Raw genomic sequence first — 57,671 nt, forward strand, 5'->3', positions numbered from 1 at the left:
TTGAATTGATTACTCTGCCAAAACCATTTCCTTGTTATTTCTACTCCATTCGCTCCACGATCCTACGTAAAGTTTAGGAATTGGTAATCCCGAGTAATCCATCGCCAAAAGTGTATGACAAGCTGTAATCCCAGATCCGCAATGCACAATAATATTTCCTGAATTCACATCCGCTAAAGCTTTCAAATATTTTTCCTTTAAAACATTTGGAGCCAGAAAAGAACCCTCATTGTCTAAATTTTCAGTGAAAGGAATGTTTATTGCGCCAGGGATGTGCCCTGCAATAAGATCAATGGGCTCAGTTAAACCCGCAAACCGGTTTGCATCTCGTACATCAATCACAATATAATCTCCCGTTTTGGCAACTTTTTCTACTTCATCAATATTGGAAACAGGTAAATTCCAAGCTGTTATTTTGTATGGCTCAACAGTTTTTGAAACTTCAATTTTATCGCTTAGTGGGAAACCCGCTTTAACTGCAGCATCGAAACCTCCATCTATTACCTGAACTTTTTTATGAGCGATGGCTCTCAACATCCACCATAATCTAGCGGCTGCGTTTCCACCGTTTTTATCATCGTAAACAATAACATGGCTATTTTCTGAAATTCCAAACTTCTGTAAAACCTTTGCGAACTGATCAAAAGTTGGTAAAGGATGCCTGCCTCCATTGGCGAAATCTTCAATATTTGCTAAATCACTATTTACATCTGCAAAAAGTGCACCTTCTAAATGTTTTTCATCATATCTCGCTTTTGATCCTGCACTAGCATCAATAATAACGATTTCTTCAGAAAGGTTTAATTCGATTAAATCTTTGGGCTTTATAATTGGGGAAATTGAATTCATTTTATGAGTTTTTTTTATTTAGATTTTTTAATCAATGCCAAAAGTCCCAGCAATGGGCCAATCGCCAATACCACATAAAGATATCTACTATTAATTTGTTTTGATAAAACATTAAGGAGTTGAATGCTAATAATAGTAATCGCAAAGCCGATACAATTTACGATTGTTAAGGAGGTTCCTCTAGTTTCTGCAGATGAATATTTTGCTATAAGCGAGGAAAATAATGGGGAATCGGCTGTTGCTGTTAGTCCCCAAATAAAGAAAAAAATTAATAGCAAGGGCATGGAACTTGTTAACAAAATAGGGGAAAGCAAACAACATAAGCCAGAAATGGAAAGGGCAATTGTAGCAGTTCTTTTAGCACCAAAATGCTGAGATAATAGGCCACCAAAAGCACAGCCTAAACTACCTACTCCAATAACTAAAAAACTGAGCAGTGATATGTTGAAGTTTAGATGGTTGTTTGACTTGTAAAAATTTAGTACTAGTGGAAGAAAAGCCCAAAAGGCATATAATTCCCACATATGGCCAAAATAACCAAATGCAATAGCTCGAAATTGTTGGTTTTTGAAGCCTAAAATAAAGTCGGCAAAATTTACTTTTTGACCTGCTTTGCGAAAAGGCCCATCTGGTATAAAAACAAAAAGTATTAAGCCGCCAATTGCTGTAAGAAACGATGTTGCATAAATTACATATTGCCACGGAAAACTTAAACTAAAGCTTTTAATTAGGTGGGGAAAGGCTGTTCCTAAAACTAATGCGCCAACTAAAAAGCCTAGCGATTTCCCTAGCCCTTCTTTATAATAATCTGAAGCGATTTTCATACCTACGGGATAAATTCCGGCTAGCATAAACCCTGTTAAAAAACGAAAACTCATTAAAAATTCAATTGGAATGTTTCTTAAACAAATTCCCAGATTAAATACTGAGGCAATGAGCGCACAAATAACAAATACTTTTGATGGTGAGAAATAATCTGATATTGCAAAAACGGCAAAAATCAGCGTTCCGGCAATAAAGCCAAATTGAACCATGCTGGTTAAATTGGCTAAGAGATTGGTTTCGTGATGGTAATTTTTAGCAATGTCGCCCAAAACTGCATTTCCGGCAAACCATAAAGAAGTGCAGAGAAACTGCGAAACCACAATAATTGGTAGGATAAATTTTAATGTGGAATGAGTTTTCATTTCTATTGACCTAATTGGGATGCCAATATACTAGATTTTCAAAAATTAAGATCCTGAATTTTAAATGCAAAAAACACCTTTGATACTTTATTCTCCTTTGATAAAATCGTGCAGAAATTTTTTAGTATCCAAATTGGTTGGTGATTCTCCTTTGTAAATTACATTATCAATTTTCCAAGTTTTTTCCTTCACGAGACGGATTTCATCTTGCCATGAAGTTTTATAAGTAGCGTTTTTAAAATTTGCTGTAGCAACTGCGGTGTCGCCATCTGTTTTTATTTTTCCTACCGAAACTGACGTCGGACCTTCATAAAGGCTCGAGAAAATATCGCCCTCAATTAAATCTGGCTTATCGGTTGGGTGTGCGCTTTTTATGACCAACTCCTCGCTGATTTTTTCTTTAGCAATTGCTTGATTCATCAAGCTTGATAAATCTGAGCTTAAAAAAGATTTTTTAGCTTGATGATGGTCTGATGTATAGTTTTTATAAAAACTTTCTACAACTGTCTTAATCTCTTGATCTGAATTATTGCAACCAATAAGGCTTAAAATTAAGAGCAACGATGTTATTAAAGATGTTTTTTTCATTCTATTCCGGATTGAACTTCAATACATGAAGTAATTTCAAGGTAAAGCAAGCTCCTTTAAAGTTATCTTTTGTCTATCAACGATAGCTAAAAGCAATGTAAGTTAAGTTTTAGGATGTTTCCGCGAAGCGGAATAGGGAATGAACAACGAAGATAATAATCTTACTCCAATTTGTTGAAATATATTTTACACTTCGCTATACCAAGGTTTATTGCACTGTTTTAGCTAAATTAAACCTGATTGGACGAAAAGCCCCAATTTTTTATTGGGCTTGTAGGGAAAGCAGGGCTTCGGTAACCGATGGAATACCAAGCCTTGCTTTACAAAAAATAAAATGGGTAAGCTATAACTAAGATTTAGCTTTGGTTTTTACGAAGCATCATCTTTAATATCGAACTGGGTTTCTACAACTTTTCCGCCACCGCGTAATTGGTTGCTTAACAGTTCTTCTTGCTCTCTACGGTTTTTTACAATGTGGATGGCCGAAAATAAGGCTTCGGTGAACGAAGTAGAATCGGCCAAATCTTTACCTGCAATATCGTAACCAGTTCCATGATCTGGAGAAGTGCGTACGAAGTTTAAACCAGCGGTATAGTTAACGCCATTATGGAAGGCCAATGTTTTGAAAGGGATTAAACCCTGATCGTGATACATGGCTAAAACTGCATCGAACTGCTTGTAACTGCCATTGCCAAAAAAACCATCGGCAGGATATGGACCAAAACAAACTATACCTTTATCGTAAGCTTCTTGAATGGCTGGAGTGATGATTTCTGCTTCTTCTGCGCCTAATAATCCGTTATCACTTGCGTGAGGATTTAAGCCCAAAACAGCGATTTTTGGTTTCTCGATCCAAAAATCTTTTTTCAAGCTTTCGTTAATCAGTTTTAACTTGCTTAATATTTTCTCTTTCGTGATAGAAGTTGGAACGTCTTTAACAGGAATATGTCCGGTAACAACACCAACGCGTAAATTTTCGCTGATTAAAAACATCAGCACATCTTTACTTCCACTTTTTTCTTGTAAATATTCGGTATGACCAGGGAATTTAAAAGTTTCTGATTGAATGTTGTGTTTGTTGATCGGCGCTGTAACTAAGGCATCAATATCGCCATTAACCAGATCTGCTGTTGCTCTTTCTAACGATAAAAGTGCATATTTTCCGCCAGTTTCAGTTACCTGACCAAGTTCTATTTTTACATCTTCTTCCCAGCAATTAATCATGTTTGCTTTTTTAACCTGAGCTTGGTTGGCATGATTGATTACGTGGAAGCTAAAATCGCCAAGGTTATTTGCTTTTCTATGAAAGGATGAAACCTTAGTATGACCGTAAACAATTGGTGTACAATAATTTAAAATAGCAGGATTGGATAACGTTTTGATAATTACCTCTAAACCTATGCCGTTTACGTCGCCTATGCTAATGCCAATTTTAAGTTTATCGCTCATAATTACTGGAAAATTTTAGCGCAAATTACTGATTTTCGTTTAAAGACTTTAAAAAAAATGAAACCGCAAAGAACACGAAGTTATTCGCAAAGGAATATTAAGCCTATCTTTGAGGTAATTATTTTAAATTTTAAAGCCCCTTTAGGGGTTGGGGTATGAGTTTAGTAAAAGCGAAAAAACATTTAGGTCAGCATTTTTTAACCGATAAGGGCATTGCCAACCGCATTGTAGAAAGTTTGGTAAGTACCGATAAGTACAATCAGGTTTTAGAGGTTGGGCCCGGAATGGGAATTCTGTCTGATTTTTTGTTGCAACGCGAAGATCTAGAAACTTATTTAATAGATATTGATACTGAATCTTTTCATTTTCTAAAGGAGAAATATCCTCAGCTCGGCGATCGCTTAATTAATGGCGACTTTTTAAAATTAGATTTCGACGCCATTTTCCCAGGCAAGTTTGCCATTATTGGGAATTTTCCCTACAACATTTCTTCTCAGATTTTATTTAAGATTTTAGATAATCGCAATAATGTGGTAGAAATGGTGGGTATGTTTCAAAAGGAGGTTGCCCAACGTTGTGCATCGCCATCAGGAACCAAGGAATATGGTATTTTAAGTGTTTTTCTTCAGGCTTATTATAAAATTGAATATCTATTTACCGTTAAGCCTGGAACTTTTAATCCACCACCAAAAGTAAATTCTGCTGTAATTCGCTTAACTAGAAATGAGGTTGAGCAACTGGATTGTGACGAGAAATTATTTTGGCGAGTTGTTAAAGCAGGTTTTAATCAAAGAAGAAAAACCTTACGTAATGCTTTATCTGCGGTTATGCCTCGCGATAAAATGGATGATCATATTTATTTTGAAAAAAGAGCTGAGCAGTTAACCGTTGCAGATTTTGTGGCGCTAACGAAGCATGTAGGTGCTTTGATGTAGATACTTTCTTTAACAGCTATTGCTTTACTTGGATTTCGGTCGGTGGAGACACCAACCGATAGATGAATCGTAAAAACTAGTTGGTTAAAAATTCTGCCTATTCATTGCCGTCGTGCTTCAGCCGACGGATATTTATTTGTGAGAAGCGGTAAAAGGCCTCAGGTTTCGGTCGGTGGAGACACCAACCGATAGATGAATCGTAAAAACTAGTTGGTTAAACATTCTGTATATTCATTGCCGTCGTGCTTCAGCCGATAGATATTTATTTGTGAGAAGCGATAAAAGGCCTAAGGTTTCGGTCGGTGGATACACCAACCGATAGATTGAAATAAAAATATCCTTATCCCACTTCGCCTTCAAATACCAATTTCGCCGGACCGCATAAAAACACATTGGTAAATTTCTCGCCGTCGTAATCAAATTCGATTTTAATATCGCCACCTAAAACTTTAATATCGGTTTTAACATGGCCTGTTTGATTTTTATGTTTTGCCACAGCCATCGCTACCGCGGTAACTCCGGTTCCGCAGGCGTAGGTTTCATCTTCAACGCCACGTTCGTAGGTGCGCACAAACAAATGATCGCCCTTATCTTCAACAAAATTTACATTGATGCCTTTTGCATTGTAAGTTTGGTTATAACGGATGCTTTTTCCTGCGTGGTAAACATCGAAATCTTTTAAATCTTTCTGTAAAGTTACATAATGAGGAGAGCCTGTGTTCAGCACAAAGGCATTGCCATCGTTGGTTATGGTGTCTACGTCAATCATCTGTAAGTCAATCCATTCGCCATTTTCTGAAATTCTGGCATAATGTGGGCCATCAACTGCCAAAAAGTTAGTTTCTTTATCTATGATTCCCAGCTGTTTAGCAAAGGCAACAATACAGCGACCGCCGTTACCGCACATACTGCCCAGCTTGCCATCGGCATTAAAATAATGCATCTCAAAATCATACTTATCATGCTTGGTAACGAACATTAATCCATCTGCCCCAACACCAAATCTTCTGTGGCAAAGTTGCTCAATTAGTTCATTATCAACTTCTTTTAACGGACTCATAGTATGGTCTACCAAAATAAAATCGTTTCCTGCGCCTTGATATTTAAAGAAATTAATTTTCATGAAAGCTTCATTTTTAAATGCAATATTTGAATTGTAGAAAGCAACCAAAGTTAACAGTTTTTTGATTTAACATTTTTTAACACAAAACCAAGTGCTTTAGTTATACAAATATCGTTTATATGGTATTAAATTTGAATAAACTAACGAAAGAAATTTAAGCAGATAAAAACTGCTGGGGCATTCTGCTTAAATCAAAGACGAACGCAATGCTCTCGCGACCTTTATTAAAAAACAAATAATTAACAAATGAAAAAAATATTAGGAATCACAGTTTTGGCTGCATTTATAGGTGGTGCAGCAGCCATTGGGGGTTACAAACTTATTGAGCGTAACCAATTAGGAGGTACAATTTCTGAAAAACAACAATTGTATTTCGCTAACAATCCATTAAAAGTTTCATCAGCAGGTGAAGCAGATTTTACTCAGGCTGCAGCAGCGGTTGCACCAGGAGTAGTACACATTAAAACAACTTATGCAGCATCAGGCAAAGGGCAAGGCGGCTCATCTCCGTTTGATATGTTCGACGATTTTTTCGGTGGTGGCGGTCGTCAGGCACAACGCCAGCCTAGAGCCGCATCTGGTTCTGGTGTAATTATCAGTCAGGATGGTTACATCGTTACTAACAATCACGTGGTTGAAAATGCCGAGAAAGTTGAGGTAATTTTAACAGATAGACGTAAAGTTGAAGCGAAAGTTATCGGTCGCGATCCAAATACGGATTTAGCTTTGATTAAGGTTAATGCGACAGGTTTACCGGTAGTTAAAATGGGCAACTCAGATAACGTACAGGTAGGTGAATGGGTTTTGGCAGTTGGTTATCCATTGGATTTAAATACTACAGTTACTGCGGGGATTGTGAGTGCAAAATCTCGTAGCATTGGTATTATTGGTCGCGAGCAACAACAAGGCAATCAGTTAACAGAAGAGGAATACGAAGAATATCGCCGTACCGGCAAAAGGCCTCAACAACCTGTAAATTCTAGTATAGAAGCTTTTATTCAAACCGATGCAGCGATTAACCCAGGAAATAGTGGTGGTGCATTGGTTAATGCAAATGGCGAATTAGTGGGTATTAATTCTGCAATCGCATCACAAAGTGGCTACAATCAAGGTTATGGTTTTGCAATTCCAGTTAACTTGGCAAGAAAAATTGTTGATGATTTCATGAAATATGGATCGGTTAAAAGAGGTTACATAGGTGTAAACTTTGTGCCTTTGAGTGCTGATAATCCAGAAGAAATTAAAACAAGCGAAATTAATGGATTATATGTAAATGATGTTGTTGCAGGTGGTGGCGCTGAAGCTGCTGGATTAAAATCTGGTGATATTATCAAAAAAGTTGATGGTGCTATTATTTACGATTCTCCAGATTTGCAAGAGAAAGTTGGCCGGTTAAATCCTGGCGATAAAGTTAGATTAACCGTTCTAAGAGATGGTGCTTTAAAAGATTACACTGTAACCTTAAAAGGTGAAGCCAGTGTAGGTGTAGTTGCTAAAAATAATACAGCTAAAGGCGCTGAGATTTCTAAACTGGGTGCAACGTTTGCTCCAGTTTCTGCAGCTCAAAAATCTAAATTTGGCATTGCAAACGGTGTTGTGGTTACAGGCGTAGCCGAAGGTAAAGCATTTGATAGTTATGGAATTCCGAAAGGACTAATCATTACAAAGGTAAATGGCCTAAGTGTAAACAGCGTAGCTGATGTACAAAAAGCATTGCCTCAAACCAAAAATAACATCATCAGAATTGCTGGTGTAGATGAACAAGGAACTTATAATTTCAACTTCCCAGTTCAGTAGTTAAAATAGTAAAAGTTTTAAAAATGCTCTCGAATTTTCGGGGGCATTTTTTTTTGACAATTAATTTCAATGAATGGCTTAACCGTTGGCTGAGAATTAGGGCCAATCCAATAAAGTTCTATTCAAAGCGTTTTTACATTGGCTTTCCATACATAAAATTTTGCTAAACATTATTTTATTAATTATTACCATGCACATTTTAAACTGTTTTAATAAAAGCCACTCTATCCTGTTTTACAAGTTCATCTATTTTTCATAATCAAGCTTTAGTTTCGCTATTTACCGATTGATAATCAGTGTTTACCGATACTCTATAATTTAATATTTAATAAGTGTTCATATTTGAATAAGCAACTAACACCAACATTATGGCATTAGCGTACATTAACCTTAGCTCAAAACAGTATTTCAATTTTATGTGTAAAAACGATTTTGAAAGAAGAATCTATCACGATACATATAAGGAATTTCAAAAGAAATCTAAAATTTATAGTTTAAACCACAGTTTAAATACTTTTGCAGAGATGGTTCAGGCAAATGAAAGAGCGAATGCTCTGCATCAGAAATTGAATTATATAGTAATGAATACCATCGAAGGCTTAGAAAACCAAATGCCAATTCTTAATGATGAGGAAGGAAATTCTATCTTGTTTGATTTTGCTGAATTAAATATATACGCTTCAGATTTATTAAACAAAGCTGGTCACGTAGTTTCGATTACATATACAAGTCCGAAGTTGGTTTTACATGAAATTGTAGGCGATTTGCTGATTTTAAGTTACGATGCAAGAAACAACAATAATGAAACTTTCATCGTAAAAATGAATAATGATATTGTTGTAAACTATGAGAAAAAAAGAGAACTGGTTTACAGCTAGTTCAAATTCCAAAAAACATCTTACCAAATAGCCGGAAAAAATATCATTAATTTGTAGCATGCAACGCTTTAAAACCCCAACTTTCATTATTCATGCAGCAGGTTGGCTTTTATTTCTAACTTTTCCACTTCTGTTTATTAATAACGAGCAATCTGGTCAGAGTAGTTTTTTGTTGCTAGCATCACCATATTACTGGCTTTTTTGCCTTACTTACATGGTGATGTTCTACTTTAATGCTTTGGTTTTAGTGCCGAAGCTGATGTTTAAAAAGCGTTATTTCATATACACAGCGGTTGTTTTGGGACTCTTCAGCTTTGTTTATTATTCCCAGCCTTATGATAATTTACTTGGGCATAATAAAAGTGTAATGGCAGCAATGAAAGGCTTTCAAGATGGTCAGCCAAAAGGGCTAAATCAATCATTACAGCCAGGGAAAGACACTACAGTTGGCCCAAATATTACAATGCCATTTGGACCCTTGCCCAATCAGGATCTTCGGATGCAAGACCCAAACCTTAAAAAACAAAAAGGAATTTTGGATCTTCACCAATCTGAAAATATCGATGTCATCAGTCTTTTTATTTTTATGATGATTATGGGGCTGAGCATTGCTACGAGTACCGTTCAGCGTTGGCAAAATGCAGAATCTAAAGTCGTTAAAGCAGAAGCGGAGAAAGCCACGGCAGAACTTTCTTTTTTGAAGGCGCAAATTAATCCTCATTTTCTTTTCAATACACTTAATAATATCTATACCCAATCTGTAATCAATAGCGAACATACATCCGAAAGTATAATGAAGCTCTCGAACATTATGCGATATGTTACGGATGATGTTACCCAAGATTTTGTAATGTTGAAGGATGAAATTGATTGTGTGAGAGATTATATCGAATTGCAAAGATTGAGATTGGGTGCCGATGCAGAGCTAAATTTTAATGTTCAGGGGAAACCCGATGGAAAAAAAATTGCACCATTAATTTTCATGACTTTTATTGAAAACGCCTTCAAATATGGGGTTACCAAAAAAGAAAAAACGGTTATAAATATTAATCTAAGTATTGAAAACAATAAAGTTGATTTCTCTTGCCAGAACAAAATATATCCATACAAATCTAACTTAGAGCGCAGTGGAATAGGTATTGCCAATACGAGGCAACGTTTAGAACATTTATATCCTAAGCGCCATCAGCTCAGTATCAATAACGCCGATGAAATGTTTTCGGTTAATTTGTGTGTAAATTGCTAACGCTTTTAAATTAAATTATGGCTTTAAAATGTGTAGCTATTGATGATGAGCCTTTGGCGCTCGAACTTATAAAAACCTATGTAGCTAGGTTTCCAGGACTGCAGCTGGTACAGGTTTTTGAGGATGCACTTTCTGGTGCCGAATATTTAAAACAGAATGCTGTTGATTTACTTTTTGTAGATGTTAATATGCCAGATATTACTGGTGTTGAGCTGGTTCGCAGTTTGGTAAATAGCCCGATGATTATTTTTACAACAGCTTACCGGAATTATGCCTTCGAAAGTTACGAACTACAGGCCATCGATTATCTATTAAAACCGATTGATTTTACGCGTTTTACCGCAGCGGTAGAAAAAGCCATAGACTTTCATAAATACAAAAACTCAACTCAGGAAAGCACAAACGATGAAAGTATTTATGTGTATTCTGAGTATAAAATGATTAAAATTTTGCTTCGCGATATTGAATATATTGAAAGCATGGGCGATTACCTTAAAATTTATTTAAGCACAAGTGACAGACCAACGCTAACCTTAATGACAATGAAAAAGGTGCTAGAAAAACTTCCTGCAGATCAGTTTACAAGAATTCATAGAAGTTATATTGTGGCATTGAATAAAATAAAATCTATCCATAACAGGAAAGTTAAATTGGCTAATTCTGAGTTGCCAGTTGGCGATGCTTATGCCGATTTTATTAATCAACAAAAAGGAAATATTTAATAGGTTATGAAACTAAAATCGAATATAGCGACAAGCGAAAATGGATTTATTTTCAATCCAGCAACCGGCGATTCTTTTACTAGTAATGGCATTGCAGCCGAGATTTTGGCTTATATGAAACTGGCTGAATCTGAACAAGAAATTAAAAAACGCATTATAGATAAATACGAAGTAGAGCCTAGTCAGTTGGAACGAGATTGGGACGATTATATGTTGCAATTAAAAGAAGCAAATCTCTTAGACTTGTAAGGCAAAAATTAAAACTAATCATGTACGTTTCCCAAAATAAAAAAGACTCTAAAGCATTAACCATAGCTGTTACAGGCTTAAATGCGAACGATAATCCAGGCCCTGGATTGGCGGTAATTAGAGCTTTGCGTGATGGTTTTGGGAGTGATTTGAAAATTATCGGCTTAGCTTACGAAACATTGGAGCCCGCAATTTATTTAAAAGATCACATAGATAAAACGTACCAAATTCCATATCCTTCGGCTGGGGTTAAAGCTTTGTTAGAAAGGTTAAGCTACATTCAGGAAAAGGAGAATATTGACGTATTGATTCCGAATTTTGATGCGGAACTTCACAATTTTATTAAGATAGAAAAAGAATTATTATCCATTGGAATTAAAACATTTTTACCTTCTCACAAACAGTTAGAAGAAAGAGACAAAGTAAATTTAAAAGCCTTTGGCGATAAGAATAATTTTAAGGTGCCTGCTGATGAAGTGATTTTCAAATCATCAGAAATTGATGTTCCGGCAGAGAAGTTTGGTTATCCTTTATTGGTAAAGGGAAAATTTTATGATGCATATGTAGTTCAAAATGCTTCGGATGCGCACAAGGCTTTTCACAAGTTGCATGCGAAATGGGGCTTGCCAATCATCATCCAAAAATTTATAAAGGGAACCGAAATTAATATTGCAGGTTTGGGAGATGGAATGGGCGATGCAATTAGCGTAATCCCAATGCGGAAAATGTACATCACAGAAAAAGGTAAAGCTTGGGCAGGAATTACTATTGAAGATGAAAAACTGATTGCACTTGCTAAAGATTTCGCTAAAGCAACAAACTGGAAAGGTGGCTTTGAGTTGGAAATTATGAAAGAAGATAATGGCGATTTATACATTATGGAAGTAAATCCGCGTTTTCCGGCATGGATTTATTTAACAGTTGCTTCTGGTCAAAATCAGCCAAAGGCGCTCGTAGATTTAGCCTTAGGAAACCCAATTGATAGTTTTTCCACTTACAAAACAGGCAAAATGTTTGTTCGCTATGCTTGGGATAATGTGGTAGATGTAGAAGAATTTCAGAAGTTTTCTGCTTTTGGGGAACTTTAAATTAATTAACCACAGATAAAAAGGATGAACACAGATAAGATTTAGTTTAACCATGGAAGGCATTTAAGAAAATATAAGAATGGTTATCTCTTTATAGACGATAGGTCAGGTCTTTAAAATCTGTGGTTAAACGACAGTTGTCTTGATACAAAAAAAATAAATTAGAAATCCAAAAGCCCTCTCCTTTGGGGAGGGTTGGGAGGTGCTTATGAAACAAAAATACGAACGGCCAACAATCAAAAAAATGAATACCGGACTGATGAACAAGTTTGGTACGCGTACGGATTTTGATCCTGTTAAAGAGATTGAAGGTGTTACGGTTAAGAGTTTGGTTGAACAATACGGTTCGCCCGTTTTTGTATTGTCTGAAAAGCAGATTAGGAGAAATTATCAATCCGCTGTTCGTTCGTTTAAAACAAGATATCCAAAAGTTCAGTTTGCTTGGAGTTATAAAACCAATTATCTAAATGCCGTTTGCAAAATCTTTCATCAAGAAGGAAGTTGGGCAGAGGTGGTTTCTGGTTTTGAATATCATAAGGCACTTGGAAATGGCGTTTCTGGAAATCAAATTATCTTCAACGGACCAGATAAAAAAGAAGCAGACTTAATCTTAGCAATCGAAAATCATTCACTCATCCATATTGATCATTTTGATGAGCTTTATCTTTTAATATGCATTTGTGATAATTTAAACAAAAAAGCTAAAGTAGCCATCAGAGTAAATTTTGATACAGGTGTCTATCCGATTTGGGATAGATTTGGTTTTAATTACGAAAACGGTCAGGCTTGGACCGCCATAAATAAAATTACCTCAACAATAAACCTCGAATTAGTTGGTCTACATTGTCATATAGGTACATTTATGCTTTCTACGTCAGCCTATTCTATAGCTTCTACAAAACTTTGTACTTTGGCTAAACGTTGCAAAGTTGAACTTCAAAATCCAATTCAATACCTAGATTTGGGTGGTGGTTTCCCATCAACTAATACTTTAAAAGGAGCCTATCTCCCTGGTGTAGATACCGTTCCATCTGTAGAAGATTTTGCAGAAGCGATTACGAACACTATCCTTAATTTCGGTTTTACGCCAGATGAATTGCCTCTTTTAATTTTAGAAAGCGGTCGTGTTTTAATAGATGATGCAGGCTATTTATTCGGTAGCGTAATTGCCAACAAAAGATTAAGTGACGGAAGACGAGCAACAATAATGGACTTTGGAATCAACATTTTGTTCACTTCAAATTGGTATGATCATAAAATAAGTCCGGCACAAGAAAGCTCGCAATACACCGAGGAAACCGTTTTATTTGGCCCACTATGTATGAATATTGATGTGGTTAGAGAAAGCATAAATCTCCCACTTTTAGAAACCGGCGACCAAGTGGTGGTACATAAAGTTGGGGCTTATAACATGACCCAATGGATGCAATTTATTAACATGAGGCCAGCAGTTGTTTTAATAGATCAGAATGGTCAAAGTCATCAAATTAGAAAACCAGAAACACTAGAATATTTAGAGATGATGGAAGAAATACCCAAACATTTGAAATCATAATTACTTGAAAAAACACATTCAATATTACCTACATGCGGGCTTAAATAGCTACGCAATTTTGTTTTTTTCTCAAAACAAAATCTTGGGTGCGCTATTGTTTGTAGTTTCTATGTTTAGTTTAACCGCTGGAATTAGTGGATTAATCTGCGTTATATTTTCAATTGCGTTGGTTACCATTTTGGGGTTTGATAGAGAAGAGATCAAATTAGGATTGTACAGTTTTAATTCATTGCTTTTGGGCATCGGTTTTGGAACATTCTATAACTTCAATTATGCATTTTGGTTTTGGCTTTTTGCCTCAACGCTTCTGTGTATTATGCTCAGCGTAAACATTAAAGCACTTTTAGGAAAATATGCCTTGCCAACTTTATCGGTTCCATTTATCATTACTTTTTGGCTTGTTCTAGTTGCCGTAAATGGTTACGCCGGTATGGGTTTAATGCAGAAAAGTAGTTATGTTATTTTCGAATTAAACACCAATGGCTCATCTCATTTTAGTCAGCTCTGCAAGTTTTTCGATGATTTAAATATGTCGCCTTACGTGGCTTTGTTTTTTAGATCGGTAAGTGCAGTGTTGTTTCAAAATAGCATTCTTGCGGGCATATTAATCAGTATAGGTTTTTTCATCCATTCCCGCATCGGGTTCAGTTTGTTAGTTATTGGCTTCATAGTAGCCTGTATTATAAACCACCTCACCGGAACTTATCCCGAAGGCATAAGTAACTACCATTTAGGTGCAAATTTTATGATGGTGAGTTGTGCCATTGGCGGATTTTTTCTCATCCCATCTTGGCGCTCATATTTATGGGCTATAGTGGCTATTCCGTTTACATTCTTATTGGTTAACGGCTTTTCTAAGCTTCTCGGTTTATACAATTTGCCAGTTTTTTCGATACCATTTTGTTTTGTAACCATCGGGCTTTTGTATTTCTTTATGCTCAGAAAAAAGCCCGGAAAACTGCAACTTACAGCGCTTCAGAATTATTCGCCAGAAACCAATTTATATCAGTTTTTAAATGGACAGGAAAGGTTAAAAGATTTTAGGTACTTAAGGTTAGGATTGCCTTTTATGGGCGCATGGACAGTTTCTCAAGGGTATGAAGGTGCAATTACCCACCAAGGAGAATGGAGCGAGGCATTGGATTTTGTATTGAAGGATTTGGACAATAAAACCTATCAATTGCCCGGAATTAAACCAGAAGATTATTATTGTTTTAACAAACCCATTTTAGCCGTTGCTGATGGTGTTGTAGAGGAAGTAATTAATCATATTGATGATAATGTGATTGGCCAAGTTAATCTTCAGCAAAATTGGGGAAATACGGTCGTAATTAAACACGCGGAAGATTTGTATTCAAAAGTTTCGCATCTAAAAAAGAATTCTGTTAAAGTTAAAGTAGGGGATTTTGTACGGCAAGGGGAAATTATTGGGCAATGTGGAAATTCGGGTCGTTCGCCAGAACCACATCTTCATTTTCAGATGCAAACAACGCCTTATATCGGCTCTAAAACTTTCGCTTATCCATTCGCATATTTTGTGAATGAGCAAAATAATCAACTTCAAAATTTCGAGGTTCCCAAAGAAGGTGAAACCATTCAATCGCCAGAAATTAATGCTTATTTAAAACATGCTTTTAACTTTCAACCAGGCTATATTGCTAAAATTAAAAGTGATAATGGCAAGCACGAAACTTGGGAGGTTTTTACAGATAGCCTGAACTATAATTATTTTTATTGTCATGAAAATCAATCAATTGCTTACTTCATAAATAATCTCAATTCATTTTATTTTACGCGTTTTTATGGAAGTAAACAATCGCTTTTGTATCTTTTTTATCAAAGTGCATATAAAATCAATTTCTCAACACACGCTGTAAATGATGTTTATGCAACAGATTCTGAAAGCTTTAAGCCTAATTTATGGCTGCAAGATTTAATCTCACCATTTTTTACTTACATCAAAAGGGTTTATTCGAATGTATCAGTTTTACAAAGCGATGGATTAGAAATTAACGTTAAAGCAATCGATGAAATATTAGGAAGAAGCAAAAAGTTATTTGATGCAGAAATTAAAATCAGCAATAAAGGAATTACGGATTTAGAACTGCTGTGCAAAAACAAAAAAGTTAAAATTAAATGGGAAACAGACTTAAGTTAACTGCCCTACTTTTAATTGTTTTTGTAACAATTGGCAAGGCTCAAACAGAATTTCAAAAAACAGATAGCATTTCGCTATCGCTCTATAATTCAGCCGAATGGCAAAAATTAATCAATTTTGGTAAAGATGCAATTGCCAAAGGCGATGATTTTCCTTTGCTGAGATTACGGGTTGGTTATGCATCATTTGTAAGAGAAAATTTTACAGACGCATTAACGCAATACAACAAAATTTTAGAAACAGATCGGTTTAATCAAATTGCACTGTATTACGCCTATTTATGTAATGTGTACTTAAACCGGCCAGAAGATGCAGGCTTTTTAGCCCGGCGTTTGGAAGACAAAACCGTAGAAGGAAAAAAAGTAAATCGATTCAGTTTATTATCAGCAGGTGCAGAAACAGGAATAAAATTTACCAATATTTACGAACGCGGAAACTCTACTTATTCTAGGGCATTTGTTGATGTGCGGTTAGGTTACCGATTAACGTTATCGCAATCTTTTACTTATTTTAATCAACCCATTCGTGATGATGATATCGAACAGCCTGGCTATTATGTAAAGCTGAATTACACTCCATTTCAAAAAATAAACATCATTGGCGCTTATCATTATATGCGTTCCAATCTTCACCAGTTGGTTTATCAAAACAACGTTGGTTTGCTTGGATTAAGATATTCGGATGCTGGAGATGATTTGCAGGGTGATTTTATTTTATCTCAAATTGGAGATGAAAAAACTAGACAGTATAATTTAAAGTTTACGAAATATATCACCGGGAATTTAAATTTATATACCATTTCGAGGTTAACGATGATGGATGTAAGCGGTGAGCAGAATTTGGTTTTTCACCAGTTGGTTGGCTTTAAGCCGATTAGGAATCTTTGGTTTGAAGAAGGCGTTACTTTTGGAAATCAATATAATTACGCAGAGGCTGATGGTAGGTATATTTACAACGGTTTCGACAAAACGAAGTTTAAGGTGGTGTCTAATTGTTATTTTTTGTTAAAACAGCATATACTGTTAGGTTTGAATTATACATTTGAGCGTAAATCAGATAATATTTTTAAATTTAATTATTTACAACACTCAATTAACGGAGGCATTACATGGAATTTTTAAAACGTATTTTATTATTTTCTGCTATTGGCTTTTCTGTGTTTGAGGCAAATGCACAGGCAAATTCTGCCTTACAAAAAGCATTTCAAAATAGTTATAACGATGAAGGGAAGAAAAATTACAGTCAGGCAATAAGTGATGTAATGCCTTTTTACGCTGAAAATAATTACGAATTGAATCTTCGGATTGGCTGGCTGTATTATTTGGCAAAGAACTACACCTCATCACAAACCTATTATTTACGGGCGGTAAATATTCGCCCTAATGCTGTTGAGGCAAAATTCGGGTTGGTAAAACCACTGTCTTTAATGAGCAGTTGGGATAAAGTATTAGATCAGTACAATGATATTTTAAGGCTCGACCCGCAGAATACACAGGCTAATTATTGGGCTGGCGTAATTATTTACAATAGAAAACAATATGCTTCTGCATCCAAGTACTTCGCAAAAGTAGTAAGCTTATATCCATTTGATTACGATGGCAACCACATGTTGGGTTGGTCTATGCTATTTTCGGGCAGAAAAGCAGAGGCAAAGGCAAGTTTTGAGCGTGCTTTATTGATAAAACCAGGAGATACCTCGAGCATTGATGGAATAAATCGTGCGATTAAATAGGGCTTAAAACGCAATCAATCAACATATTTAACAATAATTGAAGCAAAAAAAATAAAAAATTGATTTATAGCGATTTAACCGTACCTTTGGGGAAATTAAATACAATATAATGCAACAAGGAACAGTAAAATTTTTTAATGAAACTAAAGGTTTCGGATTTATCACTCCATCAAACGGCGATAGCGAAATCTTTGTTCATGCTTCAGGCTTAATCGACAACATTCGTGAGAATGATTCTGTAACCTACGACGTAGAAGAAGGAAGAAAAGGCCTAAACGCGGTAAATGTTAAAGTAGCTTAAGAAAACTCGAACACATAAATCGTAAAAAGTCCCGATGCAAATCGGGACTTTTTTTGTGGGATGAATTTTAAGAATTTTTGAATCAGGGATGGATTTTTTTAATCGAATTACTTTCTTGAACAGGTAATTGTGCTTCCAGTATTTTGGGTGCGGAAATTAGCTTCTGCCGAATTTACTTCTGCTGTACTACCGCAATCTTCCATATTACTGGTAACTACATTACCTGCATTACCAGAGCTTTGAGAAACACTTGCACTACATTGAATGCAAACATTTTCATCATCTTTTTTGCCACAAGAAGTAACAAACACAACGGCCAAAAGCACAGCTGATAGGCCCATTGCAAGCTTTCGAAATTTTACTTTTTTTAAATCCATGATTCTTTTTAGGTTTTTGTTAATGATTTATAAATTCTTATTGTAAGGGTAAAATAATTTATTTAAGGCGTTATAGATTCTTGTTGATCTCGGCCTCAAGAAAATCTAAGGTCAGATCATTCATAAGTACCTTCCCAGTTTTATCCGTTAGAAATAAATAAGGAATACTATAATTACTTAAATTTTTGGCATTTGGCGATTTCGCTCCTTTCAAGTCTGAATATTGTGGCCAAGTTAGCTTGTCATCCTGAATCACATTTTGCCACCAATCCTTTTTCTTGTCGTACGATACCCCAATAAACTCTACATCTTTATTTTTATAATCTTCGTAAAGTCTTACTAGTTCTGGATTATCTCTTCTTGTTTTGGTATTGTAGGAAGTCCAGCAGATAAACAAATTAACCTTTTTTAAAATTTTCTTTGCGTCGAATTTCTCGCCTCTCAAATTTTCTCCTTCAATAGCTGGCATTTTACTGCCAACCATCATCTGAGTAGATTGATCAATTTCTTGTTTAAGACTTTTTCCCTGTTTGCTTTCTTTAACCCGCTCGCTCAAGCCATCGTAAACCAATTTATAATCTAACGGATTAATATCTACTCTTCCCAATTTATCGAGCAATAATATTGGCAATTCAGAATCAGGGTATTTTTTAGCAAAGTTTTTAATAATTTCAATGTTTAATAAAATCTTTTTTTCTGTCCATCGATCCAAGTTTCGAGCCTTTTGCTCCGCATTATCCGGATTAATAAATTCCATTTCCTTTTGCGCAACTTCCAAACTATCTACTAAATCTTTACTTACATGATCCGATATCTTATAAAATTCAATAAGTTCTTTACCTTCAGTAGATGTAGAATTTTTTATAGGATAAACGCCTCCATTTTGAGCATCAAGAGTTAACTCATAGTTATCTTTGTCCAAGTAAATCCAATAAGACTTTTCATTTCCGCCATCTTTAGTTTTTAGAGAAGCGTAACCGACAACGGGATAGTTGACCTTAAAAGACTGATTGGAATTCGTAATGTTTTCTAACCTAAGAACCTGTCCGCTATTTCCGTTCGATATTTCTATGACGGCATTTTGCCCAAAATTTTTCGTTTTTGCTGAAAAGTTTGCAACATCAGGCTTGCAGGAGGATACAATACAAACAACAAATAAAGCTAAGTAAGGATGTTTTTTCATTTTCGAAGTTTTGAAACGAATATAACGAAAAACTTAGTTGTATAAATGTTTTGAATTTACTTTTCAATCGGACATCCCCAGCCATCATAATAGCTATTAAAATTCCGAGCTTCTTCGGCAAGTTTTATGGTTGTTTCATTTATGGTATCGTACTCAACCTTTTCTGTTTTGGTTAAATGAAGGGAAAACGAATGATCAAATTCCGAGCCTTCGCTTTGGTTTTCTATACTGAAGCCTAAACCATCTATCTGATTGATAAAACTAGATCGATCTGATGAAGCCTTAAAGAATAAATAATGATCAACCTTTCTAGGTAAATCATGATTATCTCCTGCTTTTCTTAAATTTTCTAAAACCCGTCTATTTAACATGGTTTGATACTGACTTGGTAAAGGATATAAAAAATTTAAATAGGCAGTCCAATTGGTGTCTTCCTTTACCCCAAAATCATATTCGTAAGTAGGATAAGCAACCATCACTTCAGAAATGGTTTTATCAAACAATAAGCTATCGCTGAAATAGAAATATAAATCTCGATGGCCATTGGAAGTTAACCGACCTGGATAAACGCAATCGAATTTTTGAGTTAGCGCATTAACCAAACGGTCTTCAATTTCATAAAGTTTATCACTTTCTTCCGTTGAGGATAAACCATCTTCTCTTGGATTGTTCATTTGAATTGAAATCCATACTAAGCTTGCCTTATCTTTTATGGGTGCAATGGATTTAAAACCAAGATCGAGTAGAATAGAGCCCAATTTATGGTCTACATTAGTAAGGTAAGTATCCCATTCTTCTTTATGAGTAGGGAGCTTTGAAGTTGCATCCTGTTGCTTATTGCCGAATAAATTTTTAAATAATCCCATAATTAAAAAGGTCTTGATTGTTGATTTGCTTTTGCTTGTTTCTGTTGATCATTTTTTTTCATCGCGTAGCCAACTAATCCCAAAAAAGTAAGCACTAATGGAACAAGCCAACGGGTAAAACCAGTATTAACCTGTGCTGGGGCGAAATGCAAAATATCGTTGGCAACAAGAACGGCTGCTAGAATTAAAAATAGAAATGGATAACGCGTAAATAATCTTCTCATTTTTTTATTTTGGAATCAAAAAATCTAAGTCATGGTTTTTCCATGATTAGCTTTGGGATAAAAAATGAATAGGGATTTGCGAATTTGTGATTTGCATGAGCTAAAATAAAAAATTTAAGCTCAGAAACGAAATTAACGACTTGGTAAATATTTAAATTACTTGCATTTTTTGTATAGCGCTTCCTCATAACCTGGCGTAATTTGTTTGCCACCAAGTTTTTTACATTCTAAGAAATATCGTTTTGCATTCACGCAGTCGTCCGTAATATAATATAAAACAGACATTTTAAAAAGTGTATTTTGGTTCGTAGGATCAAATTTATAGGATTGTTTAAATAAAGATGTAGCCATTTTTAAATCTGCAGCGCTTTCACTTTTATCATATTTGGAAACGTAAATTGTTGCCTTGTCAGTTAATATATCAGAACTTTTAGGGTTAATCTTTAATCCTTCATCATACTGCTCAATTGCAGATTCAAAATCACCGAGCCTAAAGTAAACGCCTCCAAATCCCCATTGTACATTTTCGTTTTTTGGATCTAATAACCAAGCTTGATTGAAACGATACATAGCGGTTTTTAAATCACCCTTATTTAAATAACTAAAGCCTAGCTGCACCAACAGTTCTGAAGCTTTTTTGGGGGTTCCCTCACGTTCTGTGTAAGATTTAATTAATTCGGCGTCAGCAACTTTTTCGGCTTCAGATTTAATTGCATTTCCATATTTGGGAGCTAATCTGATATTGGTTTGTGCTTCTTTTTTCCAACTCTCGGCATCGATTTCCTGAGCCATGGTTGTGTATGAAAGTAAACTCAGCAAAGCAATAATTAAATTTTTCATTGAGATCGTTTTATACTGCCAAGATAACAGTAATTTATATTACTCGTAAGTTTTGCGTTATAATTTGGGCGCCTTCTAAAGTGCCGTAATATTAAACTTGCTAAGTGAAAGATGGCTTGTGCAATCGCTTTCCCCCCTAAATGAAAGCATAAATAATCAAAATTCTTTCGGTTTCTAGCAATATGGCTTTAGAATGTTTCTAAATAAATACTTTATCGCTGTTTTGTCATAATGCTTTATAAATTAAGGCTATAATTAAATACTTTTGCAAGAAATTTAGATATAAATCCTAATCAAATGAGTGGTTTCGGAAATGCTTTTTCCTCTTCTATCGGAAAAAAATTTATTATGGGTGCTACAGGTATATTCCTAGTACTCTTTTTAATTGTGCACTGTGGTATTAATGCTTTGATATTTTTAGATGATCAAGGTTTAACGTTTAACATCGGCGCACACTTTATGGCTACCAACTGGATTATCAGGGCTGGTGAAGTTATTTTAATGCTTGGATTGCTTGTGCACATTTTTCAGGCTTTACGATTAACATTACAGAACAATAAAGCTAGGCCTGTTAAATATGCGGTAAATGATGGTAAGGCAAACAGTAAATGGTATAGCCGTTCAATGGGCTTACTTGGTACATTGTTGCTTATTTTTCTTGTTGTTCACTTAAAAGATTTTTGGGTAGTTTCTCGTTTTACAGGAATTCCTTCTGTAGATGCAAACGGCCACGAAGATTTATATGCGGTAATGAGAGATAAGTTTCAAGATCCTGTTAGAGTTGCGGTTTATCTTTTAGCGATGGTTTCTTTGTGTTATCATTTGCTACATGGTTTTGCATCAGCATTCCAAACCATGGGCTGGAACCATTCAAAGTATAACGGTATAATCAAAAGTGTGGGTGTTTGGTATTCAATTATCATTTCGATTGTTTTTGCAGCAATGCCCCTTGCTTTTCACTTTGGTTTAATTAAATAATTTTAAGCACGAAAGATATGTCAGATCTTAATTCAAATATACCGGAAGGCGAATTAACCAATAAATGGACAAAATTTAAGTCATCAGTGGCTTTGGTTAATCCATCGAATAAAAGAAGTATTGAAGTAATTATTGTAGGTTCTGGTTTAGCAGGTGCTTCGGCAGCAGCTACTTTAGCCGAGATGGGTTATAAAGTAAAATGTTTTTGTTTTCAGGATTCTCCACGTAGAGCGCACTCCATCGCTGCTCAGGGAGGTATTAATGCAGCAAAAAATTATCAAAACGATGGCGATAGTACTTATCGCTTATTCTACGATACCATTAAAGGAGGCGATTACCGTGCTCGCGAAGCAAATGTGCATCGTTTAGCAGAAGTAAGCGCAAACATTATAGATCAATGTGTGGCTCAAGGTGTTCCTTTGGCTCGCGAATATGGTGGCTTGTTGGATAACCGTTCATTTGGAGGCACGCAAGTTCAACGTACGTTTTATGCTGCGGGTCAAACTGGTCAGCAATTATTATTAGGTGCATATTCTGCTTTAGAACGCCAAATTGGTATGGGTAAAGTAGAGATGTACACTCGCCACGAAATGCTGGAGGTTGTTAAAATCGATGGTAAAGCTCGTGGAATTATTGCACGTAACTTAATTACAGGAGAATTGGAACGTCACTTCGGTCATGCCGTGGTTTTAGGAACAGGTGGTTACGGAAACGTATTCTATCTTTCTACCAATGCAATGGGAAGTAATGTTACTGCAGCGTGGAAGGCACACAAGCAAGGTGCTTATTTTGCAAATCCTTGCTACACTCAAATTCACCCAACCTGTATCCCAGTTTCGGGTGATCATCAATCAAAATTAACGCTAATGTCTGAATCATTACGTAACGACGGTCGGATTTGGGTGCCTAAAAAGAAAGATGATAACCGTAAAGCTTCAGAAATTCCTGAGGATGAAAGAGATTATTATTTAGAGCGTCGCTATCCTGCTTTTGGTAACTTGGTTCCTCGTGATGTGGCTTCGAGAGCGGCTAAAGAACGTTGCGATGCCGGTTATGGGGTTGGTGCTTCTAAACTTGCTGTTTATTTAGATTTTAAAGCAAATACAGAACGTTACGGTAAAATTGAAGCTTCGAAAGCTGGTATTCACAATCCAGATAAAGAAACGTGTATGCGTTTGGGGACTGCCGTGATCAAAGAGAAATACGGTAACCTGTTCGATATGTATGCACAGATTACTGGTGAAAATCCTTACGAAACACCAATGCGTATTTATCCAGCGGTACACTATACAATGGGTGGCCTTTGGGTTGATTATAACTTAATGACTTCAGTACCTGGATTATATTGCACAGGCGAGGCAAACTTCTCAGATCATGGAGCAAACCGCTTAGGTGCATCTGCTTTAATGCAAGGTTTGGCCGATGGATATTTCGTTCTGCCTTACACCATTGGAGCTTACCTTTCAAAAGAAATTTCGGTAAAGGCAATTCCTACAGATCACCCTGCATTTGTGGAAGCTGAAGCTAAAGCAAAAGGTATTTTAGATACATTAATCAATATTAAAGGAACCAAATCTGTAGATCATTTCCATAAGCGTTTGGGCCACATTATGTGGGAAAAATGTGGAATGGCTCGTAATGCAGAAGGTTTAAACGAAGCAATTACAGAAATTAGAGCTTTGCGTGCTGAATTCTGGAAAGATGTTCGGGTTCCTGGAACTAGCGATGAGTTAAACACCGAATTGGAAAAAGCTGGTCGCGTGGCCGATTTTATAGAATTAGGTGAGTTAATGTGTATTGATGCTTTAAATCGTAATGAAAGTTGTGGCGGTCACTTCCGTGAAGAGTATCAAACGGAAGAAGGTGAAGCTTTACGTGATGATGTGGATTACGCATACGTAGCCGCTTGGGAATTTAAAGAAGGTGTAAACTTTGAGCTTCATAAAGAAGAGTTGAAGTTTGAAAATATTAAAGTAGCACAAAGAAGTTATAAATAGATGTGAGAGGGTAGATATGAGAAAATGGATTTGAGATATGAGATAAGGCGATTGCCAAATGCTCAAGTCTCACATCTCAAGTCTCACATCTCAAATCTAATGTCCAAAATCTCAATATCATGAGTACAGGAAATATGAACTTAACGCTAAAAGTTTGGCGTCAAAAAAACAATAAAACTACAGGTGCTTTGGTTGATTATAAATTGGCCGATATTTCACCGGATATGTCTTTTTTGGAGATGTTCGATGTTTTAAATGAGCAATTGATTAACAAAGGTGAAGAACCCGTAGTATTCGATCACGATTGTCGTGAAGGAATTTGCGGAATGTGTTCAATGTTTATCAATGGCCGCCCGCACGGACCTAAAGATTTGGTTACTACTTGCCAATTGCACATGCGTTCTTTTAAAGATGGTGATACCATTGTGGTAGAACCTTGGAGAGCGGCTGCATTTCCGGTAGTTAAAGATTTAACGGTAGATCGTTCTGCATTTGATAGAGTTATTGCTGCAGGTGGTTTTATTTCTGTTAATACAGGGAATGCTCAAGACGCAAACAATTTGCCTATTCCAAAAATGCAGGCTGATGCTGCTTTCGAGGCTGCTGCTTGTATTGGTTGTGGTGCTTGTGTAGCTACCTGTAAAAACGCATCAGCAATGTTGTTCGTTTCTGCAAAGATCTCTCAGTTGGCACTATTACCTCAAGGACAGCCAGAGCGTTATCGTCGTGTACAAAGCATGGTCGCACAAATGGATGCTGAAGGTTTTGGTAACTGTACCAATACTGGTGCTTGCGAAGCAGAATGCCCTAAAGGAATTTCTTTGGAGAACATAGCCCGTATGAACCGCGATTTCGCATCAGCAAAATTCGTTTCAGAAGAAACGGTTTAAAAAATATACTGTGCATCCAGTTTAATCGCTGGATTCTTGAGCCTTCACCTAGTGAGGGCTTTTTTGTTTTAGCCCACTGAATTTAATATTTTTTAATTAAAATTTCAGTCCAATTTAATGGGATATTAACGAGAAATTAACCTTTTGAAAACATACGAAAGCACTTTATTTTCAATCGAAAGATTGAATAACAAATCTGATACAAAATAAAAGTTTGCGAAACTGATAATATTCCTATGTTGGCATATTAAAATTTTATCTATTTAGAAATTTTATTCTGTAAAATTTGTATATACCTTAAAGATTTTATAAATTTAAACTTCCGAGACAGGAGAGAAACCATGAAACCCCGACTATTTTAGCTGGGGTTTTGTGGTTTTTACGAACCTGATTATGGCGACGGCTCAAGTCTAACAAATGTACTGTACTTAACGCTCACCGCTATTCCATTATTTAAACCGGGCTTCCATTTCGGAGATTTTTTTAAGGCTTTTAAGATCGCAGCCTCAATTTTGGGATGGGTACTTTTTTTAATTTTGGCGTTGATTAATTTGCCATTCTTATCTATAATAAAAGATAAATAGATTATGCTCCCCATGTAGCTATCCTCATCTTTTGGAGATACAAAATTGTTGAAAAGAAAAGCGTAAAATTTAGTTTTACCACCAATAAACTCAGGAGGATGATCAACTTCCGTCATGTCATATACCTGATCATCTTGGATAGTTTTACTTTGATATCCTGACAATAAAAACAGAGCTATAACTACAGGTTTGATCATTGGAATTATAGTTTTAGTTCAGATTAAAATTAACGTTTATGTTGTATCTTACTCTTACTGGCACACCAAATTGAATCCCCGGACTCCAGTTCGGAGATTCGGAAATAACTCTCACCGCCTCCGCATCTATATCTCTGCTTACACCTCTAGTTACTTTAATATCAGTTAATTCTCCATTTTTTTCAACAGTGAAAGAAAGAAATACCCTGCCATATATTTTATTTTTCGCCGCTTCTTTTGGGTATTTAATATTTTGACCCAAATATTGATAAAATGCCTTCAAGCCACCTGGAAATTCTGGTTGTTTCTCAACACTAACAAAATCAAATGTTCCATTTGGAATGGAGTCTTTGGATGGTTTTTTAAAATTCGGATCTACTGCAAACCTTGGAGTAGCAAAATTTATCTTCGAAAGTTTCTCCCTTAGTGCAAGATTTTCGGGTTTGTTTTTGTTCTCCTTTGTAATTACTATTAGAAGCATTTGCTCATCATTCACACCAAAAATTGCTTTATGTTCAGTATCTTTTATAACGGTTGCAAAATCTATCTCCGATTCCTTAATCTATTTTAATGTATCTGTTTCAATTGGCAAAAGCTTTCCATCCAAAATGATATGCGCATGTATTTTGCCAATAGTTTTAGCCTCCTGCGCATGTATAGCGAAGTTGAATAATATAAAGGAAGCGAGGGTTAAAAGTAGACTTTTCATTTTAATGATTCTAAGTTTCAAATATAAATACAAACCTTCAATTCTTAGTGGCTATACAATTGTTTCCAAAAGAAAGCCCCAGTAATTTTACTGAGGCTTCGAGAACCAATTTTAAATCATTCAGCTTTTATCCTAGACTAAAATTAACAGCAAGATTGTATTTAACCCTGACTATTTGTTTATTAAGCTTCGCAGGATTCCACTTTGGAGAAGCTTTTAGTACTCTTATCGCTTCTTGATTTAAAGATTCGCTTAATCCTCTAATAATTTGTAAATCTGTTAAAGAACCATCTTTGTTCACAATGAAAGACAAAAATACTTTTCCCTGCTCCTTATTTTTCTTCGCACTTTCTGGATACGTAATATTTTTGCTTAAATAGCTATAGAAAGCTTTCATCCCACCTGGATATTCGGGTTGTTGTTGTACAGAAACAAAATCATAAACTTTATCTTTATTTTGCGCACTGGCAGAATTAAAGATCATGGCAATGCCCAGCAGGGCTAAAATCATTAGCTTTCTCATTGGTTTTTATTAAAAGTTTAACTTAATTAATTCTTTTTTGGAGCGACTTTCGCTTTTTTGGTTCTGATAATTATGACACCACCACTTGCCTTTTTACCGTATAAAGATTTTGAAGATGCGTCTTTCAATACTTCAATAGATTCTATATCGTCTTGCTTAAGCGTTTTAAAATCAGAATTAGTGACCTCTTTTCCATCAATTATATAGAGCGGTTCAAGTTTAGTTTTTGACAATGAATCACCAAAAATCATTAAGTGGCTAGCGTCTTTTCTGATCAAAACTGTAGGATTCTGTTTTTTTAAACCAATACCAATTTCCTTACCCTCAATTTTCGAACTTGGAATATTTTTAGGGATAGTTGATTCGGCCGTTTCTTTAGTTTTTATAATAACTACGCCCGCCAAACCATCTGCACCATATAATGCAACGGCAGAACTGTCTTTTAAAATAGTTACGGATTCTATGGAGTTAGGGTCCAAGCCATTTACGGCAGACAAACCCCTGATAAATTGTTTATTACCATCTATTACAATGAGCGGATCTTTGACCGAGAGGGGATTTGAATCTCGAAGTGAAATTCTAACCGTTTTAATGCTATCTATTTTTTGGGCAAAACTACTCAGCGCATAGCCTAAAAATATTGCAAATAATAGAATTAATTTTCTCATAGGATAATTTAATTGGTTAGAATTTTTGTCTAATACCTTGATCGTAAGCCTTATCTATGGTTAGTTCTTTACCTTCTAACTTTTTGAATATACTACTTTTGATTTGTTTGGTTGTTACTAGAATCACTCCATTTTTAGCTTTTAAACCAAATAGCGCAGTGGCGCTCTCATTTTTTAAAACAGCGATGGACTCAATAGAATTTGGATCGATAAATTTTAGCGCATCCTTACTTTCTTGATTAATGCCATCGACCACTATTAGAGGAGGGGTTGCATTATTAAAAGCCGTTGCGCCAAATTTTAATACTGCTTTTTTATCAGGAATTGCTTCTGTGGGTATTTTTACTCCAGCAACTTTATCTAAATGCTGAACCTTATCATTTGATAAAGTAAAGTTTACATTGATGTTGTATTTTACCCGAACGGCTTGTCCATTTTGAATTCCAGGATACCATTTCGGACTTTCAGCTAGCACTCTAATCGCTTCTTCATCTGTTCCACTTCCCAAACCACGAGTTATTTTGATATCAGTAAGGGAGCCATCTTTTTCTACGTTAAAGCTTAAAAATACTTTTCCTTGAACATTATTTTCGACCGCAGTTTCTGGATATATTATTGACTTACCCAAGTATTCGTAAAACTTTTTAATTCCACCAGGAAATTCGGGTTGCTTCTCTATAGAAACAAAATCGTAAACTTTATCATCTTCCTTTTCAATTTTATATGCAGGTTCGTTATAGCTGGTAACCACAACATTGCTTAAATCTTTATAACCAGAAATTGATCCGATTTGACTGTTTTTTAATTTTGTTTCGGCTCCAATTATGGCAAATGAAACTTTGATTGCATATTTCCCATTAGGAATTGCTTTGAAATCCTTATAGGATAAGATCGCTTTCATTACTTCTTCATCACAACCTTCGCCTAAATCTACGCTTGTACTTAAGTTATTTACCCGACCGTTTTTTAAGGTAAACTTAATCTGTGTATTGCCTTGAAGATTACTTTCTTTGGCCTCTGTAGGGTAGTTTACGTTTTTAGAAACAAAATGATAAAAATCTTTCCAATTATTATCAGTTTCACCTTTAACAATAGTTTCTGAATCGACTAAAATTGGAGTGGCTTCTGGCTTTGCAACCATTTCCTGAACCAGCTCAATGGGTTTTTCCATTGGAATTTGATCAGTAAGCGAAATCAATTTTTCATTCTTTCTAATTGTTGCAGATGAGAACACAATTAAAATGGCAAATAGCGGAATAAAAATTCCATACTTCATTACGGCTGTTTTTTTAGAACGTTCTTTATGAAGCATGACAATTCTTTTCTTGATCAAAGATTTATCGAAAAAACCATTTGTTAAGCTATTTGGCGAGATTCCGAAAGATTTGCTCAAGATTAATAATGCATATTCTGCCTTATCGCCCTGAAAATCTGCAGCCATTTCATCTGCCAAAAACTCATGGATATTTTTAATGGCCTTTTTATAAAGGTAAATTACGGGATTTAGCCAAGTCAGAATGCCCAGAATCTCAAAAAACAAAATATCTAAAGTGTGCCATTGTTTAATATGAGCTTCCTCATGAATATCGATTACATCCATTTGAGGAAGCTCTTTATCAATTATTTTCTTGCTAAAAAATGAAAAAGCTGAACCAGATTTAGCATTTCGAATTAATTTTTTAACCGTAAATAAGTTGAACACTAACCTTCCCAGAAAAAACAATATACCTGCACAGTAAATGGAAACTAGAACACTGCCCCAACTAAAGCTAGAGCTGTTTTCTGTTACAATTGTTGCTTGTGCCAGTACGGCATCCCAATTAACAGATGCGTAAACCTGTTGTGCTGCCTTTTGCTCCGTTAGCCATTCTAAACGAATAAATGGAATACACAACGATAATACGCCAGCAGCAACAAGATAAATACGGTTTAACGTAAAGTATGTTTCTTTATCTAAAAGCAACTTGTAAAAACCATAAAAAACTATTAAGTATAAGTTTACCTGTAATAGGTAGTGGGCAAAACTCATCTTGGTCTGTGTTTAATTTTGTTAATCATTTTTAAGATTTCATCAACATCACTTAAGTCAAGCTTTTCTTCTTTCACAAAAAATGAAAACATACTCTCTACTGAGTTTTCGAAGTAATTGCCTAAAAGTTTCTCGGTAGCGTGGCGCTTGTATTCTTCTCTACTAATTAATGGGTAGTATTGGTGCGCTTTCCCGAATGCTTCATGTCCGATAAATCCTTTTGTTTCTAGGATTCGAATAATTGTCGAAACGGTGTTGTAGGCAGGTTTTGGGAGTGGTAATTCATCAATTACATCTTTAACAAATGCTTTTTCCAATTGCCAAAGTACCTGCATAATCTGCTCTTCGGCTTTGGTTAAATCTTTAATTTCCATAATAACTTTATAATAAGGATAAGGGCAAAAATATTGCCTTACGTTAAAGTTAAAACTAATTAGTTAGTTATGCAAATTAATTTTCATTTATTTTTCTATTAAAATCGAAATAATTAGATGGTAATCAAATTGTTCTTAATCCCGTAAACAACAAGGCCTGTTCTTGATTTGATATTTAGCTTCGCAAACAAAGATTCTCGATAATTATCTACCGTTCTAGGACTTACAATCATTAAATCTGCAATTTCCTTATAGGTTAAATCGCTGCTGCAAAATTGGAGAAAAGATAATTCTCTTGCGGTAAACATTGGTTTGGTATCACCATCTTTAAGTGCTACTAGAAGTCGGCCAGAAACCATTTCATTTACAAAAAAACCTTTAGCAACAATTGTTTTTATCGCTGTTAGCAAATCTAATGGGGTAGATTCTTTAAGCATGTAGCCAACAGCTCCTGCTTTGAGCATTCCAATAATCGCTTTTTCATCTTCGAACATACTTAATGCGAGTACATGAACTTTCGGATGATTGTCTTTTACCCATTTTGTTGCAACATAACCATCCATAACGGGCATATTTATATCCATTAGGATAATCTTCACCTCTTCATTTTTAGTAATCTTATTTTGTAGATCGGCACCATTTGTGGCTTCAAAAACAACTTCAATTTCGTCAAATTCTTCTAAAAGGCTGGCTAATCCGGAACGGAAAAGTGTGTGGTCATCAACAATGGCAATGGATATGGTTGGCGTCTGCATAATTATGGGTAAGGGATTTCGATTAATATAGTTGTACCAATTTGTGGTGACGAATTTAATTCTAATTTCCCGTTAATCATGTCGATTCTTTTATGGATGGAATTTAAGCCCATTCCTGTTTTTTTTGCTTTGGTTTCATCATAATCAAAGCCTATTCCATTTTCTTTTACTTTTAGAAATAACTTATCATCACTAAAATAGGTATCTATTTGAATAATTGTAGCTTGAGCATGTTTAATTATGTTGTTAATGATTTCCTGGAGTAAGCGAAGAATAATTAAATCTTTATCTGGGGATGAAATCTGAATATCAAAAAGATCATTGGAAACTTTAAGTTCGTATGCTCCTGTTTTACTTAGCCAATTTATTTCTTGATCAATTGCATGGCCAATTCCGTGTTCTACAATTTGTTCGCCATGAAGCAACTTAGCAAGTTCTCTGAGCTCTTTGATTGATTTACTAAGGAGTGAAAGTGAATTTTCTATTTTTTTTCCAGCTTTTTCCTGATCTGCTAAATTTATGGAATTTAATGTGAGCGAAGTTAGGCTAAGTAGTTGACCAACATTATCATGTAATTCTGTAGCAATGCTCTGCATGGTTTGATCTTGAACTTCGACAAGGGTTTTTAAAATCTCCGCATCAAATTTCTGTTGCATACTTTGCTTTTCAATAACATGATTTTTTTTATGCTGATTATAAAGCCTAATGTAGATTATTAAAAATACAGGCATCAACAAAAAAATGAGTGTTGCTAAAATAATTAAGGTAGTAACCTGCGTTGTCGGGCTCTGCATATAAAGGAATATGACCAAAAACTATATAAAAGAAGATTAAGGATGATGTAAATATACCATCTTAACCAATGACCTGTGCTCAGCTTAACCCTAAATACATCATCGAATAGGTTGATAATTGTGCCTCCAAAATAGTAAAAAAGTACACCCACAACCCACCAGAACTGAGGGTGATATTTTAATTTTATGAAATTATCATCTTTTAAAAGTACGTAAAAGTAGTAGAGGCTGTATAAAACATATATTGCGGCAGATAAATTATTAGTTGCAGAATAAAATACTTCGGTAAAACCGTGGCTAAACACTTCGAAGCAATACGACGAGAATATTAACCCCGAACCAACCAAAATAAGTGGTTTGGGGTTAACATATTGTTTTAAAAACTGATACAGGCCAAAGCTTACAAAGCAATTTTCGAATATGATGTAAATATTGTACAGCCATACGTTGTGCTGATGTAATATTCTCCCAATAATTACCGCAGTAAATTCTGTAGAGAATGTTACCAGCATATAAGCAATGGCTAATTTCCAAAATAGACTTTTATCTTTAAAAAGGCAGATAATCGCTATAATAAAAGTCAGAAACTCTATTATGGTAAATATGGAGAAAACTTTGCTCATTATTTATAAAGCCGTACCATCACATTGATTTGGACAAAGTTCGCCCTTATTTTCAGGATCTATAGATAAATCATCTTCGTGAACTTCACCCCCGTAGCCTTTGGCTTTTGTTGTTGGAACGAAAATAACGGTATTTCTGCCAATATAATCGTCTGGCATTCCCGCTAAACAATCTTTGGTGTATTGCCCAAAGTAAACCCTTAAGCCATCAGCGCTTTGTTCTTTTAAAGTGTTGTAAATGCGTTCTATTTGTTCTAATGGGAACCAAACGGCTTTAGTGTAAGCATCACTCGGGTGTTCTTTATTGTATTGAGTAAATGCATCAACCATTTGTTTGGCTACTTCTACAGGAATGCTTCCTGTACCTTTGTCTTCATTCATAATTTGTTTGGGATAATTTCTATAAACCTCGTCAATATTTAAAGTATTGGCAATAGCTCAAATTTATTTTTTTACCGTAAAAACACCTTTTTAATTAAGGCAATTTGTGCTACTGTTTAATGTCATCAGCATTTACTTTTGATTTGTAAACTGAGGAACATCTACCTATGGTTAACAGAATCAAATTGTCTATCCTATTAAATATTGAAAACGATTGGTCATGGTGAATTCTTTACATTCAAAATCATTAAAAATGGTGCACAATATTTTAATTGATGACAACCGTAATTCTATAAGTGAAAGAGAAGTAGAAATTGTGAAGTTGCTATCTCTCGGTTACAATAGTAAAGAAATTGGTGAAATGCTTTTTATAAGCGAGCACACTGTAAATACGCACCGTAGAAATATGGTAAAAAGACTTGATCTTAAAAATTCGTATCAATTAATAGTTTGGGCATTTAAAAAGAGAGTACTGTCCTTCTAAAAAATATTAGTATTTAACGCCTCTATCTCTCAACCGCAATAAAGCCTGCCACTTATCTAAATGGCAGGCTTTTGTTTTTTCTAATTTTCTATAATTATGGTTTCGCTGGTGGTGGCGTAGGTAATTCTTTTCTTGGAATTTGTGCTTCGCGTTGCGATGTATTATAAACAAAGGATGCAATAATGGTTGCGGCCTGTTTTAAATCATCTTCTACCAATCTATCGTAAGTATCCATATTGCTATGATGGGTACGGGTATTGTAATCTGCAGGATCTTGAATAAACTGGAAACCCGGAATGCCAACAGCATCAAAAGCTTGGTGATCGGTGCCACCGGTATTGTTTATGGTAATGGTTGTAGCACCTAGATCGTTAAATGGCGTTAACCAACTTTGAAAAATCGGACCTGCAGCTTCATTGCCCTGCAAATAAACGCCACGAATTTTTCCTGTTCCATTATCTAAGTTATAATAGGCAGAGATTTTTTTCTGATCAGGAGTTAAAACCATCGTTTTAGGATCTCCGAAATGTTTTGCAACATAACCTCTAGATCCAAATAAACCTTGTTCTTCTGAGCTCCAAAGCGCAATGCGGATGGTGCGTTTTGGTTTAAAATCTATAGCTTTCAAAATTCTCATGGCCTCCATCATAACGGTAGAGCCAGCTGCGTTATCTGTAGCGCCTGTTGCTGCATGCCACGAATCAAAGTGACCACCAATCATCACAACTTCGTCCTTTAGTTTTTTATCCGTTCCAGGAATTTCTGCTATAACATTATAACCTTGAGGATCTTGATCATAAAATGATGTTTTAATATCCGCTTCTACCTCAACATTTTTTCCTGCACGGAGTAAGCGTTGGATGTGTAAAAAGTCTTCGGCTGAAACTTCTAACTCTGGCGATACTGGTTTAGCATCTAAAGCATAAGATGCTCCATTACTTGTGAAAAAAGTTCCTTGTCCGCCACGAGCATAAGTTAAAATTAAACCTACCTTTTCTTCCACTAACATTGTGCTGATTGCTGCTCTAACCTCACGCATTTTCATCATTTGTGCCATTCGATCTCCCATTGGTCCGCCAGCTGGTCTTTGCCTAGCAGGTGCGCCGGCTTTAGCTGCTGCCATTTGAGCTAGGGTGGTATCGGCATAGCGAGAAAAATCTGGTTTAATGCCACTGGTAAGTGGTGTGCCCTGATCTAACATTATAATTTTGCCAGCTAATTTGCCTTTGTACTTGGCCAAATCAGAAACGCTATCCGCTTTAATTAAAATTACGTCAGATTTAATAGGCCCGTTTGTACCTGGAGTCCAAGCTTTTGGCGAGGCAATAATTGCATGGTAATATGGAAGCGTAGTTGCTGCATAATATTTATCTATTTGCCAGCCTTTACCAAATGTGCCCCAAGCTTCGAGGTGTGCATTTTTTAATCCCCAATCTGATAGTTGCTTAACAGCCCATTCCTGTGCTCTTTTTAAACCTGGGGAGTTTGATAAACGTGGGCCGGTAACATCGGTTAAATTGAAAGCGATGTTCATTGCTTTGGAATTTTCCAATCCCTCTTTTCTGATTTTCTGTACTACCGAAGCATCTGGTGTGTCTTGTGCGAAAGCAGAAAGGCAGAAGCCGAAGGCTAATGCCGTTATTGTAAATCTTTTAATCATATTCTTAGTTCTAAGTCGGTTTGATTTTATCTAAAAATACGGTTTAACTTGTTTTAAAAACGTTTACAATGAGATTTTTACAATGAAGCTTTATTGCATTTATTTTTGCGGTTAGCTGGGAGCGAATTAATTTTATTACACTGCATTTTGTTAACTAAACCTTGTTGAAACGAAAAGCCCGCAAACCATTTTTATGGTGCGGACTTGCAGTGTAAAGAAGGGACAGACGCTGAAATGAAATGCTGAAACTGCTTTTCTAATTATTGGTGAAAATTATTTGATGCTTTTTTTGGTTACAATAAAATAGCCGATAATAAATAGTACCAAAGCGTAAATTAAACTGGTATAAATTTCTTGTGTAAAAATTGGAAAATCTGCCGGGTTGGATAATTTTTTAGCGCCGGCACTGCTGTTTAAAACTAACGAAGGGTGACTGTAAGGAATTAAATAGGCATATTTCCAACCTACATTTCCTGTGATGATACCCATAATGGTTCCGATAAACCCGATACCCATTGGCTTTAAAAAATCGCCCCAAAGCAGGCTTAAGATAAATTGGATAGATAAAATCCCTAATGATGCCAAGAAAAGCTTGGTGTAAAATTTAATCAGAATTAAAGATGGATCGTACTGATTGAAAGTGTATTTGGGAACTAAAACCTGCAGTAAATGACCGAATATAAATGTAAATGCAGCGAACAGAAAAAGGCAGATGAAAATTAAAATTACTGCGTATAAATATTTGGCGGCGTAAATAGAAAACTTGTTTAAGGGTTGTGCAAAGAGCGTTTTCCAGGTATCGTTTTTATGTTCGATGTTGTTAACCGAAAAAGCCATGAATATTACGTAGAATGGCAAAATTAAAACGCCCATTACGCCAAGTGCTGCGCCAAGATAGCGAAACCATAACATTATTGGCGGATAGTGCATGTTAAGCACTTTATCTGACCCCGAATAAAAGCCGAATGCCACTAAAGAACAGATTACTAATGGCAATATAATGGCCGCCCAAAAGGCGAGGGTTTTTCTTGATTTGTAAAATTCTGATACTAGAGAAATGTATAATGAGCGCATTTTAATTGTTTTTTGTAATGTCTAAGAATAGGTTTTCTAGATCTTTTTTCTGAAGGTAAAGACTGCTAACGGTAAAGCCGTTCTGAATTAAAAGTGTATTTAAAGCGCCACTATCTTGTGGAGAGGTAAATGGAACTGTAATTTTTTTATCGGTTATTTCCAAAATTTCGTACCCTGACTGAACTAAAAAAGCTTTAGCATCGCTTATTTTGTTCACTTCAATTTCTAGCATAGGTTTGCTTAACAAATGAAGTTCGTTTATTGTACCTTGAAATAATAATCGGCCTTTATTTATAATGCCGACGTGTGTGGCCGTACGTTCTATTTCTGCCAATAAATGGCTAGATACTAGAATGGTTTTGTTATGTTTTGTTGCCAGATCGATCATTAAATTTCGGACTTCGATAATCCCATTTGGATCTAAACCATTCGTGGGTTCATCTAAAAGCAACAATTCGGGGTCTGAAACCAATGCCAAGGCAATGCCCAAACGTTGTTTCATACCCAAAGAATATTTTGTAGATTTTTTATTCGCCGCTTCAGTTAAACCAACTAAGGCTAACATTTCATCGGCTTTGTTTCTTTTGATGCCCAGTAAAAGGCAACGATTTATTAAGTTTTCTTTGCCGGTTAAGTGCCCATAAATAGCTGGTTGCTCTACCAGTGCACCAACTCTTTTTAAGGTTGCAATACGATTGTGGTTAATTTCCTTTCCAAATATAAAAACCTGATCGGCTGGTGATTTTAGCAAATTAAGCAATATTTTTATTGTGGTGGTTTTGCCGGCTCCATTTGGCCCCAAGAAGCCATAAATACTTCCTTTTGGTACCTGAAGTGATAAATCTTTTACAATGGCCTGATTGCCAAAGTTGAAGTTTAAACCAACAGTTTCGATTGCGTAATTACCCATTGTTCTTATTTGAAAATGGCTTTGATAATAGAAGTTGAAGTTTTAGCTGGTTTTACAACTATTTCTCCGTTATCGTTTTGATTGGTATTAACGGTAAGCGTTAATATGATCATCATAAATACTGGTAATAATAAAAGTAAAAATGGAGAGGTGTTTGCTAACTTTTTCATGGTTGTTTCGTTTTGATGATTCAAAGGAACTGAAGAAAAACTAGCTACTAAAATCTATTATACCAAGTGTTCAAGATTATAGATAAACAGACATTTTTGGCGTTTGTCGATAAATTTCGCCCATTGGGCCGTTGGTAGAAAAAAAATGCCCGTTGGTAGATTGTGTTATCTATTGCATAAAAGTTTATTTATTTTGGATGCGTTAAATGATTGTATAGTAAAACAATCTAAAATACTTGATATGAAAAAGAGTAAAGGGCCTTTAGTGCTGCATATAATCTTCTGGATAGTGATAATATTGTTTATTGCCGCTTCGGTTTTCTTTGAAAAGGGCAAGCATACCATGAAAGATTATTTCTTGTCTTTTGGTGTATTGGGTATAATCAATATCTCCTTGTTTTACATCAATTATATTTTTTTGATACCTAGTTTAATTAAAAAAAGAAAAAAATATTGGTTGTATTTAATCTCTTTTTTCTTGTTAATTATAGGAGCTACATTAATTAAAACGATAATTGCCGTACTTAATCCTGTAGAACTGCTAACCTACACGATGGATGGAAAACAAAAGGAATTTACGGTTAACCAATTTGCAATTAACAGCGTATTTTTTGAGGGTTTTTTCTTAATCTGTAGTTGCATTATTAAATTTACCATTGATTGGTTTTCTAACGAACGCATTCAGCGCAACTTAGAAAGTGAGCGGAGGGAAATGGAATTACAATTTTTAAAGTCGCAATTAAACCCACATTTTCTGTTCAATTCCTTAAACAATATTTATTCTTTAGCTTATCAGAAATCGGATAAAACTGCTGATGCTATTATGAAGCTTTCGGAAATTATGCGTTATATGATTTATGAGAGCAATACGCCTACTGTTGAACTGGGTAAAGAAGTAGATTATTTAACAAATTATATAGAACTGCAAAAAATCAGGTTTAAAGATGGGGCCTTTGTAGAGCTCAGTTTAAATGGCGAAATCGACAATCAAAAAATCGTTCCCTTGATGTTAATTTCTTTTGTTGAAAATGCATTTAAGCATGGCGTAGTTAATGATCCAGCCGAGCCAGTTAAAATAAATATTATTGCCAATCAGAAAATTTTGCATTTTAGCGTAATCAACAAAAAAAGCCAGCAGAATAAAGATGCGCAGGGCGGAGTTGGTTTAACTAATGTAGAACGCAGATTACAGCTTGTTTATCCGGATAGATATAAATTAAATGTTGTAAATTCGGCTACTCATTATACCTGTGAATTGATGATTGATATATAATTCTCGAATAAAAGACGTTGAATTTTAAATCAAAAAGTAAAAAAAATTAATAGCTACCAAAATGAACCTGAACTGTATTGTTGTTGATGATGAGCCTTTAGCGCTTGATATTTTAGAGGATTATATTTCTAAAGTACCTTTTTTAACTATGGTTAAGCGGTGCGAAAATCCTATTGAAGCTTTACAGATTGTTCAAGGTGGAGGGATTGATTTGGTATTTCTTGATATCCAAATGCCAGAACTTACAGGGATTCAATTTTTGAAAATAGCTGGCAATAAATGCAATTATATATTAACAACTGCTTATCCGCAATACGCATTAGAGAGTTACGATTTAAACGTTTCTGATTACTTATTGAAGCCTATTGCGTTTGATCGTTTTTATAAAGCAGTAGAGAAGGTTCACAATCAGCTAAAGCCTGCCGAAGCTCCTACAAGTGTAGCACAACCAATAATAACGCCAGCAGCTTTTTCTAGTCCGCCAAACCCAGTTCAGGATTTTATTTTTGTTAAAACAGAACATAAAATTCAGAAAATTTATCTTCACGATATTCTTTTCATCGAGGGCTTGAAAGATTACATTTCTATTTTTACGAAGGATGAACGCGTAATTACATTGCAGAGCATGAAGAAAATGGAAGAGGCTTTACCACCAAGTCAGTTTATCCGTGTACATAAATCTTACATTGTTGCTATCGATAAAATTGAAAGCATAGAGCGCAGCCGAATTACCATAAACAAGAAAATAATTCCTGTTGGAGATACTTATCGCGATGAATTTTTCAAGGTTATTGGCAATAAAAATATTTAAGAAAAGGTAATAGAATTAATTTGTAGGGATAGGCTTAACTGTATATCCCTTTTCTTTCAGCAAGGTAATTAAGCTCCATCTATCAACCATATGGCCAACACCTACGGCTATAAAGGCGCTTTGATTTTTCATCATTTCGGGCAGTTCATCTATCCAATTTTGATTCCTGTTTTTAATTAACTGATCAAATTCCTCTTCGGTATATCCGTCCTTTTTGGAAAAAAGATTTTTAATTGCATCGAGATCTTGTCGAATGTAAAACTGATATAAATCTTCGCCTTGTTTTTTATACTTTTCTTTATTTTTTATATTATCAAGCAATTGTTCCTTTTGCCTAGCTAAGCTTCTTCCAAAAAGTGCCTTCCCTTGATCTTCGATGGTTTCTAACCCGAGAATTTTCTTTTTATTGGCTGTTGCGTAATCTTGGAAATAAATATCGAGCGCAGGATTGTCTTTGCCAATGGTTTTAGGAGCAGTAAACTGCAAGAGCATCATCTGTACTGCAGCTGGGTTCATTCCGTTTAAAAATTTCAAATCGTAACCAGAAACTTCTTTTAAATAATCTGCAACTATTTTATATTCATCTTCACTAAATAACTTATTCAATGTGGTATCTTTTAACTGCATAAAGGGCATTAATTTCTGTGGCAATAAGCTGTCGTTAAGTAAAAGTTCGCCAATAATAACATCACTGCTCGCCAATTTGGAATTAACCGTTTTCATGCTATCCAAAAATGTTTTACCCGCAAAATGGTAAGTACCAAAAAGATAAGATGGTTTCTTAAGTCCATTGCCAGATATTTCCCAAAGGAGGGTATTTGTTTTTATCGATTTCTGAGCCTGTGCATTAAGCCCAATAAATAAGAATATGATTAATATATATTTTATTTGCTTCATTGTATTAGGAGATTGTCTGGTTTAATACTTTTCTAATTTGTGTTTCTACTTCGAAGGTAATATCGTTTGGCGTTTTTCCTGCTGGATCTATTGGTTTTAAAACCGTCCATCTAAGTGCATGTCCTGTTGTTAAAGGATACATTCCAAAACGTACAATTTTCCAGGAATTTTCGATAGCAACAGGAACAACCAAAGCATTTGGTGCTGCTTTTAAAAGTGTTGCAATTCCGCCAAATTGAAAGGTTTTTAATTGGCCATCTTTGGCTCTTGTGCCTTCAGGAAAAATAACTGTACTCCAATTATTTTCCTGCATTCTTCTGCCGAGTTTTATAATTTCTGAAATGGCTTGTTTATTATCTTTTCTGTTGATGTTTGCGCCACCACCCAATCTTAAATTAATTGAGATGGATGGAATGCCTCTTGTAAGTTCGATTTTAGAAATGAACTTTGCATGATGTTTCCGTAAATACCAAATTAAAGATGGAATATCGTACATGCTCTGGTGGTTGGCTGCGAAGATAATTGGTCTATCGGTTGGTAAATTGTAATCGTTTTTGAAACTAATGGAGTTGAACAAAAAAATCTGGCAATAGGTTAAGAAAAAATTAAGAACATCTACAGAAACCTTGTGTGCTTTGTATCCGAAAAATTTAAAACAAATCCATTGTATAGGGTGGAAAATACAAAGTGTTAAGCCAAAGAAAATATAAAATATTGGACTAAAAATATATCCGAAAAACTTGCTCATTTGCTGGGTTTAAAAACTGGAAACAAAGATAAGAATAATGCTGATTTTTGTATTACAAGTACTACTCAAGCGCTTTAAAAATAAACTGCTCCTCATACTCAATCTCAAATGCCTTAAGGAAATCCTCATATTCCTCTAAAAACGTTTTCTTTTTATGATGATTTTCCTGATCTTGAATGTATTTGATAACATTATTTACATGGCTTTTTGAATAAGAAAATGCTCCATATCCTTCTTGCCAAGCAAATCGATTTTTGCAAAAATCTTGATCATTGATCCATTTTGAGCTTTCTGTTTTTACATTTTGGATAAGGCTTGAAATAGACTGATGGGGTCGCATTCCTATAAATATATGAATGTGATCTGGCATGCAGTTGATCTGCAATACTTTGTGATTATTGTTTTGAAAAATACCCGAAACATATTGTAAGAGTCTGCCTTTCCAGTCTTTAGGAATGATTGATGCTCTAAACTTTACAGCAAATACAAATTGAATGTGGAGCTGAGTATAGGTATTTGGCATAGATATTTTTTTATTAATGTAGCTAAATACATCAAACGTTCCTAACGGAACGATATAATTATATTCATATATTTTTACCCAGCAAATGTTCCTACTGAACAGCCTGGCTATCGGCATAAAATATAGAATTAAAGACTGGATTGGTCTAATGGGTATTTAAATGTCCTGTCGGGACGTATGCTGGGTAGAAAAAAAATATGATGGTTTTTATGTTCCGAAGGATCATTTGCTTTCAGTTATTTTCAATAATGAGGTTATATCAAACGTTCCTAACGGAACGAAAATATTTTTGTCGATAGGTTTTACCCAGCAGCTGTTCCTAGGAACAGCCTGGCTATCGGCGTAAAATATAGAATTAAAGACTGGATTGGTCTAATAGATATTTAAATGTCCCATCGGGACATATGCTGGGTAGGAAAAAAAATATAATTGATGGGTTTTATGTTCCGTAGGAATATTTGATTTCAGATATTTTCAATAATGAGGTTATATATCAAACGTTCCTAACGGAACGAAAATATTTTTATCGTTAGGTTTTACCAAGCAAATGTTCCTACGGAACAGCCTTGGCTATCGGTATAAAACATAGAATTAAAGACTGGATTGGTCTAATAGATATTTAAATGTCCCGTCGGGACATCTGCTGGGTAGAAAAAAAATATGTAATTGATGTTTTTATGTTCCGTAGGAACATTTGATTATTAGATCATTAAATCAGTTTTTCATTAATCATCAGCTTTGCTTTTAATATTGCAGCAACACTCATAGAATCTGTAATTTCTCCATTTAAAACCATTTGATAAGCCTCTTCAAATGGGATTTTTTTAACAATTAACCGCTCTGTTTCTTCGGGCATTGCAATTCCCTGAATTAAATCAGTTGCAATATAAATAATGGATAATTCATCGCTAACAGAATTAGAAAGATGCATTCGCTGAATCTCCAACCAGTTTTTAGCACTCATTCCTGTCTCTTCCAAAAGCTCTCTTCTAGCACTTTCTAATGGTTCTTCATCTAGCGGACCACCGCCTTCGGGAATTTCCCAGCTATACGCATTTAGAGCATATCGGTATTGGCCAACCAACCAAGTATTGTAGTTTTCATCTAGCGGTAAAATTCCAATGGCATAGTTTTTAAAATGTACTACGCCATAAATTCCTTTGCCACCAGAAGGATTTATAACCTGATGCTCGGTAAGTTTAATCCAATTGTTGTTGTATTTGATTTCGCTCTCTAGGGTTTTCCAAGGGTTTATTTCTTCCATATCGCAAGATAAATAATATTGCTTGAGAATTCTATGGAGCTTTAACGGGAGGGGGCGGGATTTTATTTATCGTTATTTTGGTAAAGCGGTAATTTAAACTGAAAGTGAAGTTTTGGGTATTATTCGTTGAGAAATTTTCTAGTCTAAAATTTTGACCTTCATTGTAAAAAGTATTGCTTCTATTTCCAAAAACATCGTTAATTGTTACTCTAAAATTTAATCTATTTCCGAAAAACACTTTTCTAGCAGAGAAATTTGATGTCATTGAACCCTTGTTTCTTCCCTGGGCGTTGGTATTGTTTGCGTAGTTTAAGTTCGATTCGAAAGCAGTTTTTAAGGGCAGTTGCATAGACAACCCAATGGCTGCCCTAAAGCTAAGTCCATCTCTATTTAATGAACTATTTAACATCGATTTATAATTGCTTTGGATAATACTGAGGTTGCTATTTGCTGATATTTTGTTGGTTGGACGGTAATTTCCGACTAGAATTAAGGCAAGTGAGTTATTGGTTCCCACATTATCAAATGTGCTTTCGGATCTCGCTGTGCTTGTTCCGGGGATTAAGGTAACCGTTCGGTAGCGCTCAATTACACCCTGACTTGTAGAATAGGAAAGCCTCGGATTGAATGACCATTTCTGACCAAAAGCTCCAAAATTAATTTCTACTTGATGAGTGTAAGCTGGCAATAAATTTGGATTTCCGTAAGAAATATTTAAAGTATCTACATTGTTTATTTGTGGATTTAAGCTGTTCTCTCGTGGCCGATTAACGCGAATGCTATATGTTGCACCAAAGCTGTAACGCTTTCTGAAAAATCGATTTAGTGATAGGTTAGGAAACAAACTGAGGTAAGGTTTTACATTATAATTCTCCCCATTCGATAAATCAAAAGCAACATCTGTAAGTTCTGCCCGAACACCGGTTTTTACGCCCCAGCCTACATTTCGATAATTGTAAGAAGCATAACCTGCAACAATATTTTCGTTGTATAAAAATTGGTTGGAAAGTTTAACATTGGTTATAAATTGTTGGGTATTGAAATTGAAATTCTCAATTAACAAATCGTTATCGTTTTTTCTGTAATTGTAAGCAAGCCCCATTTCTATCCGATCTCTCTTTTTAAATACAGGCTTTTCGTAATCTAAATTTAGCGTGATGCCGTCATTTCCAGTATCGTTATTGTTTTGTTGTAAGGATGGGGTAGAAGTATCGGGTTGTGCATAAGTTGTGCTGTAGTATCGAAAATCTGCGTTATTATTATTGTTTACCGTAGCACTTAGTGACAGCTTTCCACCACTGGTATCGGTTTGCAAATCGTAATCAATATTAAAAACAAAATTGTTGCTTTTTCCATTACCGGTATTTAACTGATTTCTAAGTCGCCTCTCTATAAGTTCTTCGCTTAAATAATGCAGATCAGTAGTCGAGTTTGAAGTTGAATTGTTGTTGTTGTAATTAGTAGAAAGTCTCAAACTTTGTTTGGGAGAAATAGTCCAATCGAAACCTAATCTAAAATTGCCACCGGTATTGTTATTTTTAAAACCTCCGTATTGATCATAGTAGAATGTGGTATCAGGAAAGAAGTTTTCGCGATAATTGTGGCTGTTTCCTTTACCAATATTGTATCGGTAAGCGGCGCTTCCATTTACTGAATATGATTTTCCTCGATAAGATGCGTTGGCATTTGTATTTCCATTTCCCTGCAAACCACTAGAAACTCCAACATTGCCATTAAAGCCAACCTTGAATCCTTTTTTCATTACTATATTGATAATTCCTTCTCCATCGCCACTGTATTTGGAAGGAGGATTGGTTAGCACCTCGATTTTGTCGATTGCATCGGATGGAAGAACATTCAGTAAATCCGAAATATTGGAAGTCATGTAATCAGAAGGTTTCCCATCGATAAAAATTCTGGTATTTCTTTTACCGGCAATGGTTGCATTTCCATCAATATCAACCTGTACTAAAGGCACATTTTTTAGTACATCGGTTGCGGTACTTCCTTCGGCTAAAAGCGATGAGCCGACATTATAAGTAACGCCATCAGCACCAAACTCAATAGGTGGTTTTTGTACAGTAATGGTAACTTCTTGAAGGGAATTTTGATCAGAGGAAAGCTTTAAGAAACCTAAGTTTTTATCGTAATCTTTCTCGGTTAAAATAATTCCGTTTACGATTAGAGGTGCGTAACCAACAAAACTAATTTTAATGTGATAGTTGCCTGGCTTTAAGTTTTTAATGCTGAAACGGCCATCTTCATCTGTAGAAGATGTAATTAAAGGCTGTTCAGTTCCATCTGCATAAACTGAAATTATTGCTGATGGAATGGATAAACCGCCAACCTCTTCAATAACTCGCCCACTAATAATACCTTTCTCGGCAGCGACTAGCAAAAGGCTGTTGAGTAAAATTATTAAGGTAAGACAAAGTTTAAGGAGAGGTTTTTTCAATATCTGATTAGTTAAAAAATAGGCGCTTAAAAAAATTCTAAGCGCCTATTTTAATTTAAAATGAACCTTCATCAGGTCTGTTATCTTGCTGATCGTCTTTTTTCTGTTTTTTAACGTTATTAAATGTTGTTTTTCCGAAGCGGTAAGAGAAAGTTAAATTCCCCATTGTGCCCTGCATTTGGCGTTGAAAATCTATATAGGTAAAATTATCGTCGGTTGTCATGCTCCATTTCCGAGTGTTAAAGATATCTCTAACATTTAAACTAAGAGATGCTTTCTTGTTTGGGAAATCGTATTTAGCACCTCCATCAATTCCATACATCGCATTGCGTTTTCCCTGCGCCATAACTTCTGCAGCTCTGTAATCGCCACGAACCTGCAACGATACATTTTTAACTACGGTTAAGTTTCCTGTTAAATTGGCATTCCAGCTAAAACCACTTCTATCTGCAATGTTATATCTTGCATCGCCATCAAATTTGCTTTGATATAAGTTAACATTGGTGGTAAAATTCAAAGCTTTTACTAAATCAAAACGGCCTATTAATTCTAAACCGCTATTAATTTGTTGGGTTAAGTTTTGAGGTGTTGATGTGATAATACCTGCAGAATTTGGCACACTTCTAACCCTTTGAATCACATCATTAGTCTGACGGAAATATAAACTCGAAGTTAACGTTACCTTTTTCCAGTATTTGCTGTAGCCCAATTCGAAAGAGTGAACATCTTCTGGCAATAAATTTGGATTACCCGCTCTATAATTTAAAGGATCCGAAACATCTAAAAATGGATTGGTATCCCATGGTCTAGGGCGATTAACACGACGCGTATAACTCAATTGAACTTGCTGATCGCCTTTAAGTTTTTGCGTTAAATAAACACTTGGATAAAGTCTTTTATAATGAATTTGTCCGTTGGCTGGTGTTAATACATTGTTTGTATAACCTTCCAAGTAAGTATCTAATCGGGCATCTTCAGCTCTTAAACCAATTTGGTAACCGAAATCTTTAATCTGGTTTTGGTAGTTTAAATACAAAGCATGTACCTGATCTTTACTATCGAAGTTGTTAATCAACTTATTGTTCTGCACATAAACATTTGTGGTAGTTAAAATAGAATCGGCATATTGATCGTTATTTCCCAAACGAATCTGACTGCGATATCCAGCTTCAACTTTTCCTGCTTTTCCTACCGGAAGAGCATAATCCGCCTGAATATTATAATTGGTATTATCGCCAGTGTTAAAAGTACGTTGCAAACTTGGGTTTAAATTCACATTTGTACCATTCAAATTGGTAACATTGGTATTATAAGTTTGATCGTTATTGTTTGTTCCGTAAGAGTAGCCAAAGTTAAAAGTTAACTCCTCTTTAGGTTTGTTAAACTTCTGAACGAAATCTAAATTCAAATCATAACTATTTCCATCACCGCTATTTATGTTGTTTCTATTGCTCAATAAAACAGGACTTTGAGTACTGCTTAACTGTCTGATGTTAAGCAATTCGTTACGGTCATTTTCTCTAGAGTTAAAGCTACCAGATAAACTAATTACACTTTTCTCAGCAAGGTAATAATCTAATCCCGCCTTAGCATTATGGCCTTTATCTAACGAAGTTGAAGCCGTGTTCTGATTGGCGAAAGCGGTAGAGCTTGTTGTGTTTTTATAAGTAATGTCTTGGTAACCACCACCAACGCGATTGCCATAACGATAACTGTAGTTTCCATAAAGGTTAACTTTACTGTTTTGGAAACTCAAATTTGTGTTGGCATTATAATTATCGCGGTTACCGGCAGTAAGCGCAACTGAACCATTAAAACCCAGTTTGGTGTTTTTCTTTAATATAATATTGATAATTCCCGATTGACCTTCAGCATCATATTTAGCCGATGGATTGGTAATTACCTCTACACTTTCAATTGAGCTTGCAGGAATGGAAGCCAAAACCTGGGCAACATTTCCGCCAGCAATTAGCGATGGTTTTCCATCAATTAAAACTTTTACACCAGTCGAACCTCGTAAACTTACGTTGCCATCAATATCAGTAGAAACTGAAGGCACGTTTTGAAGTAAATCTCCAGCCGAACCACCTTCACTTACCAAACTTTGATCTACTGAGAAAACTTTTTTGTCAATTCCCATCTGCATGGTTGCTTTTTGGGCAGTCACAGTTACTTCACTCAGAATGTTTCCTTTAGCGGCATTCATTTTAATCTCGCCAAAATTTAATGTTCCTGTTGTTGCCGTAATCACCACGTTATCTCTAACCATGGTTTGGTAACCAACAAAGCTAATTTTAAAGGTAAATGCTCCCGCAGGCAGGTCTGCCATTACAAAAGCGCCGTTTAAATCGGTTTGAGCAATTTTTACATTTGCTTTTGTGGTTTTGTTAATTAAAACTGCTGTTGCAAAAGGAATCGTTTCCTGTGTTTTTGCGTCTTTTAAAATCCCGGTAATTTTGGCCTTTCCGCCAGTTTGTGCAAATAAAGAAAAGGAAATACTTAAAAATAAAAGGGTAATTTGTATTGTTTTTGATTGTAATACTCTCATTAAAAAAAATAAATTTTATGTGTTTTGTTAAAGGGAGACAAAGTAACGGCACGGAAGTTTAAAAAAGAGCCCGTAACTATTTTATTACAGCCATTTTAGGGTAATATTTTTGTGGTTTAACAACTCGTTTACAGCAACCTCCAGCTACTTATATAAAGTTGATTAAATTATTGAGCACTTTGCCGATTTAAACGCTCAACAAAAATCTTAAAATGCTACTTTTGCTTTATCATGAGTAAAAAAATATTAATAGTTGATGATCTTCATCCAACGTTTAAAGAACAGGCTATTGCGATGGGTTACGAAGTGGACGATGAGCCGTTAATTACACGTCAGCAAACTTTAGAGAAAATAAAAGATTACGTGGGCATTGCTGTAAGAACCAAATTCAGAATCGATGCCGAGCTTTTCGACGTGGCTCCAAATTTAAAGTTTGTTGCACGTGCTGGTGCAGGCTTGGATAATATTGATGATAAAATCGCTTTTGAGCGAAATATTCAATTGATTAATGCACCAGAGGGTAATTGCGATGCTGTTGGAGAACATGCTGTCGGGTTGCTTTTATCGCTCATGAATAACTTCCGCAGGGCGGATAATGAAATTAGAAACGGCATTTGGGATCGTGAAGGCAATCGCGGTTACGAGCTTAAAGGCAAAAAAGTTGGGATCATTGGTTACGGTTTCATGGGGCAAAGTTTTGCTAAAAAACTTGCTGGCTTCGAAGTAGATGTAATGGCTTATGATAAATATAAAACTGGCTTTACTGATGATTTTGTTCGCGAAGTGAGTATGGAAGAAATTGTTAAACACAGCGATGTTTTAAGTTTGCACATCCCATTAACTGCCGAAACAAAACTTATGGTAGATGATGAATATTTCTTTCATTTTAAAAAGCCAATTTTCTTTATTAATACAGCTCGTGGTGAAATCGTTCATGTTTCAGCGGTTCTAAATGCTATTAAATCCGGTAAAATTTTGGGTGCTGGATTGGATGTTCTGCAGGTTGAAAAATTCCCCGCATTAAGCCAACAAGATTGGTATAATGAGTTGAAATTAAACGATCAAGTTATTTTAACACCCCATGTTGGCGGATGGACATTCGATTCTTACCGAAAAATTTCGGAAGTTTTGGCGGATAAATTAAGAGATCTATAAGAGTAGTGTTTTAAATATCAGAAAAGCAAAACCTGTGCAAGTGGTTTGGGTTCGGTCCCGTTTTTTGTTCCAATAAAAGCCAGAAAAAGGCTTTTGATTTCCACTTCAACCGGGTTTAGATTGTTTGAAACAGAAGAAATATTAAAGGATCGCAGATCAGGGTTTGTAATTGAGCAACCGCAATCAACCGTTCCTATGGACCGAAAATAAACGTGCCGTTTTTTTTTCTACCCAGCAACCGTCCCTATGGGACGAAATATAAGTCCTATTCTTTTTTAGGTCTTAAATCGGCCCCAATTATTTCCTTCTTCTCTGCGGTGTGATTGCTGGGTAGCTATTCTGGTTGAGCCGGAAGAAATATTAAAGAAGCAGGTAGGGTTTGTGATTGATCAACCGTAATCAAACGTTCCTATGGGTAGAAAATAAACGTGCCGTTATTTTTTCTACCCAGCAATCATCCCGCTGGGTAGAAATATAAACCCTATCTGTATTAGTCTTAAATCGGCCTCAATTATTTCCCTTTCGTCCCTTCGGGACGATTGCTGGGTAACAAAGATAATAGACGAAAAGTACGTTCCTTCGGAACGTTTGATAAAACCACACCTATTAAGCAACCAACCCAATATTTATAATCTCAGTTTTTGAAAATCAATTAATCCCTTAAAAGGATGATTTATTTTCTTAAATTGGCAATACATTCTAACCAATTTATATCATGCCGAAAGATCACTTATATTCAACTACCGTAACTTGGACAGGCAATAAAGGCTCTGGTACAATGGATTACCGTTCTTACGATCGCGATTACGTAATTTCTGTACAGGGTAAAGCAGATATTTCAGGTTCATCAGATTCTGCCTTTCTTGGCGATAAATCGAAATATAATCCCGAAGATTTACTTTTGTCTTCCATTTCAAGTTGCCACATGCTTTGGTATTTGCATTTATGCTCCAAAAACGAAATTGTAGTAATCGATTATAAAGATGAAGCTGTGGGAACAATGGAAGAATTGGCAGATGGAAGTGGGAAATTTAAAGAGGTTACATTGCATCCGCAAGTTTTAATTGCAGATAAAGCCCATTACGAACTTGCAGAATCTCTGCATGCAGAAGCGAATAAAATGTGTTTTATAGCAAATTCACTAAACTTTCCAATAAAACACGAGCCAACTTGTAAGGCAGAAAATAGTTAGTAACCAAATGATTTTATTACCTAAGTGGACTACTATTTAGCAAATATGAAGCAATCTCCGTGTTTAATGTTCTTCTTAAAATTAGTAAAGATTTAAGAAATACGCTAACACAGAGATTGCTTCAACCCGCTCAATCCCGTCTCGCAATGACTTTTATTTTACTTCCCAAACATTGTCTTTTGGGGTTGCATCCATAAAAATGCCACCATCTAAAACGGCAGATTTTACTTTCTTAGAAGTATTAATCGTCATGGTAATTTCTTTTTCTGTGCCTTGCCAAACATCAGGACTTTTGTGAATGATATCGGTTTTTCCATCTTCGTAAGTTAATACCACATTAAATGGAATGGCGAAACCACCCGTGTTTTTAATATTCAAAACATATTTTCCGTTAGATGCTGTTGCTTTACCAATAGCCAAATCAATATAATTATTGGTGAAGAACCAGTTTTTGAAGAACCAATTTAAGTTTTTGCCAGAACCCGAGCTCATAGAATTAAAATAATCCCAAGGAATTGGATGTTTTCCGTTCCAGTTGCTCATATAATTGTGCAATGCCTTTTTAAACAATTCATCGCCAAGCAGATCTTTTAAAGCTAGGTAAGAAAGTGAAGCTTTGCCATAAGAATTATTTCCGTAACCCGCACCAGAAACCTGATCAGACATCGAAATTACAGGCTGATCTTCTTCAGCAGATTTATCATTAATGTATTGATTAACCCTAAAGTTTTTATAAAATCTATCGGCAGCATCTTTTCCATGTTCGGCTATTCCAATTAAATATTCGAAAGTGGTAGCCCAACCTTCATCCATGTAAGCATAGCGGGTTTCGTTAATGCCCATGTAGAATGGGAAGTAAGTATGTGCAACTTCGTGATCTTGCACCAACTGCGCAAAAACAGGATCGCCAAAATTAGAATCATTTACCATCATTGGATATTCCATATCTGCAAAACCCTGAAAAGCAATGCTTTTAGAGAAAGGATAAGGAACTCCTGGCCAATTGTTCGAAAACCAAGCCAAGGCATAAATATTGTTTTTTACAGAATTGATAAAATCTTTTCCAGTTGCTGGATTGTAGGCTGCTTGTGCACTTGCTCTACGATTAGCTTTGCTATCTACAATTACACTTCCGCCATCCCAAACGTAGTGGTTACTCATCGCGAAGCAAACATCTGTAATGTGATCAACAGAGAATTTCCATGTATTCCATTCTTTTTGTAGGGTTACTTTTCCATCTTTTAATTCTTGCTCGTTCGCAATGTGGATAACATCATCACTAGTATATGATTTTTTTAAACGGGCAGAAATTTCCGGTTGCAAAACTTCATCTGGATTTAAAAAATCGCCTGTGGCATAAACCACGTAATTTTTTGGTGCTTTAACAGAGAAAACATAATCATTAAAATCATTGTAGAATTCAGCTCTATCCGTATGAGGGATTCTGTCCCAACCATTATAATCATCATAAACCGAAATTCGAGGATAACTGTAGGCTACAAAGAATGAGTTTGGATCAATTTGCCCTTCACGACCGCTTTCTTTTGATAATGGATAATCCCAATCTATTTTAACTGTGATTTTTGATTTTGGCGCTAAAGGTTTCTTTAATTTAACACTGCCTACAGTTCCCCAGTTTTTACTATCCACTTTATACGTTTCTCCATCAACAGAGAAAGAAGAAATGTTTAAACCAGTGGTTAAAAAATCTTCGCTCACACTTCCACTACGTGGCGCAGTTGGTTTGTGTAAATTATTTACAAAGCGAATGGCCAAGTTTCTTAAAGTATCTGCGCTATTGTTGCTGTATAGAATTTCTTCTTGTCCGCTAACAACTTTCGTATCGGCATCAACTTTAATATCCATATTATAACGGCCGTGGTTTTGCCAATAGTTTGGACCAGGTTTGCCATCCATAGAACGGGTTCCTTTATCGTAGGCAGCTTTAATGTTTCGAGGCATATAAAGTTCTTGCGCAGAAACCAACTGAAGCCCGAGGTAGGAGATAAGGGCAAGAGAAAATATCTTTTTCATTTTATGTGAATAATTTATCTAAAAGTAGAAATAATGAGTGAATATAGATTATCGGGATAAATATTTTCCTATAGAAAGGAAGTGTAGATTCAATTTGATTCTTCATATTCATAATCCTTTTTGCAAAAGATTAATACGCTTTATAGCCTTATAAATCTTTAAATCATAAAAATCATGTTCTTTTATTTGCTTTTGTAATTTCCACATTTTATCTTCGTTATAATTGAAGCAAGACTATGTAGCAAACCAACTATATAGTCTTGTTTGTTTTTTATAGAGTTTGAATAAAATTAATAGAGCAATGACAGAGGTAACATACTACACCCAAGCGGGGTTAGATAAATTAAGAGAGGAAGTACATTACTTAACAACCACCGGCCGTCAGCTAATATCTAAGGCAATTGCAGAGGCGAGAGATAAAGGTGATTTATCGGAGAATGCAGAGTACGATGCTGCGAAAGAAGCACAGGGCTTGCATGAGGCCAAGATCTCGAAACTAAAAAACACTTTGGCAAATGCACGTTTAATTGATGAATCGAAAATGGATTTATCAAAAGTACTTGCTTTGTCTATCGTTAAAATTAAAAATGTTAAAAACGGTGCAACTATGACTTATCAACTAGTTGCAGAAACTGAGGCCGATTTAAAAACAGGAAAAATTTCTGTTAAATCACCAATTGCACAAGGTTTGTTGGGTAAATCAGTTGGCGAATTTGCCGAAATTGAAGTGCCTGCAGGTAAAATGCAATTCGAAGTTTTAGAAATCTCTAGATAAGTAGAAGGCGGAGCGTTTAAGGCTTAAGGCCTGCACTCCGCTATTAAAAACTTATACTTTTTCACCTTTAACCTTCCACCCTTTTTATGACGATATTTTCGAAAATTGTTGCAGGAGAAATTAGCGCACACGTTGTTGCTGAAACTGTAGAATATTTAGCTTTTTTAGATGTTCAACCCTTAACAGCGGGGCATGTTTTGGTGATTCCAAAAATTGAAAGTGATTACATTTTCGATATGGAAGAAGATTTGTATGTTGGCCTTTGGATGTTTGCTAAAATTGTAGCTAAAGGTTTAAAAGTTGCTTTCCCCTGTAAAAAAATTGGCGTTTCGGTAATTGGTTTAGAAGTTCCGCATGCACACATTCACTTAATCCCAATGAATAATGTGAGTGATATGAACTTCAGTAAAGAAAAGTTAAAACCAACTGACGAAGAATTGGCAGAAGCTGCTGAAAAAATCAGACAGGCACTGCTCGAAGTATAAAAAAAGCCGGTTGGCCTAAACCAACCGACTTCTCTACCCGCCTAAATCAAGCTCACTCATATTTATTTTATGGTGCCACAGGGGCAACTGCCGTACTTGTAGAAACGTATGGCCAAACTGTTCCAATTCCGCCAACGGTAATACCTTTATTATCACCTCTCTTTGCATCAGATGCAAAATAATACAGGGGCCAGCCTTTATACGTCATTTGTTTTTTTCCAAATACATCAATCACCCCAATTAAGTCTTTTGTAATTACCGACGGAAGGCTTTTTAACTCGATTTCATAAACTGGCCAAATGGCGTTGTTACTCAAATCGGCCTTAGTATAATTGTTTTTGTTGTTTTTATCTGGGCCAAAAGCATAAAGCGTTCTACCCAATGCATCCGTAAAATATTTTGTATTTCCGGTTCCTTCTACATAAGCGCTGGTATAAGTTTTGCCGTTTGCCCCAACCAATTGTGCATTCGCCAACATTAGCGAATAATCTGGCTTGGCTACAAACCAAATTCCGCCAATGCCATCACCTTTAACATCGCCTGTTACTGCATCTGTTGCATAATAATATAACGGATAACCTTTATAAGTACTTTGTTTCCGTCCATCAGCTCTGGTAATTTCGCCAACTTCTGCTTTATTTAGGTTTAAATCTGTACTGGCATCGGCAGAATAATAGAGTGGCCAAACGGCTTCACAACCGCCTGTACAATTTGCAGTTCCGGCAACATCCGTAGCAAAAAAGTACAGCGATTTCCCATCTTTATCGGTGAGTACCGCTCCAAATTTTGCATCTGTCGCCAACTGAATTCCCTTTTTTTCTGCGACCGGTTCTACCGTTTTTTTCTTACATGCAGCTGTAAATATCATAGCGATGCAGACAATCGCCATTAGGTTTCTTTTTAAGTAGATTAGCATAAGTTTTTAGTTTTAGATTTTTATCTTTAATTATATTATGCCTCTATTACGCATCCAAGTTGTAAAGGGTTGCTTAATGGAAAAAGATTGATCTGAAAGATTTTTAGGCCGATTTAAACCATACAAAAAAAATAAAAATATATTTTCTTGAGGCAACCTTTTGCTAAAACCTGCCGTAATGTGTTTTGAAAGGAGAACTAGTGACCACTAATCGCGATAGTGAACATATAATACAAAAGCAAATCCAAGGATGCATTAGAAATGAAAGAGAGAGCCAAAAAGCACTCTATAAACATTTCTACAGCTTTGCTATGGGGATTTGTTTACGTTATGCAAATAATCGGTTGGATGCTGCTGGGATACTAAATGACGCATTTTTTAAAGCCTTCAAGAACATTTCTAAATATGAATCTACTAAGGCATTTATGCCATGGTTAGGTCGTATTATAACCAATACCGCAATTGATTATTATAGGGCTAACCTAAAGTTTGCCGATCATGTTGATGTGAACGATTATGAAAACGTTGCACACGAAACTTCCGTTTACGATAAGCTGGCCTATAATGATTTGCTTGAATTGGTTCAAGATTTAAGCCCGGCCTACAGAACGGTTTTTAACCTTTATGCCATTGATGGATATACGCATGAAGAGATAGGTGATATTTTGAAAATATCCATCGGTACGTCGAAATCTAATTTATTTAAGGCTCGACAAAAATTACAGGAAATGCTAAAAGCAATTGATATTAAAACTTATGTGGTGAGGACATCGCCAATAGAAAATGACCGGAATTTTATTCAGGTTAGATTAAACCCGAACATGCAATGAAAGAGGGAAGAGATATAGATAAATTATTTAAAGACGGACTGGAAAATCCAGATCTTCCTTTTAATGATTTGGATTGGGATAATCTGGAGGAGAAACTGCACCCAAAGCAAAAACGTAGAATAATACCAATTATTTGGTTTGCTGCGGTAGCGGGTATAGCCGCAATGTTGCTTGTTGTGTTTTTATTTGTGAAATTGGATGAGAGAAATACTTATACAAAAGCTATTGTAAAGGGTTCGATTAAAAAAGATTCAAACTTAATTGAGAATAACAAGGTAAATAGGACGACCAAAGACTTATTGGATAATAAAGATAAAGGCTTAGTTGCTATAAATAAAAGTGTTATTGATTCTGGAAATAATAAGGAATTTCATACCTATAAAATTAAAACCATTACCGATGTTTTTGGAAAATTAATAGTAGAGCAGAAAGTAAATGCCAACATTTTGGCAAATGTTAACTATGATTTAAGTTTAAATTCTTCAATTATTCCAGTTCAGTACAAAACCGAAGAGTTGATAAAAAGTCCGGGCCGTACTAAGTTGGATAAAGCTTTTAGTCCAGTTTTCAAATCTAAACCTCGTTTGGTATTAAGTATTTTGGCTGCGCCAGATTTAACTAGCGTACAATCATCAGGTAAAAGCGCTTTGAGTGGAAGTTTCGGTGCAGAGCTCACCTTGTTTTTAACTAAAAGGCTTAGCATAACTTCTGGCGCAGCCTATGCAAAAAAGATTTACGATTCTGATTTTAGCCTTTACAGACCAAATTCTACTTATGTTTTTAATGTAAACCCAACAAATGTTCATGCCAATTGTGATGTGATTGATATCCCGTTAAATGTAAATTATAAGGTTTTTGATAACAATAGAAATTCGATTACAGTGAGTACAGGTTTATCGAGTTATTTAATGTTGAAAGAAAAATATAGCTATACCTATGGAGAAGCCTACCAAAAGCCTTTAGATTATGAAGTGAAAAATCAAAATCAGCATTATTTGGGGATTGCAAATGTTGGAGTAGAGTTTCAGCATAAAATTAACAACAACCTAAGCATTAGCGCAAGGCCATTTATGAAAATTCCACTTACCGATATTGGCTATGGAAATTCTAAATTGTCATCAACAGGAGTTGCCGTTTCTGTGAATATGAATTTGTTTAAGAGGAATTAAATTTATTTGAATGAAGCTAATGCTTACGCAAATTCTGATCGGGCAAAGGCACAAAATCAGTTTCTCCCGGAACAGGTTTAAAAGTTTGCTCCAACCATTTAACTTTAGCCTTTTCGATTAATTCCTTATCCGATGCTACAAAATTCCAGTAGATGAAACGATCTTCTGGAAATGGTTCACCACCAAAAATGTAAACGGTTGTATTTTCATGCATGGTAAATTCACAAAGTTTAGCATCATTTGCAATTAAAATTAATTTGGGCTCGTATAAATGTCCGTCGCTTTCTATTGCGCCTTCCAAAATATACAGTGCACTTTCTCCGAAAAGATAATCGCCAATGTTGATTTTTTGGCGTGTTGTGCTTTTCAACTCTAAAAAATACAGCGGACTATAAACAGGAACTGGAGATTTTCGTCCAAAAGCTTCACCGGCAATCAGCTTAAAGTTGATGTTATCCTGTTCCCAAGCTGGAATTTCAGTTTCATCTGCATGAAAAAATGTTGGCTCCATTTGTTCCAAATCTTTCGGCAAAGCCACCCAAATCTGCAATCCGTGGAGCATTTTATCTGTATGGCGAAGATATTCTGGAGTTCTTTCTGAATGAACAATGCCACTTCCAGAAGTCATCCAATTTACCTGTCCAGGTTTTATGACCACATCAGAACCAAGACTATCTTTATGCGTAATTTCTCCCTCAAATAAAAAAGTAAGCGTGGATAAACCAATATGAGGGTGAGGTGGAACATCCAGATTTTGATAATCCTTCATTGCCGCTGGGCCCATATGATCAATGAAAGAAAAAGGACCAACCATTCGCTTCTCGCGAAAAGGCAACAACCTACCAACCATAAAATTGCCAATGTTGGCAGGTCTTTCTTCTATAATGAGCTTGATATTCGACATGATTTCTGGGATTGTTTTACGAGGACAATTTAAAGAAAATGTGTGAATTTTATTTCTGTTTTTCACAAGCGGTCGTCATTCTCGCGTATTTGGGAATCTCTCCGCAGGAGTCCCTTTGGGATAATGCTTAGGAAAGGAAGAACTCCAATAATTTTGCCACGGAAACACGGAAAACACGGAATTAGAATGAAATTATTGAATTATTCTAAACCATTGTTAATGGTCCGTGGAGACACGTACCATGGGTGTTTGATAAACATGCCATGGCGCAATATCAACCACTTTTCAAAGGCGGTCGTCATTCTCGCGTATTTGGGAATCTCTCCGCAGGAGTCCCTTTGGGATAATGTTTAGGAAAGGAAGAACTCCAATAATTTTGCCACGGAAACACAGAAAGCACGGAATTAGAATGAAATTATTGATTTTTTGAAACTATTTTAATGACCTGTGGAGACACGTATCATGGAATTTGGCATAGGTATATTATCGAAGTATAATTCACGCTACCCACTTTCACAAGCGGTCGTCATTTAAGCGCAGGAGGG

At 35.6% G+C, this 57,671-nt stretch carries 58 protein-coding genes; 24 read left to right on the forward strand and 34 right to left on the reverse strand.

Annotation, left to right across the window (positions count from 1 at the left end):
• Positions 1 to 9 precede the first annotated feature (9 nt).
• From H7U22_RS00505 to pdxA, 4 genes are all read right to left on the reverse strand, one after another.
• Entirely contained in the window at positions 10 to 849 is an 840-nt protein-coding gene (locus H7U22_RS00505; protein ID WP_187069383.1) for a sulfurtransferase, read from the reverse strand.
• A 14-nt stretch (positions 850 to 863) separates the two neighbouring features.
• Complete coding sequence (locus H7U22_RS00510) at positions 864 to 2,036, reverse strand: MFS transporter (protein ID WP_187069384.1); 1,173 nt, start codon at positions 2,034 to 2,036, stop codon at positions 864 to 866.
• Between the two features lie 87 nt (positions 2,037 to 2,123).
• On the reverse strand, positions 2,124 to 2,624 hold the full coding sequence (locus H7U22_RS00515; protein ID WP_187069385.1) for a DUF3828 domain-containing protein: 501 nt from the start codon (positions 2,622 to 2,624) through the stop codon (positions 2,124 to 2,126).
• A gap of 369 nt (positions 2,625 to 2,993) precedes the next feature.
• A complete protein-coding gene (pdxA, locus tag H7U22_RS00520; protein ID WP_187069386.1) occupies positions 2,994 to 4,073 on the reverse strand; it encodes a 4-hydroxythreonine-4-phosphate dehydrogenase PdxA in 1,080 nt (359 codons plus the stop codon).
• A 155-nt stretch (positions 4,074 to 4,228) separates the two neighbouring features.
• Here pdxA and rsmA point away from each other — a divergent pair, with 155 nt between their 5' ends.
• A complete protein-coding gene (gene rsmA, locus H7U22_RS00525; protein ID WP_187069387.1) occupies positions 4,229 to 5,008 on the forward strand; it encodes a 16S rRNA (adenine(1518)-N(6)/adenine(1519)-N(6))-dimethyltransferase RsmA in 780 nt (259 codons plus the stop codon).
• A 340-nt stretch (positions 5,009 to 5,348) separates the two neighbouring features.
• Here the strand turns inward: rsmA and dapF are convergent, their stop codons facing one another.
• A complete protein-coding gene (gene dapF / locus H7U22_RS00530; RefSeq protein WP_187069388.1) occupies positions 5,349 to 6,131 on the reverse strand; it encodes a diaminopimelate epimerase in 783 nt (260 codons plus the stop codon).
• 246 nt (positions 6,132 to 6,377) lie between these two features.
• Here dapF and H7U22_RS00535 point away from each other — a divergent pair, with 246 nt between their 5' ends.
• The 11 genes from H7U22_RS00535 to H7U22_RS00585 all read left to right on the forward strand — a co-directional run bounded on the left by H7U22_RS00535 (position 6,378) and on the right by H7U22_RS00585 (position 17,857).
• Positions 6,378 to 7,928 (forward strand): trypsin-like peptidase domain-containing protein, encoded by a 1,551-nt coding sequence (locus H7U22_RS00535; protein ID WP_187069389.1) that lies wholly within the window; start codon positions 6,378 to 6,380, stop codon positions 7,926 to 7,928.
• A gap of 368 nt (positions 7,929 to 8,296) precedes the next feature.
• Entirely contained in the window at positions 8,297 to 8,806 is a 510-nt protein-coding gene (locus tag H7U22_RS00540; RefSeq protein ID WP_187069390.1) for a hypothetical protein, read from the forward strand.
• A gap of 58 nt (positions 8,807 to 8,864) precedes the next feature.
• Positions 8,865 to 10,052 carry a sensor histidine kinase gene (locus tag H7U22_RS00545; protein ID WP_187069391.1) on the forward strand — a complete coding sequence of 396 codons (1,188 nt, stop codon included), beginning with the start codon at positions 8,865 to 8,867 and terminating at the stop codon, positions 10,050 to 10,052.
• A gap of 17 nt (positions 10,053 to 10,069) precedes the next feature.
• Positions 10,070 to 10,774 carry a LytR/AlgR family response regulator transcription factor gene (locus H7U22_RS00550; RefSeq protein WP_187069392.1) on the forward strand — a complete coding sequence of 235 codons (705 nt, stop codon included), beginning with the start codon at positions 10,070 to 10,072 and terminating at the stop codon, positions 10,772 to 10,774.
• Positions 10,775 to 10,780: 6 nt separating this feature from the next.
• Positions 10,781 to 11,023, forward strand: a complete 243-nt coding sequence (locus tag H7U22_RS00555; protein ID WP_187069393.1) for a PqqD family protein — start codon at positions 10,781 to 10,783, stop codon at positions 11,021 to 11,023.
• A 20-nt stretch (positions 11,024 to 11,043) separates the two neighbouring features.
• Positions 11,044 to 12,111, forward strand: coding sequence for an ATP-grasp domain-containing protein (locus H7U22_RS00560; RefSeq protein WP_187069394.1), 1,068 nt, complete (start codon positions 11,044 to 11,046; stop codon positions 12,109 to 12,111).
• 244 nt (positions 12,112 to 12,355) lie between these two features.
• Positions 12,356 to 13,666 carry a type III PLP-dependent enzyme domain-containing protein gene (locus H7U22_RS00565; RefSeq protein WP_222621769.1) on the forward strand — a complete coding sequence of 437 codons (1,311 nt, stop codon included), beginning with the start codon at positions 12,356 to 12,358 and terminating at the stop codon, positions 13,664 to 13,666.
• A 4-nt stretch (positions 13,667 to 13,670) separates the two neighbouring features.
• Entirely contained in the window at positions 13,671 to 15,824 is a 2,154-nt protein-coding gene (locus tag H7U22_RS00570; protein WP_187069396.1) for an urea transporter, read from the forward strand.
• Complete coding sequence (locus tag H7U22_RS00575; protein ID WP_187069397.1) at positions 15,803 to 16,945, forward strand: hypothetical protein; 1,143 nt, start codon at positions 15,803 to 15,805, stop codon at positions 16,943 to 16,945. Before H7U22_RS00570 ends, H7U22_RS00575 begins: the two co-directional genes overlap by 22 nt.
• Positions 16,933 to 17,556, forward strand: a complete 624-nt coding sequence (locus tag H7U22_RS00580) for a tetratricopeptide repeat protein (protein WP_187069398.1) — start codon at positions 16,933 to 16,935, stop codon at positions 17,554 to 17,556. Before H7U22_RS00575 ends, H7U22_RS00580 begins: the two co-directional genes overlap by 13 nt.
• Before the next feature lie 109 nt (positions 17,557 to 17,665).
• Positions 17,666 to 17,857: a cold-shock protein gene (locus H7U22_RS00585; RefSeq protein WP_109925297.1), complete on the forward strand. Its 192-nt coding sequence runs from the start codon at positions 17,666 to 17,668 to the stop codon at positions 17,855 to 17,857.
• A gap of 107 nt (positions 17,858 to 17,964) precedes the next feature.
• Here the strand turns inward: H7U22_RS00585 and H7U22_RS00590 are convergent, their stop codons facing one another.
• The 5 genes from H7U22_RS00590 to H7U22_RS00610 all read right to left on the reverse strand — a co-directional run bounded on the left by H7U22_RS00590 (position 17,965) and on the right by H7U22_RS00610 (position 21,347).
• Positions 17,965 to 18,234: a hypothetical protein gene (locus H7U22_RS00590; protein WP_187069399.1), complete on the reverse strand. Its 270-nt coding sequence runs from the start codon at positions 18,232 to 18,234 to the stop codon at positions 17,965 to 17,967.
• Positions 18,235 to 18,304: 70 nt separating this feature from the next.
• Positions 18,305 to 19,417 (reverse strand): TlpA family protein disulfide reductase, encoded by a 1,113-nt coding sequence (locus H7U22_RS00595; RefSeq protein ID WP_187069400.1) that lies wholly within the window; start codon positions 19,415 to 19,417, stop codon positions 18,305 to 18,307.
• A gap of 56 nt (positions 19,418 to 19,473) precedes the next feature.
• Positions 19,474 to 20,283: a DUF695 domain-containing protein gene (locus tag H7U22_RS00600; protein WP_187069401.1), complete on the reverse strand. Its 810-nt coding sequence runs from the start codon at positions 20,281 to 20,283 to the stop codon at positions 19,474 to 19,476.
• 2 nt (positions 20,284 to 20,285) lie between these two features.
• Complete coding sequence (locus H7U22_RS00605; RefSeq protein WP_187069402.1) at positions 20,286 to 20,507, reverse strand: hypothetical protein; 222 nt, start codon at positions 20,505 to 20,507, stop codon at positions 20,286 to 20,288.
• A 156-nt stretch (positions 20,508 to 20,663) separates the two neighbouring features.
• Positions 20,664 to 21,347 carry a tetratricopeptide repeat protein gene (locus tag H7U22_RS00610; RefSeq protein WP_187069403.1) on the reverse strand — a complete coding sequence of 228 codons (684 nt, stop codon included), beginning with the start codon at positions 21,345 to 21,347 and terminating at the stop codon, positions 20,664 to 20,666.
• A 297-nt stretch (positions 21,348 to 21,644) separates the two neighbouring features.
• Between H7U22_RS00610 and H7U22_RS00615 the strand changes: the two genes are divergently transcribed.
• The 3 genes from H7U22_RS00615 (at position 21,645) to H7U22_RS00625 (ending at position 25,212) form a co-directional block, all read left to right on the forward strand.
• Entirely contained in the window at positions 21,645 to 22,325 is a 681-nt protein-coding gene (locus H7U22_RS00615; RefSeq protein ID WP_187069404.1) for a succinate dehydrogenase cytochrome b subunit, read from the forward strand.
• Positions 22,326 to 22,342: 17 nt separating this feature from the next.
• Entirely contained in the window at positions 22,343 to 24,322 is a 1,980-nt protein-coding gene (locus H7U22_RS00620) for a fumarate reductase/succinate dehydrogenase flavoprotein subunit (RefSeq protein WP_187069405.1), read from the forward strand.
• 119 nt (positions 24,323 to 24,441) lie between these two features.
• Positions 24,442 to 25,212, forward strand: a complete 771-nt coding sequence (locus H7U22_RS00625) for a succinate dehydrogenase/fumarate reductase iron-sulfur subunit (RefSeq protein ID WP_187069406.1) — start codon at positions 24,442 to 24,444, stop codon at positions 25,210 to 25,212.
• 391 nt (positions 25,213 to 25,603) lie between these two features.
• On the opposite strand, the gene H7U22_RS00630 is transcribed toward H7U22_RS00625, so the two are convergent.
• The 11 genes from H7U22_RS00630 to H7U22_RS00680 form a co-directional block, all read right to left on the reverse strand.
• Entirely contained in the window at positions 25,604 to 25,993 is a 390-nt protein-coding gene (locus tag H7U22_RS00630; RefSeq protein ID WP_187069407.1) for an energy transducer TonB, read from the reverse strand.
• 13 nt (positions 25,994 to 26,006) lie between these two features.
• The gene (locus H7U22_RS00635) at positions 26,007 to 26,474 is read right to left on the reverse strand and encodes an energy transducer TonB (RefSeq protein ID WP_187069408.1); all 468 of its coding nucleotides are present in this window, start codon (positions 26,472 to 26,474) and stop codon (positions 26,007 to 26,009) included.
• 81 nt (positions 26,475 to 26,555) lie between these two features.
• Positions 26,556 to 26,702: a hypothetical protein gene (locus tag H7U22_RS00640; RefSeq protein WP_187069409.1), complete on the reverse strand. Its 147-nt coding sequence runs from the start codon at positions 26,700 to 26,702 to the stop codon at positions 26,556 to 26,558.
• A gap of 127 nt (positions 26,703 to 26,829) precedes the next feature.
• Positions 26,830 to 27,225 carry an energy transducer TonB gene (locus H7U22_RS00645; RefSeq protein ID WP_187069410.1) on the reverse strand — a complete coding sequence of 132 codons (396 nt, stop codon included), beginning with the start codon at positions 27,223 to 27,225 and terminating at the stop codon, positions 26,830 to 26,832.
• A 26-nt stretch (positions 27,226 to 27,251) separates the two neighbouring features.
• Positions 27,252 to 27,893 (reverse strand): TonB-dependent receptor plug domain-containing protein, encoded by a 642-nt coding sequence (locus H7U22_RS00650; RefSeq protein WP_187069411.1) that lies wholly within the window; start codon positions 27,891 to 27,893, stop codon positions 27,252 to 27,254.
• A gap of 16 nt (positions 27,894 to 27,909) precedes the next feature.
• Positions 27,910 to 29,922, reverse strand: coding sequence for a M56 family metallopeptidase (locus H7U22_RS22980; protein ID WP_187069412.1), 2,013 nt, complete (start codon positions 29,920 to 29,922; stop codon positions 27,910 to 27,912).
• On the reverse strand, positions 29,919 to 30,296 hold the full coding sequence (locus H7U22_RS00660) for a BlaI/MecI/CopY family transcriptional regulator (protein ID WP_187069413.1): 378 nt from the start codon (positions 30,294 to 30,296) through the stop codon (positions 29,919 to 29,921). The genes H7U22_RS22980 and H7U22_RS00660 overlap by 4 nt, the downstream gene beginning before the upstream one ends.
• Positions 30,297 to 30,409: 113 nt before the next feature.
• Positions 30,410 to 31,051 (reverse strand): response regulator transcription factor, encoded by a 642-nt coding sequence (locus H7U22_RS00665; protein WP_187069414.1) that lies wholly within the window; start codon positions 31,049 to 31,051, stop codon positions 30,410 to 30,412.
• A 2-nt stretch (positions 31,052 to 31,053) separates the two neighbouring features.
• Complete coding sequence (locus H7U22_RS00670) at positions 31,054 to 31,707, reverse strand: sensor histidine kinase (protein WP_222621770.1); 654 nt, start codon at positions 31,705 to 31,707, stop codon at positions 31,054 to 31,056.
• 104 nt (positions 31,708 to 31,811) lie between these two features.
• Positions 31,812 to 32,468 carry a hypothetical protein gene (locus H7U22_RS00675; protein WP_187069416.1) on the reverse strand — a complete coding sequence of 219 codons (657 nt, stop codon included), beginning with the start codon at positions 32,466 to 32,468 and terminating at the stop codon, positions 31,812 to 31,814.
• A gap of 3 nt (positions 32,469 to 32,471) precedes the next feature.
• On the reverse strand, positions 32,472 to 32,849 hold the full coding sequence (locus tag H7U22_RS00680) for a hypothetical protein (RefSeq protein ID WP_187069417.1): 378 nt from the start codon (positions 32,847 to 32,849) through the stop codon (positions 32,472 to 32,474).
• Positions 32,850 to 33,069: 220 nt separating this feature from the next.
• On the opposite strand from H7U22_RS00680, the gene H7U22_RS00685 reads away from it, so the two are divergent.
• Positions 33,070 to 33,333 (forward strand): response regulator transcription factor, encoded by a 264-nt coding sequence (locus H7U22_RS00685; protein WP_187069418.1) that lies wholly within the window; start codon positions 33,070 to 33,072, stop codon positions 33,331 to 33,333.
• 94 nt (positions 33,334 to 33,427) lie between these two features.
• Here H7U22_RS00685 and H7U22_RS00690 read toward each other — a convergent pair whose 3' ends face one another.
• The 4 genes from H7U22_RS00690 to H7U22_RS00705 all read right to left on the reverse strand — a co-directional run bounded on the left by H7U22_RS00690 (position 33,428) and on the right by H7U22_RS00705 (position 37,147).
• The gene (locus tag H7U22_RS00690) at positions 33,428 to 34,993 is read right to left on the reverse strand and encodes a M28 family metallopeptidase (RefSeq protein ID WP_187069419.1); all 1,566 of its coding nucleotides are present in this window, start codon (positions 34,991 to 34,993) and stop codon (positions 33,428 to 33,430) included.
• Positions 34,994 to 35,266: 273 nt separating this feature from the next.
• Positions 35,267 to 36,067, reverse strand: a complete 801-nt coding sequence (locus H7U22_RS00695) for an ABC transporter permease (protein ID WP_187069420.1) — start codon at positions 36,065 to 36,067, stop codon at positions 35,267 to 35,269.
• 1 nt (position 36,068) lies between these two features.
• The gene (locus H7U22_RS00700) at positions 36,069 to 36,977 is read right to left on the reverse strand and encodes an ABC transporter ATP-binding protein (protein WP_187069421.1); all 909 of its coding nucleotides are present in this window, start codon (positions 36,975 to 36,977) and stop codon (positions 36,069 to 36,071) included.
• A gap of 5 nt (positions 36,978 to 36,982) precedes the next feature.
• Entirely contained in the window at positions 36,983 to 37,147 is a 165-nt protein-coding gene (locus H7U22_RS00705) for a hypothetical protein (RefSeq protein ID WP_187069422.1), read from the reverse strand.
• A 241-nt stretch (positions 37,148 to 37,388) separates the two neighbouring features.
• Here H7U22_RS00705 and H7U22_RS00710 point away from each other — a divergent pair, with 241 nt between their 5' ends.
• Together H7U22_RS00710 and H7U22_RS00715 are read left to right on the forward strand one after the other, a co-directional pair.
• Positions 37,389 to 38,420: a sensor histidine kinase gene (locus H7U22_RS00710; protein ID WP_187069423.1), complete on the forward strand. Its 1,032-nt coding sequence runs from the start codon at positions 37,389 to 37,391 to the stop codon at positions 38,418 to 38,420.
• A gap of 61 nt (positions 38,421 to 38,481) precedes the next feature.
• A complete protein-coding gene (locus H7U22_RS00715; RefSeq protein WP_187069424.1) occupies positions 38,482 to 39,231 on the forward strand; it encodes a LytR/AlgR family response regulator transcription factor in 750 nt (249 codons plus the stop codon).
• Positions 39,232 to 39,246: 15 nt separating this feature from the next.
• Here H7U22_RS00715 and H7U22_RS00720 read toward each other — a convergent pair whose 3' ends face one another.
• From H7U22_RS00720 to H7U22_RS00745, 6 genes are all read right to left on the reverse strand, one after another.
• Positions 39,247 to 40,128: a TraB/GumN family protein gene (locus tag H7U22_RS00720; RefSeq protein ID WP_187069425.1), complete on the reverse strand. Its 882-nt coding sequence runs from the start codon at positions 40,126 to 40,128 to the stop codon at positions 39,247 to 39,249.
• A 4-nt stretch (positions 40,129 to 40,132) separates the two neighbouring features.
• Positions 40,133 to 40,876, reverse strand: coding sequence for a lysophospholipid acyltransferase family protein (locus tag H7U22_RS00725; RefSeq protein WP_187069426.1), 744 nt, complete (start codon positions 40,874 to 40,876; stop codon positions 40,133 to 40,135).
• Positions 40,877 to 40,937: 61 nt separating this feature from the next.
• Complete coding sequence (gene tnpA / locus H7U22_RS00730; RefSeq protein WP_248284641.1) at positions 40,938 to 41,516, reverse strand: IS200/IS605 family transposase; 579 nt, start codon at positions 41,514 to 41,516, stop codon at positions 40,938 to 40,940.
• Positions 41,517 to 42,108: 592 nt separating this feature from the next.
• The gene (locus H7U22_RS00735) at positions 42,109 to 42,663 is read right to left on the reverse strand and encodes an NUDIX domain-containing protein (RefSeq protein WP_187069427.1); all 555 of its coding nucleotides are present in this window, start codon (positions 42,661 to 42,663) and stop codon (positions 42,109 to 42,111) included.
• Between the two features lie 31 nt (positions 42,664 to 42,694).
• Positions 42,695 to 45,118 carry an outer membrane beta-barrel protein gene (locus tag H7U22_RS00740; RefSeq protein ID WP_187069428.1) on the reverse strand — a complete coding sequence of 808 codons (2,424 nt, stop codon included), beginning with the start codon at positions 45,116 to 45,118 and terminating at the stop codon, positions 42,695 to 42,697.
• Between the two features lie 55 nt (positions 45,119 to 45,173).
• The gene (locus H7U22_RS00745) at positions 45,174 to 47,666 is read right to left on the reverse strand and encodes an outer membrane beta-barrel family protein (protein ID WP_187069429.1); all 2,493 of its coding nucleotides are present in this window, start codon (positions 47,664 to 47,666) and stop codon (positions 45,174 to 45,176) included.
• A 231-nt stretch (positions 47,667 to 47,897) separates the two neighbouring features.
• On the opposite strand from H7U22_RS00745, the gene H7U22_RS00750 reads away from it, so the two are divergent.
• Positions 47,898 to 48,821 (forward strand): NAD(P)-dependent oxidoreductase, encoded by a 924-nt coding sequence (locus H7U22_RS00750; protein WP_187069430.1) that lies wholly within the window; start codon positions 47,898 to 47,900, stop codon positions 48,819 to 48,821.
• A 715-nt stretch (positions 48,822 to 49,536) separates the two neighbouring features.
• A complete protein-coding gene (locus tag H7U22_RS00755; RefSeq protein ID WP_187069431.1) occupies positions 49,537 to 50,013 on the forward strand; it encodes an OsmC family protein in 477 nt (158 codons plus the stop codon).
• Positions 50,014 to 50,166: 153 nt separating this feature from the next.
• Here H7U22_RS00755 and H7U22_RS00760 read toward each other — a convergent pair whose 3' ends face one another.
• Positions 50,167 to 52,047 (reverse strand): M1 family metallopeptidase, encoded by a 1,881-nt coding sequence (locus H7U22_RS00760; RefSeq protein ID WP_187069432.1) that lies wholly within the window; start codon positions 52,045 to 52,047, stop codon positions 50,167 to 50,169.
• 301 nt (positions 52,048 to 52,348) lie between these two features.
• Here H7U22_RS00760 and greA point away from each other — a divergent pair, with 301 nt between their 5' ends.
• Positions 52,349 to 52,822, forward strand: coding sequence for a transcription elongation factor GreA (gene greA / locus H7U22_RS00765; protein ID WP_187069433.1), 474 nt, complete (start codon positions 52,349 to 52,351; stop codon positions 52,820 to 52,822).
• Positions 52,823 to 52,908: 86 nt separating this feature from the next.
• Complete coding sequence (locus H7U22_RS00770) at positions 52,909 to 53,307, forward strand: HIT family protein (RefSeq protein WP_187069434.1); 399 nt, start codon at positions 52,909 to 52,911, stop codon at positions 53,305 to 53,307.
• 67 nt (positions 53,308 to 53,374) lie between these two features.
• Here the strand turns inward: H7U22_RS00770 and H7U22_RS00775 are convergent, their stop codons facing one another.
• On the reverse strand, positions 53,375 to 54,223 hold the full coding sequence (locus H7U22_RS00775) for a hypothetical protein (RefSeq protein ID WP_187069435.1): 849 nt from the start codon (positions 54,221 to 54,223) through the stop codon (positions 53,375 to 53,377).
• Positions 54,224 to 54,408: 185 nt separating this feature from the next.
• Between H7U22_RS00775 and H7U22_RS00780 the strand changes: the two genes are divergently transcribed.
• Both H7U22_RS00780 and H7U22_RS00785 read left to right on the forward strand, forming a co-directional pair.
• Positions 54,409 to 55,053 (forward strand): RNA polymerase sigma factor, encoded by a 645-nt coding sequence (locus H7U22_RS00780; protein WP_248284642.1) that lies wholly within the window; start codon positions 54,409 to 54,411, stop codon positions 55,051 to 55,053.
• Entirely contained in the window at positions 55,050 to 56,222 is a 1,173-nt protein-coding gene (locus tag H7U22_RS00785; RefSeq protein WP_187069436.1) for a hypothetical protein, read from the forward strand. Before H7U22_RS00780 ends, H7U22_RS00785 begins: the two co-directional genes overlap by 4 nt.
• 16 nt (positions 56,223 to 56,238) lie before the next feature.
• Here H7U22_RS00785 and H7U22_RS00790 read toward each other — a convergent pair whose 3' ends face one another.
• Positions 56,239 to 57,126, reverse strand: coding sequence for a pirin family protein (locus tag H7U22_RS00790; RefSeq protein WP_187069437.1), 888 nt, complete (start codon positions 57,124 to 57,126; stop codon positions 56,239 to 56,241).
• Positions 57,127 to 57,671: the final 545 nt, after the last annotated feature.

The organism is Pedobacter fastidiosus (assembly GCF_014306625.1).
GTDB classification, from domain to species: Bacteria; Bacteroidota; Bacteroidia; order Sphingobacteriales; family Sphingobacteriaceae; genus Pedobacter; species Pedobacter fastidiosus.

Excerpts from the sequence above, each read along its gene's own strand:
- H7U22_RS00505 (WP_187069383.1), bottom strand. The coding sequence starts at position 849 with ATGAATTCAATTTCCCCAATTATAAAGCCCAAAGATTTAATCGAATTA.
- H7U22_RS00510 (WP_187069384.1), bottom strand. The coding sequence starts at position 2,036 with ATGAAAACTCATTCCACATTAAAATTTATCCTACCAATTATTGTGGTT.
- H7U22_RS00515 (WP_187069385.1), bottom strand. The coding sequence starts at position 2,624 with ATGAAAAAAACATCTTTAATAACATCGTTGCTCTTAATTTTAAGCCTT.
- pdxA (WP_187069386.1), bottom strand. The coding sequence starts at position 4,073 with ATGAGCGATAAACTTAAAATTGGCATTAGCATAGGCGACGTAAACGGC.
- rsmA (WP_187069387.1), top strand. The coding sequence starts at position 4,229 with ATGAGTTTAGTAAAAGCGAAAAAACATTTAGGTCAGCATTTTTTAACC.
- dapF (WP_187069388.1), bottom strand. The coding sequence starts at position 6,131 with ATGAAAATTAATTTCTTTAAATATCAAGGCGCAGGAAACGATTTTATT.
- H7U22_RS00535 (WP_187069389.1), top strand. The coding sequence starts at position 6,378 with ATGAAAAAAATATTAGGAATCACAGTTTTGGCTGCATTTATAGGTGGT.
- H7U22_RS00540 (WP_187069390.1), top strand. The coding sequence starts at position 8,297 with ATGGCATTAGCGTACATTAACCTTAGCTCAAAACAGTATTTCAATTTT.
- H7U22_RS00545 (WP_187069391.1), top strand. The coding sequence starts at position 8,865 with ATGCAACGCTTTAAAACCCCAACTTTCATTATTCATGCAGCAGGTTGG.
- H7U22_RS00550 (WP_187069392.1), top strand. The coding sequence starts at position 10,070 with ATGGCTTTAAAATGTGTAGCTATTGATGATGAGCCTTTGGCGCTCGAA.
- H7U22_RS00555 (WP_187069393.1), top strand. The coding sequence starts at position 10,781 with ATGAAACTAAAATCGAATATAGCGACAAGCGAAAATGGATTTATTTTC.
- H7U22_RS00560 (WP_187069394.1), top strand. The coding sequence starts at position 11,044 with ATGTACGTTTCCCAAAATAAAAAAGACTCTAAAGCATTAACCATAGCT.
- H7U22_RS00565 (WP_222621769.1), top strand. The coding sequence starts at position 12,356 with ATGAATACCGGACTGATGAACAAGTTTGGTACGCGTACGGATTTTGAT.
- H7U22_RS00575 (WP_187069397.1), top strand. The coding sequence starts at position 15,803 with ATGGGAAACAGACTTAAGTTAACTGCCCTACTTTTAATTGTTTTTGTA.
- H7U22_RS00580 (WP_187069398.1), top strand. The coding sequence starts at position 16,933 with ATGGAATTTTTAAAACGTATTTTATTATTTTCTGCTATTGGCTTTTCT.
- H7U22_RS00585 (WP_109925297.1), top strand. The coding sequence starts at position 17,666 with ATGCAACAAGGAACAGTAAAATTTTTTAATGAAACTAAAGGTTTCGGA.
- H7U22_RS00590 (WP_187069399.1), bottom strand. The coding sequence starts at position 18,234 with ATGGATTTAAAAAAAGTAAAATTTCGAAAGCTTGCAATGGGCCTATCA.
- H7U22_RS00595 (WP_187069400.1), bottom strand. The coding sequence starts at position 19,417 with ATGAAAAAACATCCTTACTTAGCTTTATTTGTTGTTTGTATTGTATCC.
- H7U22_RS00600 (WP_187069401.1), bottom strand. The coding sequence starts at position 20,283 with ATGGGATTATTTAAAAATTTATTCGGCAATAAGCAACAGGATGCAACT.
- H7U22_RS00605 (WP_187069402.1), bottom strand. The coding sequence starts at position 20,507 with ATGAGAAGATTATTTACGCGTTATCCATTTCTATTTTTAATTCTAGCA.
- H7U22_RS00610 (WP_187069403.1), bottom strand. The coding sequence starts at position 21,347 with ATGAAAAATTTAATTATTGCTTTGCTGAGTTTACTTTCATACACAACC.
- H7U22_RS00615 (WP_187069404.1), top strand. The coding sequence starts at position 21,645 with ATGAGTGGTTTCGGAAATGCTTTTTCCTCTTCTATCGGAAAAAAATTT.
- H7U22_RS00620 (WP_187069405.1), top strand. The coding sequence starts at position 22,343 with ATGTCAGATCTTAATTCAAATATACCGGAAGGCGAATTAACCAATAAA.
- H7U22_RS00625 (WP_187069406.1), top strand. The coding sequence starts at position 24,442 with ATGAGTACAGGAAATATGAACTTAACGCTAAAAGTTTGGCGTCAAAAA.
- H7U22_RS00630 (WP_187069407.1), bottom strand. The coding sequence starts at position 25,993 with ATGATCAAACCTGTAGTTATAGCTCTGTTTTTATTGTCAGGATATCAA.
- H7U22_RS00635 (WP_187069408.1), bottom strand. The coding sequence starts at position 26,474 with ATGCTTCTAATAGTAATTACAAAGGAGAACAAAAACAAACCCGAAAAT.
- H7U22_RS00640 (WP_187069409.1), bottom strand. The coding sequence starts at position 26,702 with ATGAAAAGTCTACTTTTAACCCTCGCTTCCTTTATATTATTCAACTTC.
- H7U22_RS00645 (WP_187069410.1), bottom strand. The coding sequence starts at position 27,225 with ATGAGAAAGCTAATGATTTTAGCCCTGCTGGGCATTGCCATGATCTTT.
- H7U22_RS00650 (WP_187069411.1), bottom strand. The coding sequence starts at position 27,893 with ATGAGAAAATTAATTCTATTATTTGCAATATTTTTAGGCTATGCGCTG.
- H7U22_RS22980 (WP_187069412.1), bottom strand. The coding sequence starts at position 29,922 with ATGAGTTTTGCCCACTACCTATTACAGGTAAACTTATACTTAATAGTT.
- H7U22_RS00660 (WP_187069413.1), bottom strand. The coding sequence starts at position 30,296 with ATGGAAATTAAAGATTTAACCAAAGCCGAAGAGCAGATTATGCAGGTA.
- H7U22_RS00665 (WP_187069414.1), bottom strand. The coding sequence starts at position 31,051 with ATGCAGACGCCAACCATATCCATTGCCATTGTTGATGACCACACACTT.
- H7U22_RS00670 (WP_222621770.1), bottom strand. The coding sequence starts at position 31,707 with ATGCAACAGAAATTTGATGCGGAGATTTTAAAAACCCTTGTCGAAGTT.
- H7U22_RS00675 (WP_187069416.1), bottom strand. The coding sequence starts at position 32,468 with ATGAGCAAAGTTTTCTCCATATTTACCATAATAGAGTTTCTGACTTTT.
- H7U22_RS00680 (WP_187069417.1), bottom strand. The coding sequence starts at position 32,849 with ATGAATGAAGACAAAGGTACAGGAAGCATTCCTGTAGAAGTAGCCAAA.
- H7U22_RS00685 (WP_187069418.1), top strand. The coding sequence starts at position 33,070 with ATGGTGAATTCTTTACATTCAAAATCATTAAAAATGGTGCACAATATT.
- H7U22_RS00690 (WP_187069419.1), bottom strand. The coding sequence starts at position 34,993 with ATGATTAAAAGATTTACAATAACGGCATTAGCCTTCGGCTTCTGCCTT.
- H7U22_RS00695 (WP_187069420.1), bottom strand. The coding sequence starts at position 36,067 with ATGCGCTCATTATACATTTCTCTAGTATCAGAATTTTACAAATCAAGA.
- H7U22_RS00700 (WP_187069421.1), bottom strand. The coding sequence starts at position 36,977 with ATGGGTAATTACGCAATCGAAACTGTTGGTTTAAACTTCAACTTTGGC.
- H7U22_RS00705 (WP_187069422.1), bottom strand. The coding sequence starts at position 37,147 with ATGAAAAAGTTAGCAAACACCTCTCCATTTTTACTTTTATTATTACCA.
- H7U22_RS00710 (WP_187069423.1), top strand. The coding sequence starts at position 37,389 with ATGAAAAAGAGTAAAGGGCCTTTAGTGCTGCATATAATCTTCTGGATA.
- H7U22_RS00715 (WP_187069424.1), top strand. The coding sequence starts at position 38,482 with ATGAACCTGAACTGTATTGTTGTTGATGATGAGCCTTTAGCGCTTGAT.
- H7U22_RS00720 (WP_187069425.1), bottom strand. The coding sequence starts at position 40,128 with ATGAAGCAAATAAAATATATATTAATCATATTCTTATTTATTGGGCTT.
- H7U22_RS00725 (WP_187069426.1), bottom strand. The coding sequence starts at position 40,876 with ATGAGCAAGTTTTTCGGATATATTTTTAGTCCAATATTTTATATTTTC.
- tnpA (WP_248284641.1), bottom strand. The coding sequence starts at position 41,516 with ATGCCGATAGCCAGGCTGTTCAGTAGGAACATTTGCTGGGTAAAAATA.
- H7U22_RS00735 (WP_187069427.1), bottom strand. The coding sequence starts at position 42,663 with ATGGAAGAAATAAACCCTTGGAAAACCCTAGAGAGCGAAATCAAATAC.
- H7U22_RS00745 (WP_187069429.1), bottom strand. The coding sequence starts at position 47,666 with ATGAGAGTATTACAATCAAAAACAATACAAATTACCCTTTTATTTTTA.
- H7U22_RS00750 (WP_187069430.1), top strand. The coding sequence starts at position 47,898 with ATGAGTAAAAAAATATTAATAGTTGATGATCTTCATCCAACGTTTAAA.
- H7U22_RS00755 (WP_187069431.1), top strand. The coding sequence starts at position 49,537 with ATGCCGAAAGATCACTTATATTCAACTACCGTAACTTGGACAGGCAAT.
- H7U22_RS00760 (WP_187069432.1), bottom strand. The coding sequence starts at position 52,047 with ATGAAAAAGATATTTTCTCTTGCCCTTATCTCCTACCTCGGGCTTCAG.
- greA (WP_187069433.1), top strand. The coding sequence starts at position 52,349 with ATGACAGAGGTAACATACTACACCCAAGCGGGGTTAGATAAATTAAGA.
- H7U22_RS00770 (WP_187069434.1), top strand. The coding sequence starts at position 52,909 with ATGACGATATTTTCGAAAATTGTTGCAGGAGAAATTAGCGCACACGTT.
- H7U22_RS00775 (WP_187069435.1), bottom strand. The coding sequence starts at position 54,223 with ATGCTAATCTACTTAAAAAGAAACCTAATGGCGATTGTCTGCATCGCT.
- H7U22_RS00785 (WP_187069436.1), top strand. The coding sequence starts at position 55,050 with ATGAAAGAGGGAAGAGATATAGATAAATTATTTAAAGACGGACTGGAA.
- H7U22_RS00790 (WP_187069437.1), bottom strand. The coding sequence starts at position 57,126 with ATGTCGAATATCAAGCTCATTATAGAAGAAAGACCTGCCAACATTGGC.